This window comes from Prevotella sp. LCP21S3_D2 (assembly GCF_052118345.1).
Lineage (GTDB): Bacteria > Bacteroidota > Bacteroidia > Bacteroidales > Bacteroidaceae > Prevotella.
Genome location: NZ_JBQKHJ010000006.1, coordinates 57672 through 115342 on the forward strand (window position 1 = coordinate 57672; position 57671 = coordinate 115342).

The 57671-nt window shown below is 46.8% G+C and carries 43 protein-coding genes, 2 tRNA genes and 1 pseudogene (1 of these 46 only partly in view); 21 read left to right on the top strand and 25 right to left on the bottom strand.

Annotated elements, in window-relative coordinates; all coding sequences use genetic code 11:
- Positions 1-671, top strand: the 3' portion of a protein-coding gene (locus ACTQ16_RS06080) for a Gfo/Idh/MocA family protein (RefSeq protein ID WP_441936629.1). It extends 973 nt beyond the left edge of the window; only the last 671 of its 1644 coding nucleotides appear in the window; its start codon lies beyond the left edge, outside the window; it ends in the stop codon at positions 669-671.
- Positions 672-971: 300 nt separating this feature from the next.
- Positions 972-4892, top strand: a complete 3921-nt coding sequence (locus tag ACTQ16_RS06085) for a glycoside hydrolase family 2 TIM barrel-domain containing protein (protein WP_441936631.1) — start codon at positions 972-974, stop codon at positions 4890-4892.
- Between the two features lie 138 nt (positions 4893-5030).
- On the opposite strand, the gene rpiB is transcribed toward ACTQ16_RS06085, so the two are convergent.
- From rpiB to ACTQ16_RS06165, 16 genes are all read right to left on the bottom strand, one after another.
- On the bottom strand, positions 5031-5474 hold the full coding sequence (gene rpiB, locus ACTQ16_RS06090) for a ribose 5-phosphate isomerase B (protein ID WP_441936633.1): 444 nt from the start codon (positions 5472-5474) through the stop codon (positions 5031-5033).
- Positions 5475-5739: 265 nt separating this feature from the next.
- Complete coding sequence (locus tag ACTQ16_RS06095) at positions 5740-7761, bottom strand: transketolase family protein (protein ID WP_153096898.1); 2022 nt, start codon at positions 7759-7761, stop codon at positions 5740-5742.
- A gap of 147 nt (positions 7762-7908) precedes the next feature.
- Positions 7909-9480, bottom strand: a complete 1572-nt coding sequence (locus ACTQ16_RS06100; RefSeq protein WP_153121786.1) for an alpha-N-arabinofuranosidase — start codon at positions 9478-9480, stop codon at positions 7909-7911.
- Between the two features lie 83 nt (positions 9481-9563).
- Positions 9564-11156 carry an FGGY-family carbohydrate kinase gene (locus ACTQ16_RS06105; RefSeq protein WP_294967577.1) on the bottom strand — a complete coding sequence of 531 codons (1593 nt, stop codon included), beginning with the start codon at positions 11154-11156 and terminating at the stop codon, positions 9564-9566.
- 88 nt (positions 11157-11244) lie between these two features.
- Entirely contained in the window at positions 11245-12786 is a 1542-nt protein-coding gene (araA, locus tag ACTQ16_RS06110; protein WP_294967578.1) for an L-arabinose isomerase, read from the bottom strand.
- Positions 12787-12851: 65 nt separating this feature from the next.
- On the bottom strand, positions 12852-13550 hold the full coding sequence (locus ACTQ16_RS06115) for an L-ribulose-5-phosphate 4-epimerase (RefSeq protein ID WP_006846778.1): 699 nt from the start codon (positions 13548-13550) through the stop codon (positions 12852-12854).
- Between the two features lie 27 nt (positions 13551-13577).
- The gene (locus tag ACTQ16_RS06120; protein WP_294967579.1) at positions 13578-14258 is read right to left on the bottom strand and encodes an NUDIX hydrolase; all 681 of its coding nucleotides are present in this window, start codon (positions 14256-14258) and stop codon (positions 13578-13580) included.
- Between the two features lie 203 nt (positions 14259-14461).
- The gene (locus tag ACTQ16_RS06125) at positions 14462-16186 is read right to left on the bottom strand and encodes a sodium:solute symporter (protein ID WP_294967580.1); all 1725 of its coding nucleotides are present in this window, start codon (positions 16184-16186) and stop codon (positions 14462-14464) included.
- A 183-nt stretch (positions 16187-16369) separates the two neighbouring features.
- Complete coding sequence (locus ACTQ16_RS06130; protein ID WP_294967581.1) at positions 16370-17557, bottom strand: aldose epimerase family protein; 1188 nt, start codon at positions 17555-17557, stop codon at positions 16370-16372.
- Positions 17558-17768: 211 nt separating this feature from the next.
- The gene (galK, locus tag ACTQ16_RS06135; RefSeq protein ID WP_153121793.1) at positions 17769-18929 is read right to left on the bottom strand and encodes a galactokinase; all 1161 of its coding nucleotides are present in this window, start codon (positions 18927-18929) and stop codon (positions 17769-17771) included.
- Positions 18930-19030: 101 nt separating this feature from the next.
- A complete protein-coding gene (locus ACTQ16_RS06140; protein WP_153121794.1) occupies positions 19031-20377 on the bottom strand; it encodes an MFS transporter in 1347 nt (448 codons plus the stop codon).
- A gap of 166 nt (positions 20378-20543) precedes the next feature.
- On the bottom strand, positions 20544-21629 hold the full coding sequence (locus tag ACTQ16_RS06145; RefSeq protein ID WP_153121795.1) for an aldose epimerase family protein: 1086 nt from the start codon (positions 21627-21629) through the stop codon (positions 20544-20546).
- Positions 21630-21750: 121 nt separating this feature from the next.
- Positions 21751-22983, bottom strand: a complete 1233-nt coding sequence (locus tag ACTQ16_RS06150; protein ID WP_441936635.1) for a bifunctional folylpolyglutamate synthase/dihydrofolate synthase — start codon at positions 22981-22983, stop codon at positions 21751-21753.
- A gap of 125 nt (positions 22984-23108) precedes the next feature.
- Entirely contained in the window at positions 23109-24269 is a 1161-nt protein-coding gene (dnaJ, locus tag ACTQ16_RS06155) for a molecular chaperone DnaJ (RefSeq protein ID WP_294967585.1), read from the bottom strand.
- A 54-nt stretch (positions 24270-24323) separates the two neighbouring features.
- Positions 24324-24968 carry a nucleotide exchange factor GrpE gene (locus tag ACTQ16_RS06160; RefSeq protein ID WP_294967587.1) on the bottom strand — a complete coding sequence of 215 codons (645 nt, stop codon included), beginning with the start codon at positions 24966-24968 and terminating at the stop codon, positions 24324-24326.
- A 111-nt stretch (positions 24969-25079) separates the two neighbouring features.
- Complete coding sequence (locus tag ACTQ16_RS06165) at positions 25080-26699, bottom strand: ATP-binding cassette domain-containing protein (protein WP_294967588.1); 1620 nt, start codon at positions 26697-26699, stop codon at positions 25080-25082.
- A gap of 246 nt (positions 26700-26945) precedes the next feature.
- Here ACTQ16_RS06165 and ACTQ16_RS06170 point away from each other — a divergent pair.
- Both ACTQ16_RS06170 and ACTQ16_RS06175 read left to right on the top strand, forming a co-directional pair.
- Positions 26946-27881 (top strand): annotated as a pseudogene (locus ACTQ16_RS06170) (RluA family pseudouridine synthase); the annotation flags it as partial.
- 76 nt (positions 27882-27957) lie between these two features.
- The gene (locus tag ACTQ16_RS06175; RefSeq protein ID WP_153121800.1) at positions 27958-28110 is read left to right on the top strand and encodes a sulfate transporter; all 153 of its coding nucleotides are present in this window, start codon (positions 27958-27960) and stop codon (positions 28108-28110) included.
- Positions 28111-28615: 505 nt separating this feature from the next.
- On the opposite strand, the gene ACTQ16_RS06180 is transcribed toward ACTQ16_RS06175, so the two are convergent.
- From ACTQ16_RS06180 to rsmG, 7 genes are all read right to left on the bottom strand, one after another.
- Positions 28616-30097 (bottom strand): tagaturonate reductase, encoded by a 1482-nt coding sequence (locus tag ACTQ16_RS06180; protein WP_441936636.1) that lies wholly within the window; start codon positions 30095-30097, stop codon positions 28616-28618.
- Between the two features lie 210 nt (positions 30098-30307).
- Positions 30308-30378 (bottom strand) — tRNA-Gly (locus ACTQ16_RS06185).
- A 32-nt stretch (positions 30379-30410) separates the two neighbouring features.
- A tRNA-Thr gene (locus tag ACTQ16_RS06190) sits at positions 30411-30483 on the bottom strand.
- A 200-nt stretch (positions 30484-30683) separates the two neighbouring features.
- The gene (locus tag ACTQ16_RS06195; protein WP_441936638.1) at positions 30684-32168 is read right to left on the bottom strand and encodes an ATP-binding cassette domain-containing protein; all 1485 of its coding nucleotides are present in this window, start codon (positions 32166-32168) and stop codon (positions 30684-30686) included.
- 13 nt (positions 32169-32181) lie between these two features.
- On the bottom strand, positions 32182-32817 hold the full coding sequence (ruvC, locus tag ACTQ16_RS06200) for a crossover junction endodeoxyribonuclease RuvC (RefSeq protein ID WP_441936640.1): 636 nt from the start codon (positions 32815-32817) through the stop codon (positions 32182-32184).
- A 21-nt stretch (positions 32818-32838) separates the two neighbouring features.
- Positions 32839-33483, bottom strand: a complete 645-nt coding sequence (locus tag ACTQ16_RS06205) for an MBL fold metallo-hydrolase (protein WP_153121804.1) — start codon at positions 33481-33483, stop codon at positions 32839-32841.
- Between the two features lie 149 nt (positions 33484-33632).
- Positions 33633-34256: a 16S rRNA (guanine(527)-N(7))-methyltransferase RsmG gene (gene rsmG / locus ACTQ16_RS06210; protein WP_441936642.1), complete on the bottom strand. Its 624-nt coding sequence runs from the start codon at positions 34254-34256 to the stop codon at positions 33633-33635.
- A gap of 258 nt (positions 34257-34514) precedes the next feature.
- Here rsmG and ACTQ16_RS06215 point away from each other — a divergent pair, with 258 nt between their 5' ends.
- From ACTQ16_RS06215 to ACTQ16_RS06295, 17 genes are all read left to right on the top strand, one after another.
- Complete coding sequence (locus tag ACTQ16_RS06215; protein WP_217759788.1) at positions 34515-35201, top strand: HAD family hydrolase; 687 nt, start codon at positions 34515-34517, stop codon at positions 35199-35201.
- Positions 35202-35241: 40 nt separating this feature from the next.
- The gene (gene panB, locus ACTQ16_RS06220) at positions 35242-36060 is read left to right on the top strand and encodes a 3-methyl-2-oxobutanoate hydroxymethyltransferase (RefSeq protein ID WP_294967601.1); all 819 of its coding nucleotides are present in this window, start codon (positions 35242-35244) and stop codon (positions 36058-36060) included.
- 48 nt (positions 36061-36108) lie between these two features.
- Positions 36109-37329, top strand: a complete 1221-nt coding sequence (locus ACTQ16_RS06225) for an MFS transporter (RefSeq protein WP_441936644.1) — start codon at positions 36109-36111, stop codon at positions 37327-37329.
- A 255-nt stretch (positions 37330-37584) separates the two neighbouring features.
- The gene (locus ACTQ16_RS06230; RefSeq protein ID WP_153121809.1) at positions 37585-38580 is read left to right on the top strand and encodes an AAA family ATPase; all 996 of its coding nucleotides are present in this window, start codon (positions 37585-37587) and stop codon (positions 38578-38580) included.
- Positions 38581-38707: 127 nt separating this feature from the next.
- The gene (locus tag ACTQ16_RS06235) at positions 38708-39577 is read left to right on the top strand and encodes a DUF58 domain-containing protein (protein ID WP_218416869.1); all 870 of its coding nucleotides are present in this window, start codon (positions 38708-38710) and stop codon (positions 39575-39577) included.
- 83 nt (positions 39578-39660) lie between these two features.
- Positions 39661-40740 carry a hypothetical protein gene (locus tag ACTQ16_RS06240; RefSeq protein WP_441936645.1) on the top strand — a complete coding sequence of 360 codons (1080 nt, stop codon included), beginning with the start codon at positions 39661-39663 and terminating at the stop codon, positions 40738-40740.
- 57 nt (positions 40741-40797) lie between these two features.
- Positions 40798-41796: a vWA domain-containing protein gene (locus ACTQ16_RS06245; protein WP_441936647.1), complete on the top strand. Its 999-nt coding sequence runs from the start codon at positions 40798-40800 to the stop codon at positions 41794-41796.
- Between the two features lie 12 nt (positions 41797-41808).
- Positions 41809-42840: a VWA domain-containing protein gene (locus tag ACTQ16_RS06250; RefSeq protein ID WP_441936649.1), complete on the top strand. Its 1032-nt coding sequence runs from the start codon at positions 41809-41811 to the stop codon at positions 42838-42840.
- An 8-nt stretch (positions 42841-42848) separates the two neighbouring features.
- Entirely contained in the window at positions 42849-43592 is a 744-nt protein-coding gene (locus ACTQ16_RS06255) for a tetratricopeptide repeat protein (protein WP_294967610.1), read from the top strand.
- 62 nt (positions 43593-43654) lie between these two features.
- Positions 43655-46255 (top strand): BatD family protein, encoded by a 2601-nt coding sequence (locus ACTQ16_RS06260; RefSeq protein WP_441936650.1) that lies wholly within the window; start codon positions 43655-43657, stop codon positions 46253-46255.
- Positions 46255-46959 (top strand): phosphatase PAP2 family protein, encoded by a 705-nt coding sequence (locus ACTQ16_RS06265; RefSeq protein WP_294967614.1) that lies wholly within the window; start codon positions 46255-46257, stop codon positions 46957-46959. The genes ACTQ16_RS06260 and ACTQ16_RS06265 overlap by 1 nt, the downstream gene beginning before the upstream one ends.
- A 36-nt stretch (positions 46960-46995) precedes the next feature.
- Complete coding sequence (locus ACTQ16_RS06270; protein ID WP_441936652.1) at positions 46996-48270, top strand: S-adenosylmethionine:tRNA ribosyltransferase-isomerase; 1275 nt, start codon at positions 46996-46998, stop codon at positions 48268-48270.
- A 79-nt stretch (positions 48271-48349) separates the two neighbouring features.
- Entirely contained in the window at positions 48350-50329 is a 1980-nt protein-coding gene (locus ACTQ16_RS06275; protein WP_441936654.1) for an ABC-F family ATP-binding cassette domain-containing protein, read from the top strand.
- A 204-nt stretch (positions 50330-50533) separates the two neighbouring features.
- Positions 50534-52567, top strand: a complete 2034-nt coding sequence (locus ACTQ16_RS06280) for a M13 family metallopeptidase (protein WP_441936655.1) — start codon at positions 50534-50536, stop codon at positions 52565-52567.
- A 117-nt stretch (positions 52568-52684) separates the two neighbouring features.
- On the top strand, positions 52685-53602 hold the full coding sequence (gene metA, locus ACTQ16_RS06285) for a homoserine O-acetyltransferase MetA (RefSeq protein WP_293628777.1): 918 nt from the start codon (positions 52685-52687) through the stop codon (positions 53600-53602).
- Between the two features lie 25 nt (positions 53603-53627).
- A complete protein-coding gene (locus ACTQ16_RS06290) occupies positions 53628-55577 on the top strand; it encodes a peptidase U32 family protein (protein WP_441936656.1) in 1950 nt (649 codons plus the stop codon).
- A gap of 18 nt (positions 55578-55595) precedes the next feature.
- A complete protein-coding gene (locus ACTQ16_RS06295; protein ID WP_294967623.1) occupies positions 55596-56519 on the top strand; it encodes a zinc ribbon domain-containing protein in 924 nt (307 codons plus the stop codon).
- A 138-nt stretch (positions 56520-56657) separates the two neighbouring features.
- Here ACTQ16_RS06295 and ACTQ16_RS06300 read toward each other — a convergent pair whose 3' ends face one another.
- Both ACTQ16_RS06300 and ACTQ16_RS06305 read right to left on the bottom strand, forming a co-directional pair.
- The gene (locus ACTQ16_RS06300) at positions 56658-56750 is read right to left on the bottom strand and encodes a smalltalk protein (RefSeq protein ID WP_153121823.1); all 93 of its coding nucleotides are present in this window, start codon (positions 56748-56750) and stop codon (positions 56658-56660) included.
- Between the two features lie 205 nt (positions 56751-56955).
- Positions 56956-57531 (bottom strand): HU family DNA-binding protein, encoded by a 576-nt coding sequence (locus ACTQ16_RS06305; RefSeq protein ID WP_441936658.1) that lies wholly within the window; start codon positions 57529-57531, stop codon positions 56956-56958.
- Between the last annotated feature and the right edge of the window lie 140 nt (positions 57532-57671).

Consider the following 57671-nt stretch of genomic DNA (forward strand, 5'->3'; position numbering starts at 1 on the left):
AGCACAACGTGATGACTCCTCAGCCATACAACCGATTGTTCAAGTTGACCGGAACCAAGGGTTATGCTACCAAGTATCCTACCGAGGAGTTTGCTCTCTCTGGTGATGCTTTGAAGGGTACAGGTGCTCCTCAGATGGACAACCTCAATGCTCACGGATTCATGAACAAGGAGCAGAAGGAAGCGTTGGTGAAGAAGTATTATCATCCTATCCTCAAGAAGTATGGTGAGCTGGGCCGTCAGATGGGTCACGGCGGTATGGACTTCATCATGGATTCTCGATTGGTTTACTGTCTGCAGAACGGTTTGCCATTGGATATGGACGTTTACGACCTGGCTGAGTGGTGCTCACTGGCAGAGTTGGGAGCCATCTCAATGGACAACAACTGTGCACCCGTAGCCTTCCCAGACTTCACCCGTGGTTTCTGGAACAAGGTGCAGGGTTACAAGCACCAGTATGCTTCTCCTGAGGACGAGGCTGCTACCGAGGCAGCTGCCGCTGCTTACACCAAGGCTCAGAAGGCTGCAACAGCCAAGTATAATCTGTGGAAGCTCTATGACGCCGTAGCTGCTGCCAAGAAGGCAAACAATGCGAAGGCAGTGAAGAGCGCAACAGCCAAGTACAAGAAGGCGGTAGTTGCAGCCAAGAAGGCAATGGTTGCCAAGAAATAAGGATTATAGAACTTTCGCATTTTTCCCCACACGCCCTGAAAGGGCAGAAGCTCCTAAGCTCAGGGCAGCGCCCTGGGTTAATTATGGTCGCAAGCCTGTCGCCTTGTAAGGGCAAAAGCTTCAAAGGCCAGACGATTTAAAAAGCTTTTGCCCTTACAGGGCGTTTTTATTGAATGCCCGTATACCCAGGGCGTTGCCCTGGGCTAGGGGCTTCTGCCCTTTCAGGGCGTATTGCCATGATTTATACAGGCGATGGGGGGAACTTTCTAACTAGGAAAAACTTAATACAAAAATCAACAAATGAAAAGAACTCATTTAATACTATTCGCTGGAATACTGTGCTGCTCTCCTGCCTGGGCAGGCGACGTGCTGGGAGGATATTTCTACCAACAGCAGGAAGCACCAACGGGATGGGAATGGCAAAGTCCTGATTCCGTGGCAGTTAACAAGCTACAGCCACATGCCTGGTTCTTCTCGTTCAGAAATATTGACGAGGCGAGAAAGGTATTGCCGGAAAACAGTTCCTATTGGAAATCACTCGACGGAATGTGGAAATTCCATTGGGCGCCGAATCCTGATGAACGGCCAAAGGACTTTTTCCGTACAGACTATGACGTTTCGAAATGGGACGACATCAAGGTGCCGATGAACTGGAACATGGCTGGACTGCAGAGAGACGGAAAGAACAAGTATGGAGATCCGCTTTATTCCAACCAGCGCGTTATCTTCCAGCACTCCTGGCAGCCGATGAACGACTGGAAGGGTGGAGTGATGCGTACACCGCCAAAAGACTGGATGACCTACCGTAACCGCAACGAGGTGGGCTCCTATCGCAGAACCTTCACCGTGCCTGCCGACTGGAAGGGACAGGAAATCTATCTCAACTTCGACGGAGTGGATTCCTTCTTCTATCTCTACATCAACGGCAAATACGTAGGATTCTCGAAGAACTCCCGAAATCTGGCTGAATTCAATATTACACCTTATTTAAATAAGGAGGGTGAAGAGAATACGGTGGCAGTAGAGGTTTACCGCCATTCTGACGGTTCGTTCCTCGAAAGCCAGGACATGTTCCGACTGCCAGGTATTTTCCGTACCGTGGCGCTGACGGCAAAGCCTCAGGTGCAGGTGAGAGACTTCAAGGCAATTCCTGACCTGGACGAAACCTACAGCAACGCCAAGCTCCACATCACAGCCCAGCTTCAGAATCTATCGAAGAAGGCTATCAAGGGCTACACTATCCAGTATTCACTCTACGCCAACCGCCTTTATTCTGATGAGAACACCCTGCTCAGCGGTGTAACCGCATCGGCTAAGCTCGCAGGCAAGCTGAACGCAAAGGGAGAAATCGAACTCGAAGCTACTCTGGATGCTGCCAACAAGGTGAACCTCTGGAGTGCAGAAGCACCTCATCGCTACACGCTGGTGGGCGAGCTGAAGGACGGAAAGGGCAGAACCGTGCAGACTTTCTCTACCTTCGTTGGTTTCAGAAAGGTGGAAATCAAGGAAACTCCAGCAGAAAAAGACGAATTCGGACTGGCGGGAAGATACTATTATCTGAACGGTCAGCCTATCAAGCTGAAGGGCGTGAACCGTCATGAGAACAATGTTAAGGCAGGCCACACCGTGAGCCGCAAGCAGATGGAGCACGAGGTGTTTCTGATGAAGCGTGGCAACATCAACCACGTGCGCAACTGCCACTATCCGGATGCGCCTTACTGGTACTATCTGTGCGACAAGTACGGCATTTACCTGGAGGACGAGGCAAACATCGAGAGCCATGAGTATTACTACGGCAAGCAGAGTCTTTCTCACGTTCCGGAGTTCCGTAACGCCCACATCGCAAGAAACATGGAGATGGTTCACGCTACAGTCAATCATCCTTCCGTGGTGATCTGGAGTCTGGGTAACGAGGCTGGTCCGGGCAAGACCTTTGTGGACTGCTACAATGCCATCAAGGCTTACGACACCAGTCGCCCGGTTCAGTATGAGCGCAACAACGATATCGTGGACATGGGTTCCAACCAGTATCCATCCATCGCATGGGTGCAGGGAGCCGTTCAGGGCAAGTACAAGCTGAAGTATCCGTTCCACATCTCAGAATATGCGCATTCCATGGGAAATGCCTGCGGAAACCTCATCGACTACTGGGATGCTATCGAGAGCACCAACTTCTTCATGGGTGGCGCCATCTGGGACTGGGTGGACCAGGCTCTGGACAAGCAGGACCCTGCTACCGGCAAGACCTACTGGGCTTACGGAGGCGACTTCGGAAAGGACAACAAGCCTAACGACGGAATGTTCTGCATGAACGGAATCATGCGTCCTGACCTCACTCCAAAGGCTCAGTATTTCGAGGTAAAGAAGGTTTACCAGAATGTGGGCGTTAAGGCAATCGACATGAAGCAGGGACAGATTGAAATCTTCAACAAGAACTACTTCGAGCCTCTGAAGAACTATCAGATAGTATGGTCGCTCTATAAGGACGGAGTCTGCGTGAAAAAGAATCAGCCATTGCAGGGAGCCAAGAACATCGTGGGTCCTCGCGAGAAGGGAATCTACACCTTGCCATACGATTATGCAAGTCTGGATGCTAACAGCGAGTACTTCGTGACCGTCCAGTTCCTTCTGGGCAAGGACATGCCTTGGGCTAAGAAGGGGTATGTGCAGATGGAAGAGCAGCTGAGAGTGAAGGGTGCTGATGTTGCCGCACCTTCTATCGCTGCAGTTGCCAAGACTGGAAAGGCGATGAAATATCAGCTGGATAAGGCTGCTAAACGTGCCAGCATCACGGGCGAGAACTTCCAGGTGGCTTTCGACCTGAACACCGGAGCCATCTACAGCCTGAAGTACGGCAACCAGATAATCATCAAGGATGGCAATGGTCCTCAGCTGGATGCTTACCGTGCGCCTACGGATAACGATGCCGGAATCGGTTACCACAACGCATGGTTCAAGAACGGACTCTATGACCTGCAGCACGTGGTGAAGAGCTGGACCTGCACTCCTAACAAGAAGGATGGAACCTACAAGCTCGACTTCACCGTGGAGAGCCAGGGCAAGGAAGGCTGCGACGTGAACTATGGCAACCGTGACCGCGACCCAGAGTCTTGCTACAATTTCGAGAAGAACAAGCGCGCCCTGACAGATGCTGATCTGAAGTTCACTTCCCGTCAGATCTACACCATCTACAAGGACGGTTCCATCGAAATGCAGAGCGCCATCGGAGCCAACCGTTCTAAGGTAATCCTGCCTCGCATCGGTTACTCTATGGTATTGCCAAGCGAGCTGAACCAGTATGATTACTACGGTCGTGGACCGGTGAACAACTATAACGACCGCAAAACCAGCCAGTTTATCGGTTGGTACCACAGTCCGGTGGCAGAGCAGGGCATTATGCTTCCTAAGCCTCAGGCACAGGGCAACCGCGAGGAGGTTCGCTGGTGCGCAGTTACCAACAGCCAGCAGCAGGGCGTGGTGTTCATCTCCGACAGCACCATGTCGGCTTCGGCTCTCCCTTGGAGTCAGCAGGAATTGACCTTGGCAGCTCATCCTTATCAGTTGCCAAAGAGCAGCGGAACCCATCTGCACCTGGATGCAAAGGTTACCGGTCTGGGTGGCGCAAGTTGCGGACAGGGTGGTCCTTTGACTCCTGATCAGGTTCGCAGCACTCCAACCACCTTCGGATTCATCATCCGTCCAGCCGTGAAGTCAGAGCTTCCAAATCTCGTGAAGGTTTCAGCTACGGGCAGAAAGATGGTGAAGGACATCATGCAGCAGATGAAGCAGAACCAGCAGAACACCGGTTTGCAGATTGCCTTTGCTTCCAGCCAGGAGCCTGATGAGGGCGATGCTGCCTATCTGGTAGACGGTGACCCTTCAACTATCTGGCACACGATGTATTCCATCACCTTGGCGAAGTATCCTCACTGGGTTGACTTCGATGCTGGTAAGCAGAAGGAAATCAAGGGCTTCACTTACCTGGCACGTCAGGACGGTTCGCTGAATGGTTGCATCAAGGATTACGAAATCTATGTAAGCAACGATAACAAGACTTGGGGAGAACCTGTTGCAAAGGGCAGTTTCGAGAAGACAGCCAAATTGCAGAAGGTAATGTTCGGAAAGCCAGTCAAGGCACGCTACGTCCGCTTGCGTGCACTGAATGAACAGAGCGGTCAGGACTATGCTTCCGGAGCTGAGTTCACTCTTGTAACGGAATAAAAAGCCCACACGACCAGAAAGGGCAGAAGCTTTAAATTACCCCATATATACAAATCGCCCTGAAATGAGTTGAGTTTCATTTCAGGGCGATATTTTTTTGAAAACCTTTTTTAAAAATCCTTTCAGTTCAGACTGGGATTAGTGCTGAACAGGGATTTTCTTAATGCGGCGCTCATGACGACCACCTTCGAATGTGGTGCTGAAGAACTCGTCGAGAATAGTCTCAGCGGTCTTGTTGTCAACGAAACGGCCAGGAAGAACCAAAACATTGGCATCATTATGCTGACGAACAAGATGAGCAATCTCCTTGCACCATGCCAAACCGGCACGCACACCTTGATGCTTATTCAATGTCATGGCAATACCTTCACCACTGCCACAAATACCAATACCAGGATAAACCTCACCGCTCTCAATGCCTTCAGCAAGAGCGTGACCAAAGTCTGGATAGTCTACACTAGCATCGCTATAAGTACCGTAATCCTTAACAGGATAACCCTTCTTTTCCAAATATTCCAAAACGAACTGCTTCAATGGAAAACCTGCATGGTCGCATGCAATACCAACTGTCTTTACTTCCATAATACTTAAGTTTTTTAAGTGAAGAACGAAGAGTGAAGAATTCAAATCCTTTTTCTCTCGCATACCTGCTTCTTCGCTTCACCAGGTTAATAAAATATTAAAGGGATAAGATTCTGTATTCATCTTACATGAAACACGAAACATGCCCCACTTGATAAATATGAAAAGGAGAGTGAAGAGCGAATAGCTGAAGATGATTCAAAAGATTATCCGAAAATAAAACCATTGAATTCTTCACTCTTCGTTCTTCACTCTTCACTTAACTTTATGCTTCAGCCAAGAAAGCCTTTACCTGCTTGTAAACGTTCTCGCCTGTGTAACCGAGCTTCTCATCAAGTACCTTGTAAGGAGCTGAGAAACCGAAGCTCTCCATACCCCAAACCTTACCGTTGGCACCTACGAGACCCTGGAGTGTTACAGGAAGACCGGCAGTCATACCGAAGATCTTAGCGTTCTTTGGCAATACGCTCTCCTGATATTCCTTGCTCTGACCGCGGAACAAGCCCTCTGATGGAGCACTTACCACGCGAACCTTGATGCCGTCAGCACGCAAAGCCTCGCAACCAGCCTCCAATGTAGAAACCTCAGAACCGCTAGCTACCAGGATAACGTCTGGATTCTCATCGCTGCCTGCTACGATGTAAGCACCCTTGGCAGCCTGCTCATAGTCTGTTCCCTCTGGCAACTTAGCGATGCCCTGGCGAGAGAAGATCAAAGCTGTAGGAGTCTCAACGTTCTCCATAGCAAGCTTCCAGCAAACGGTAGTCTCGTCAGCATCTGCAGGACGGAATACGCGAACGCTGTCCTTGCCAGCGTGGTTCTTCAACTTCTCCATCAGACGGATCTGTGCCTCCTGCTCAACTGGCTCGTGAGTAGGTCCGTCCTCACCAACGCGGAATGCATCGTGAGTCCAGATAAACTTAACAGGAACCTGCATCAGGGCAGCGATACGAACAGCTGGCTTCATATAATCAGAGAATACGAAGAATGTACCCATTGCTGCAACCACACCACCGTGGAGCATCATACCGATACACATATCAGCCATTGTCAACTCAGCAACACCTGCCTGGAAGAAAGCACCTGAGAAGTCACCACGAACGATGCTCTTGGTCTTCTTCAAGAAACCATCTGTCTTATCTGAGTTAGAAAGGTCAGCAGATGCACAGATCATGTTAGGAACCTGCTCTGCCAAAACACCGAGACAAGCAGCAGAAGCAGCACGAGTAGCTGAACCAGCCTTCTGCTCAACCTTGCTCCAGTCTACCTTAGGAGCCTTGCCGCTGAACCACTCATCCATCTGAGCGGCCTTCTCTGGGTTAGCCTTGCGCCACTCTGCCTCTGCAGCCTTGCGCTCAGCAACGATCTTCTTCAACTCCTCAGCACGCTTTGCGTAAATCTCCTTTACATCGTCGAAGATAACGAATGCATTCTCAGGGTCACCACCGAGGTGTTTGATTGTATTTACGTAAGCGTCGCCACCGAGAGGAGCACCGTGAGTATTGATGCAAGCCTCGTAGCTTGTGCCGTCTGCGCGGAGAGCACCCTTACCCATTACGGTCTTACCGATGATGAGGGTAGGGCGATCCTGCTCCTTCTGGGCAGCATCGAGAGCCTCACGAATCTGAGCCACGTCGTTACCATTGATCTTGATGACATTCCAGCCCCAAGCCTTGTACTTCATCTCTGTATCCTCGTTCATTACAACGCCACACTCTGTAGAGAGCTGGATGTCGTTAGAATCGTAGAACATGATAAGGTTGTTCAAACCGAGGTTACCAGCGATACGACCAACACCCTGAGAGATTTCCTCCTCTACAGCACCATCAGAAATATATGCGTAAATCTTGTGCTGCATCATAGTAGAACCCAGACGAGCCTCGAGGAACTTCTCTGCAACAGCTGCACCAGCTGCGAGGGCATGACCCTGACCGAGAGGACCTGATGAGTTCTCAATACCACGCTCAAGGTCGAGCTCTGGGTGACCTGGAGTTACTGAACCCCACTGGCGGAACTGCTTGAGGTCTTCCATTGAGAAGAAACCACGCAAAGCCAAACCAGCATAGAGCATTGGGCTCATGTGACCTGGGTCGAGGAAGAAGCGGTCACGACCAGTCCATGTTGGATCTGCTGGATCATAAACCAAGTACTCTGCGAAGAGTACGTTGATGAAATCAGAACCACCCATAGCACCACCTGGGTGACCAGAGTTTGCCTTTTCTACCATTGAAGCAGCCAAGATACGGATATTATCTGCTGCATGATTCATTACTTTAATGTCGTTCATAACACAAATTACTTTATTTTGTTATTATTGATTGTTTTCTGCTGAAATATTCCTTTGACAATTCTGTTTCAGAATGTCGAACTGTTTGTTCATCAGCTCCTTATATGAAAAGCGCTGATGAAATTTAGATTTTGCCCTACAAATATACTACTTTATTTTCAAAACTACGATAGATTTTGCAGGAATTTTAACCTTGAGGGTATTTTTCTTGACTTTTGCATCCTTGAACACGGCAGGCTTCACTACCTCAGGGTGCTCAAAATCATTATAGTCGGTCACCTTCTTGCAAGAAAGAATCTGTCCGTTTACAGCCTTTGGAGCAGCTGCGCCATCCAGTTTGAACTCAACTTCCTGAGCCTTGTCAAGACTAACATTTGCAAGAGAAACCACGATGGTTCCGTCTGCCTTCTTGGCAGCAGATGTAGAAACCAGAGGAATCTTTCTGCCGTCCTTCGCATGGCTGTCGCCACGAACGTCCATAGAGTCGCACTTCACGTCCATTGGGAGATAGGTAGCCTCCTGGAAGTCCTTGTACATGTTGAAAACATGATAGGTAGGAGTCAGAACCATGTGACCGGTTCCCTTGGTGTCGGTGAGAATCATAGACTGGAGCACGTTGACCACCTGAGCGATGTTTGCCATCTTGATGCGGTCAGCATGGCGATGGAAGACATTGAGCGAGAGGGCTGCCACGAAAGCATCGCGCATGGAGTTCTGCTGATAGAGGTGGCCCTTGATGGTTCCTGGTTCCTCATCCCACCAGGTTCCCCATTCATCTACGAGAAGACCAATCTGCTTCTTTGGGTCAGCCTTGTCCATGATGGCTTCGTGCTTCTTGATGACATCCTCAATGCCGAGGCACTTGCCCATGGTCCAGTAGTAATCGTCGTTGTCGAACTTGGTAGCCGAACCCTTGCTGCCTTCCCAGCCGGTTACTGTATAATAATGTAAGGAGATTCCGTTGGCACGATGACCAACACGGTCCATCAGCACCTTGGTCCAGTTGTAATCGTAGTCGCTGGCTCCGGAAGCAACCTTGTAGAGTTCGTTGCCATCATAGTTGCGGCAATAAACAGAGTAACGGCGGAAGAGGTCAGAGTAGTATTCTGGGCGCATGTTGCCACCGCAGCCCCAGCTCTCATTGCCCACACCGAGGTACTTTACCTTCCAAGCCTTGTCGCGACCGTTCTGTCGGCGGAGCTTAGCCATAGGTGTATCGCCGTCGCTGGTCATGTATTCTACCCACTTGGCAAGTTCCTCAACAGTTCCCGAACCCACGTTTCCGCTGATGTAAGGCTCGCAACCCAACATTTCGCAGAGATTCAGGAACTCGTGAGTACCGAAGGAATTGTCTTCGATGGTTCCACCCCAGTTGTTGTTCTGCATCTTAGGACGATTTTCACGTGGCCCGATTCCGTCCATCCAGTGATACTCGTCTGCGAAACATCCTCCAGGCCATCTTAATACAGGCACTTTCAAGTCCTTGAGAGCTTGGAGCACGTCGTTACGGTAACCTTGTGTGTTAGGAATCTTGGAATCAGGACCTACCCAGAGTCCACCATAGATGCAGCTACCGAGATGCTCGGCAAACTGTCCGTAAATCTCTTTATTAATTTTCTGCTTGCCTTGGTTGGCATGAATTGTTCCGGTTACATTCTGAGCCTGTGCGGTGAATGCAACTGCTGCAGAAAGCAATGTGGTTGCGAAAAGTTTCTTCATTATCTTATAAGTTTTATTTTTGTTGTTCTTTTATAAGAATACGTTTGTGGAGACTGATTCCCCACAAACGTATTGATATTTTGTTAGTTTTTGTTCTCAACAGCTGCCTTTTCAATGGCAAGACCTGCCTTGTAGGTCTCAATATACTTGTCGAAACCAGCTACTTCTTCTGCAGTAGGCGCGATTTCAACACCAGTATTGCCGGCAAATACCTTCTTGTCGAGGTAATCAGCCAGGCTCAGCTTCTCTGCATTGTTTACGAGATAGCCTGCGAGCAGGGCAATACCCCATGCACCACCTTCGCCTGCTGTCTCCATCACAGAGATTGGGGAGTTGATGGCTGCAGCGAGGATGCGCTGACCTACACCCTTGGTCTTGAACAAACCGCCATGACCGGTGATGCGGTCTACCTGTACCTTCTCGTTCTTGAACAAGACATCGTTACCAATCTTCAATACAGCTACTGAAGCATAGAGGTTGGCGCGCATGAAGTTGGCGAGGTTAAAGTGGTCGTTGGCTGAACGTACGAACATTGGGCGACCTTCTGCCAAACCGGTTACAGGCTCACCAGAGATATAGTTGTAAGCAATCAAACCGCCGCAATCTGCATCGCCCTCAAGAGCGTGGTTGTAGAGTTTGCCGAATACCTCGTTCATATCCACAGGTACACCGAGCAACTCCTGGTACTGCTTGAACAAACCAACCCATGCATTGAGGTCAGAAGTACAGTTGTTGCAGTGAACCATGGCAACAGGACTACCATCTGGAGTTGTCACCATATCAATGACTTCGTAAGGTTGACTCAAGGCTTTCTCCAACACGATCATAGAGAAAGAAGAAGTACCTGCACTTACGTTACCGGTGCGCTGACGGACAGCATTGGTAGCCACCATACCTGTGCCAGCATCACCCTCTGGAGGACAGAGAGGAACACCAGCCTGGAGAGTGCCTGATGGGTCGAGCTTCTTAGCACCTTCCTCGGTCAGGGCGCCAGCGTCTTCGCCTGCGTTCAAGACCTCAGGGAGAATGTCGAGAATCTTCCAGCCCAGGTTCTTAGGCTCGATGAGCTTATCGAACTTAGCCACCATCTCTGCATCGTAGTTGTTGGTGTTGGAATCGATAGGGAGCATACCTGATGCGTCGCCTACGCCCAGAACCTTCTTGCCTGTGAGCTGCCAGTGGATATAACCGGCGAGAGTGGTAAGGAAGTCAATCTTGTTGATGTGGTCCTCACCATTCAGGATAGCCTGATATACGTGAGAGATACTCCAACGCAATGGGATGTTGAAGTGGAAGAGCTCTGAAAGTTCAGCTGCAGCCTTGGCTGTATTGGTGTTACGCCATGTGCGGAAAGGAACGAGAATGTTCTCATCCTTACCGAAAGCCATGTAGCCGTGCATCATCGCAGAAATACCGATGGCAGCCAACTGCTTGATTTCACAGTCGTACTCAGCCTTCACGTTCTTGCGGAGGTCGGCATAGCAATCCTGCAAACCTTTCCAGATTGTGTCGATGCTGTAAGTCCAGAGACCATCAACCAACTGGTTTTCCCACTCAAAGCTACCCTGTGCGATAGGGTTGTTGTCGGTGTCAATCAAGACAGCCTTGATTCGGGTAGAGCCAAACTCAATACCGAGGATGGCCTTACCTGATTCTATAATAGTTTTTGCTCTCATTATTGATTCTTTTTTTAATGGATGGAACAAAGAGAAAAGCAATGGAATTCTTCCCTCTTCGTTCTTCCCTCTTCACTCTTCACTTAAATTATCTCAACGCCTTGTTGAGCATGTAGTAAATCTCGTTGTTGCGGAGCTGCTGCTTGAAGCTGCTGATAGTTGTGTTCTTGTCGATGTTGACGAACTCAATACCCAGGATCTCGCAGAAGTCTTCCCAGTACTCAGCAGTGATGTCGTAAGAGAATGCACTGTGGTGTGTACCACCAGCGAGGATCCAAGCACCTGCACCAATCTCGAAGGTCGGCTGTGGAACCCAGAGAGCTGAAGCTACAGGGAGCTTAGGCATTGCCTTTGGTTCGATGCACTCTACCTCACTTGCGATGAGACGGAAACGGTTGCCGAGATCAACTACAGTTGCCTTAACACCCTTACCTGTCTTAGATGTGAATACCAAACGAGCTGTCTGCTGCTTGCGGATACCGATGCCTAGGAAGTGAACCTCGAGCTTTGGCTTGTCTGAAGCAATCAATGGGCAAACCTCGAGCATGTGGCTCTGGAGGCTAGATGTGCGGTCGGCAGCGAAGTTGAGTGTGTAGTCCTCGAGGAATGAGCAACCCTTCTCCAAGCCCTGGTTCATTACCCAGAGTGTGCGGTAGAGGCAAGCTGTCTTCCAGTCACCCTCAGCACCGAAACCATAACCCTCTGCCATCAGGCGCTGTGAAGCCAAACCAGGAATCTGGTCGAAACCGCAGAAGTTTGGATCGTCGATGTCAGCATCGCCGAGGTCATCGAAGTTGGTTGTGAATGCTACTGCGTTCTCATCCTTCAATACGCGACGGAGAGCAATCTCAGCCTTAGCTGCGTTCTTCACCTTCTCCCAGTAAACTTCCTCGCCAGACTCATCAATCTTGATGGTGTACTCCTTCTTGTACTCCTCAACGAGAGCATCAGCCTCAGCATCTGTTACCTTCTTGTAGTACTCCATGAGTGAAGATACTGGGTAGTAATCTACATGGTAACCCAAGCGCTGCTCGAACTCTACGCGGTCGCCATCTGTTACGGCTACGTTGTTCATGTTCATACCGAACATCAAGCAGCGTACGTTGTGAGCATCAGCAACACCTGCAGCTACGCGAGCCCATGTAGCAATCTGCTTCTGAGCCTCTTCGCTCTTCCAGTAACCTACAACAACCTTTCTAGGGATGCGCATGCGGGTGCAGATGTGACCGAACTCGATGTCGCCGTGAGCTGACTGGTTGAGGTTCATGAAGTCCATATCGATAGAATCCCAAGGGAGTTCTGCGTTGTACTGAGTATGGAAGTGGAGGAGAGGCTTCTCGAGAGCCTGCAAGCCCTTGATCCACATCTTAGCTGGAGAGAAGGTGTGCATCCATGTGATGATACCTACGCACTTCTTATCGTTGTTGGCAGCCTTCATGACGGCCTCTACTTCTGCAGAAGAGTTAGCTGTGCCCTTGTAAACTACCTTGATTGGGATGATGCCACTGTTGTTCAGACCATCTACCATGTCCTTTGAGTGACCATCAACTATCTTAACTGTTTCGCCTCCGTAAAGAAGCTGTGCACCAGTTACAAACCATACCTCTAAATTTTCAAATGCTTTAATCATGATTGTTTGTTGTATTAATTGTTATTGTTAATGTGATCTAATATCTTTATTTGAAAAACCTTTAATTAGTGCTTTTTCTGTCCGTAGTAAGCGTTAGGACCGTGCTTGCGGTTGAAGTGCTTCTCTACGAGCAATGGGTTCATGGTGGTGTTTGGATTCACAGAGAATGAGATGAAAGCCATCTTGGCCACCTGTTCAGCTACTACTGCGTGATAAACAGCCTGGTCAGCATCCTTACCCCATGTAAAAGGACCATGGTTCTTAACCAATACGCCAGGAGTATGAACTGGGTTGATGTTATCTTTCTTGAAACGGTCAACGATGACAACACCTGTGTTGTGCTCATATTCTGCCATCATATCCTCTGTCATCGCATCAGTGCAAGGGATGCAATCGTGGAAGTAATCAGCATGAGTTGTACCAATATTAGGGATGTCCAAGCCAGCCTGTGCCCAAGCGGTAGCATAAGTAGAGTGAGTATGAACTACGCCACCCAACTCTGGGAATGCGCGGTAGAGAACCAAGTGGGTTGGTGTATCAGATGATGGATTCAGATCGCCTTCTACTACCTTACCTGTTTCCAAGTCTACTACTACCATATCGCTAGCCTTCATGGTGTCATAATCGACGCCTGATGGTTTGATGACAACCAGACCTTTCTCGCGGTCGATGCCACTCACGTTACCCCATGTAAAGAGCACGAGGTTGTGCTTAACGAGATCAAGGTTTGCCTTGAACACTTTTTCTTTTAATTCTTCTAACATAATATTTTTTGTTTTAAGTTGTTTATTCTATTTCAAGTTGAACGATGGGTCTTCCTCGTATGCTTTCTTGTTGAAGCGGTAGAGGGCGGCGCCTCGTTTCGAGTTGACTTTATCGATGAGTTCTGTTTTCTCGATGAAGTCGATATCCTTCACGCGTTTGCGGAAGTTGCGCTTATCAATCTCTTCGCCTATTACTGCCTCGAATACATGCTGAAGCTGTGTCAGCGTAAAGAGGTCTGGGAGGAGTTTGAAGCTTAATGGCTCATGATTGATGCGGCGGCGTATCTGTGCGATAGCGTTGCGGATCATGAGTTTGTGGTCTGAGTATAGTTCTGGAAGTTCGTTCAGACTAACCCATTCCAATCCGTGTTCTACACGGAGGCTGTCATCATAGTCTTTCACATTGATGAGAGTGCAATAGGCGATAGAGATCACTCGCTCACCTGGGTCACGGTCGATGCGGCCGAAAGCTCCTACTTGTCTTATATAGAGGTCTTTCATTCCAGTAAGTTCCAGGATGACTCTGTTAGCTGCATCTTCGAGATTTTCTGTTGAACCAACGAAACCACCATAGAGTGACCATTCGCCTCTTCCCGGGTCCATCTTGCGTTTGCCTATCAGTACCTGGAGGTTACTACCGTCGAAACCGAAAATGATACAATCGACGGATACAAATACTTTGGAGTATTCATTATAAAACTGGGTCATGGCCTTTCTGCTGTTTTGATGTAATGATTCAATGTATGTCTTGTCGTGTTCTTTTGCTTGCTCTTCATAGAGCAGCTTCGAGAGGAAAATCAAGGAGTAAGAAGGAGAAGAAAGGATCGCGGATTTTTCAACGGAAACAGTTTTGTCTGATCTTTGAGAAAATTCCAGACTCCTCACTTCTTACTCCTGACGTGAATAATATTTTACCAGAAGTATGCGTAGAATGCAGCGCAGAGGCCGATTACGACGAGGGTACCGATAATATCGAAGGCACTCCAACTCTCACGGATAGACTTCTTGAAGTCTGATGTGAAGGTGATTGCCTCTACCTGCTCCTTGCTTGGAGCTGGAGTGAAGCAGCTTATTACTACCATGAAGATGATGAGGAATACGAGCAACCAGCACTCGAATACAAGCCAGTTGGTCTGCCAGAACCATGCGGTGTAATCCCAGAATGCACCATCCATTGTAGCCTTACCTGTATCAGTGATGACGTTGGTAACGAGGCGGAGCATACCGATGAGGAAACCTGTAATCATGGTATATTCACCTGCCTTTGGAGTAATCTTCTTGAAGAAGATACCCATTGCAAATACGGCTACCATGGCTGGAGCCAGAAGTGACTGTATACCCTGGAGATAATTGTACAATGTATCCATCTTCATCATGATTGGCAACCATGCGAAACCGAGAACTACAACTACTACGGTAGCGATACGGCCAACGAGTACGTAGTGAGCCTCAGACATGCCCTTCTTCAATGGCTTGTAAAAGTCCTCGGTGAAGAGGGTAGCACAGCTATTGAAGAATGCTGCCAATGAAGCAACGAGTGCGCAGATGAAACCGATGGTTACGATACCCTTGATACCTGCAGGAAGAACGGTCTTTACCATGATGGCGAAGGCTGCATCAGTCTCGTTCATCTGGATGGCACCCTTCTGAGCCAAGGCTGCTGCAATCATACCTGGGATGAGGAACATGAAGCAAGGGAGTACCTTGAAGAAACCGGCTGCGATAGTACCGCGGCGGGCACGCTTCATAACCTCTACGTTGCTCTCGCCAGGAACCTGACCGAGTACACGCTGAACGATGTGCTGGTCAGTACACCAGTACCAGAAACCGATGATGGTTGCACCGATCAATACTACGAAACCAGGATACTCCTGATACATAGAATCACCTGCCTCCCAGTGGAACATGTGGGTTGTACCGTAGCCGTTGTTCAACTTGCCGCAGTAATCCATCATGTCGGCCCAACCAGCAGCGATGCTGCCACCGCCGAGGGTAGAGAGACCGAGGAAGAGTACGAGGAAAGAACCGATGACGAGGATAGGTGTCTGGATAGTTGACAATGTCATCACACCCTTCATACCACCGAATACGGTGAAGATGGTGGTGAGGATAATCAGACCGATAGCACCAGCCCAGAAGTTCAAGCCCCAAAGATATTCGAAGAAGATACCACCTGTAAGGGCTGTAACGCTCACCTTTGTAAGGATGTAAGCTACGAGGGTGATGATAGAGAGCCATGAACCTGTGCGCTGGGTATAGCGGAACTTCAGGAAGTCAGGCATGGTGATGATCTTACCCATCTTGTTGATGAGCAACTGGTAGAAAGGTACGAACAGCCAACCCAAGATGAGGATCATCCAGCCCTGCATCTCCCAGTGTGCCATACCGACACCACTCTTGGCACCTGTACCAGCCAAACCAACGAGGTGCTCAGAACCAATGTTGGCAGCAAAGATAGCCATACCGATTACATACCACGGCTCACCCTTACCGAAGAGGTAGGCAGAAGAGTCTTCACCTTTCTGAGCCTTTCTGTCTTTCACGATTGCGTGCCAAACAGCCCAAATTACGCCGATAACACCAATGGCGAGTATAGCCCAATCAAGCCATACGAATTCTGTTGAATTCCAATTCATAATTACTATAAGATTGTTTGTTTATTATTATTTGTTTATTCTTTTCTTTTATTGGATGCTTATTATGTTAGTTTCTTATCCAGCACATTTCGTTTTTTTGTCATTGCGAAAACTTCTTGTTGGATGTTAGCTGTTCCAGCGGACTTTATCCGCCGGTTCGCTAACTTTTAAACTAACTTACGCTTACTTTTTAACGCTGAATTTGTAAGCGAGGTGAGAATTGTATTTCTCTCCTGGCTTCAATGTGGCATCTGTCCAATCCTTTACACCCTGAGCAATCTTGGTTGGAGAATCAGGATATTTCTGGCTCTCGAAGCAAACGCTTACGTGTTTAGGATACTTGATGCCATGCTTGCAGGCAATACCTGTGCCTTGGAAGTTACCGGTGTAAACCTGAATGCCTGGCTCGTTGGTAAATACTTCAAGAAGGATACCGCTCTTTGGTGAGTAGAGGCTTGCGCAAACTGTTTTGTCATCGCCCTTACCATTCTTATATGTGTTCAAACACCAGTTGTGGTCGTAACCTGTGGCATTCTTAATCTGGTCAAAGTTATAATCTACCTTCTTGCCGATTTCTGCAGGTTTACGGAAATCCATAGGGGTTCCCTCGACACTCTTGATTTCACCAGTTGGGATGTAAAGTGAATCTGCAGGAGTGAACTTATCTGCATTGATGTACATTACCTGATCGAAACCTTCCTTAGATGGATCGCCATTCAAGTTGAAGTAACTGTGGTTGGTCATATTGACAACGGTCTCTTTGTCTGTTGTAGCGCCAAACTCGATGTCGAGTGTGTTGTCACTCTTGACTGTATATTTAGCTGTTGCTGTTACGTTGCCAGGGAAACCATTCTCGCCATCCTTCGCATTGATAGTGAAGGTAACGGATGAGTCGTTCTTCTCTGTAATGTCGTAAACCTGGTTCAACCATCCTGTAGCACCACCACCATGCAGGCAGTTGCCATTATCATTTGCCTTCAACTGATAGGTAGAACCTGCAAGTGAAAGCTTGGCATCCTTGATGCGGTTAGCGTAACGACCTACTGATGAACCATAATCAGAAGGAGAGTTAAGCGTATCTGCATACTGATGGATATTGTCATAACCAAGAACTACATCAGTTGGCTTGCCGTCCTTGTCTGGGACAGAGATTGAAACCACACGCCCACCATAGTTGGTGAGACATACCTCCATGCCGTTGGCATTCTTGAGGGTTACTAACTCAGTCTTCTTTCCCAATACGGTTGAATCGAAATCTGCAGGATTCAAACCAGACTGTGTAAGACTAGCGTTGCTGCTTGATGAACAAGCAGAGAGGGTAGCGATTGCCGCAAAACCTACTCCCATGAAAAGGGTCTTAAATGTACTCATTTTTAGGCTGTTTTTAATTGTTTACTTTATTTTGGGTGTAAAATTACAATTTTATTTTGAAACGGCAATAGTTTTCCCTAACTTTTTTCATTCTAAAGTGTGTTTTTAACACTATTTGCATGATTACGCCTGCTTTTGGCTAAATTTGGGCAAAAAAAACTGCAGCTAGCCAACACTAACTGCAGTTCCTTTATATTATATAATATGTATATTAGCAAACCTTGTGAGAACCCTCAGAGATAACTACTGGGTAAATTTCAGGAGCATGACCATACTTAGCTGTGAACTTAGCTGTAACATCCTCTACGAACTTGTCATAGATGTCGTCCTTAACCAAGTTGATGGTGCAGCCACCGAAGCCACCACCCATGATACGGCTACCAGTAACACCGTTCTCCTTGGCAACATCGTTCAAGAAGTCGAGCTCCTCGCAGCTTACCTCGTATTCCTTGCTCAAACCGTGGTGGGTCTCATACATCTTCTGGCCTACAGTCTCGTAGTCACCCTTCTCAAGAGCATCGCAGACTGCCAATACGCGGTCCTTCTCGCCCAATACGAAGTGAGCGCGGCTGTAATCCTCTTCGCCTACCTCTGCGCGAACCTCTTCCAGCTGCTCCCATGTGCAATCGCGGAGAGTCTCGAACTTTGCCTCTGGGTGCTTGGCAGCGATGTGCTTAACCACGTTCTCGCAAGAGTTACGACGGTCGTTGTATGGTGAACCAGCCAACTCGTGCTTAACCTTAGAGTTAACCAGACAGAGCTTGTAGCCCTTAGGCTCGAATGGGAAGTACTCAAACTCACGGCTGTTGCAGTCGAGACGCATCAACTTGCCCTCCTTGCCGAATACAGAAGCAAACTGGTCCATAATACCGCAGTTAACACCTACGTACTTGTGCTCAGTAGCCTGACCAGCGAGAACGAGATCCCACTTAGAAACCTTGTTGTCACCGAAGAGATCGTTCAAGGCGAAAGCGAAGCAGCTCTCAAGAGCAGCTGAAGAAGACATACCTGCACCGAGAGGCACATCGCCATAGAATGCTGCATTGAAGCCCTTTACATCAACACCCAGCGCCTTCATCTCCTGGCAGATACCGTAGATGTAGCGTGCCCAAGATGCGCGAGGACCCTCTGGGTCGTTTACCTTGAACTCTACACGGTCCTTCAAGTCGATAGAGTAGAGCATCACTGTCTCTGTTCCGTTAGGACGGATCTCAGCCATAATACCCTTATCTACTGCACCTGGGAATACGAATCCACCATTATAATCTGTGTGCTCGCCAATCAGGTTAATACGACCTGGTGACATATAGATGTTACCTGTTTTGCCATCAAAGTGCTTGATGAAACGGCTTCTTACTTTTTCGATATCCATAATTGTTTTTGTTTAAAAGTTATTATTAAAGATTTAATTATAAACTAGTTGTTCCCGGATAAATCAAGTTTTGCTTCACCCGGGAATAAGATGTTTCATTATTACTCTACTGGAATGTCCTTGTTTACATTCTTGCAACCAACGAGGGCGTAGAAGAGAATGTATGCAATCATGGCGATGATAACCCAATAAGATGCGATAGGACCAGCAGCCTTAGCAACAGCGTCCTGGATGAGAGGCATTACGCCACCACCAACTACCATCATCATGAAGATACCTGATGCCTGAGCTGTGTATTTGCCGAGACCCTCAACAGCAAGGTTGAAGATTCCACCCCACATGATAGAAGTACACAAACCGCAGATAGCGATGAGTACGCACTTGGTAGGGATAGTAAATGCTACAAGACCAGTACCGTGGTCGTCGAGCTTGAGAAGGTTTGCAATCTCAGAATCACCAGCCAAAGAGAAGTTCAATGTGTTGGTTTCTGGCAAGAAGATGGCTGTGAGCAACAGGAGTATAGCTACTGTTGATACTATTGTCATCTGTGTCTTGGTAGAAACTGCACCGCTGATAAATGAGCTGAGGAATCGGCCGCACATCATGAGCAACCAGTAAACTGCTGCGAAAGCACCACCTACAGAAGCAGCACCTGTGAAGTCCATGCTACTGATGTAGAAAATAAGCTGAGCAGGAATACCAATCTCAACACCTACATAGAAGAAAATACCGATGACACCGAGTACGCAGTGACGGAATGACCAAGGACTGTGATCGTACTGTACGTTCTCCTTCTTGATGTTTGGCTCAGGAATAGCAACAAACCAGATGATGAAGAAGGCTGCAATGAACACCGCCATACCGATGAAGAGGAGAGGAGCAACGTCGCTCATACTTGTGTTAGCTGTAACTGTACCTACGAGTACACCTGCCAACAATGGGGTAAGAGTACCACTCAAAGAGTTCAATGTACCACCAATCTGAATGAGCTGGTTACCGCGGTTACCACCGCCACCGAGCAAGTTCAACATTGGGTTTACCACGGTGTTAAGCATACATACGCAGAAACCGCAGATGAAAGCACCCAACAGATAAATGATAAGGTTGAGGCAAACGGCACCAGAGCTGAGGTTAAATACTGGAATGTCGTCACCGAAGATACTTGACAAGTACTGAATCATCAAACCGATTGTACCGACAGCGAGTGCGATCAATGCTGTCTTCTTGTAACCCTTGCTTTCAATCATCTTGCCGGCAGGAATACCCATGAAGAGGTAAGCGGCAAAGTTCATGAAGTTACCCATCATGGCTGCCCAAGAGTACTTGAAGCCCCAGATGTTGCCAAAAGGTGCTCCCATGTTAGTTACAAACGAGATCATTGCAAAGATAAAGCACATCGTGATGATGGCAATGACACGACCGTTGTTATTTACACTTTTTTGTTCCATTGTTTAATCTTGATAGTTGATATTTGTTATTGTTATATTTGTTATTTGCTTGTATTGCTGGTTGTTACCATATGATTGTTCACTGGTTAATTTAACCGCAAAAAGGAGCGGCTGCCCCAGCATTGTGCACTTAGAGGCAGCAACTCCTATATGGTTTAATCTGATTTTATTTGTCTACGCCAAACTTATAGATTGTCTTCTGTGTGTATGTCTCACCAGGGTTCAATCTGCAACTTGGGAAGTATGGATGATTTGGTGTGTCTGGGAACTTCTGTGCCTCGAAGCAAACTGCGCTGCGGCGTGGGAATGTTGCACCATGCTGACCCTTGATGCCTGCCAGGAAGTTACCTGTATACATCTGCAAACCTGGTTCTGTGGTATAAACCTCCATGGTACGGCAGCTAACAGGGTCCTTAATGCGGGCAGCAAAGCTCAACTCGCCCTCTTCCTTCTTGTTTAAAACATAGTTGTGATCGTAACCCTGACCATTCTTGATCTGCTCGTTGTCGGCATCAATGTCCTGGCCGATTGGCTTTGGAGTGCGGAAATCGAAAGGTGTACCCTCTACCTTCAGGATTTCACCTGTTGGGATAGACTCCTTATCGATAGGGAGGTAGTAGTCTGCATTCACCTCACAGATGATGTTGTCAATAGTTGGGGTAGGATTTGCAATACCCTGGATTGCGAAGAATGCGTGATGAGTCAAGTTGCAGATGGTCATCTTGTTAGTTGTAGCCTGATACTTGATGACGAACTCATTGTCGTCTGTCAAGGTGTAAGCTACCCAAACAGTCAATTCTCCAGAGAAGCCTTCCTCGCCGTATGGGCTGGTGTACTTCAAGACAACTGCATTGTCACTCATACGGGTTGCATCCCAAACGTGGGCGTGGAATCCGGTAGGACCTCCATGCAAATGGTTCTTTCCATCGTTGCATGCCAACTGATACTCCTTGCCATGAAGGGTAAATCTACCCTCCTTGATACGATTTCCGTAACGACCGATGAGGACGCTCAAGAAAGGCTCAGGTGAGTTGATGACATCCTGTATGTTGTCGTGACCCTCGATGAGGTTAGCATAGTTGCCGTCCTTATCTGGCATCATGATAGCAACAACAGCACCACCGTAGTTAGTCACTGCAATCTCATTGCCCTGATTGTTTCTCAACACGAAGAGATCAGTCTTCTTTCCATTTACTGTGGTCTGAAAATCTTCTCTTTTCAAACCACACTTGTTAACTGGTTCTGTATTCATAATATATCTTTTTTTAGTTACTCTACTTTATGTTCTAAAGTAATCTACTGCAAAGTAACTAAAAAAAAATGAATATGACAAAATATTTAGCAATTATTTGATTTAAAAAAACTAAAAATTTTTAGGAGAGCAAATCAGCGACTACATAACTTGAACCTCCAACGAAGACAAAATCATCATTTTTTGCATTTGCTTTCGCTGTCATATATGCTTCTTTTACAGAATGATACATCTCACCATGCAAGTTATACTTTAATGCAGTGTCTCGCAATTTCTCCACAGGAATGGCTCTTTTGGTAGAAGGCTGCGTCCAATAGAATTTTACCCCATTTTTGAGCTTATCCCTCAGAAGTTGTAATACGTGCTCAACATCTTTGTCGTCCACCATTCCAAAAACGATGTGCTTGACCTGAGCGTCAACATCATTAATCTGTGTGGCAAGATACTTCCATCCCGCAAGATTGTGACCCGTATCACAGATGACAAGCGGTGCTTCTCCCAGCTTCTCCCATCTACCTCGCAACCCTGTCAGCTCACATACATGCCCGAAACCGTTTCTGATTGCTTCGTCGCTGATGGTCATCGTCTGTCGCAAGACGTTGAGTGCTGCAAGAATGGTCTTTCTGTTACGTTCTTGATAGGAACCTTTCAGTTCCATATCTACCTCCATAGCCGTGTCTTCATCCTGTGCAAAGAGAATAGGAGAATGGCGTTCTCCGGCAACCTTCTCAAAAACAGGACGGGTCTCTTCGATGTATTCACCGATAACTACAGGCACGTCAGGCTTTATGATTCCTGCCTTCTCGCCAGCTATCTTTGCTAGGGTGTTTCCCAGAAACTGGGTATGGTCAAAACTGATATTGGTAATGACAGAAAGAACCGGAGTGATGATATTGGTACAGTCAAGTCTTCCTCCAAGTCCTACTTCGATTACCGCATAGTCTACTTTCTGCTCGGCAAAGTACTTGAATGCCATGGCCGTGGTCAGCTCGAAGAAAGACGGATGAAGAGGTTCGAAGAAAGCACGGTTCTCTTCTACAAAGTCGATGACATACTGTTCCGGCAGGCATTCTCCGTTCACACGGATGCGCTCGCGGAAATCAACAAGATGAGGAGATGTGTATAATCCCACCTTGTAACCCTGGCTTTGAAGGATGGCTGCTATCGTATGAGAGCAGGAACCCTTGCCGTTGGTGCCGGCAATATGTATAGTCTTATATTGACGATGAGGATGACCGAAGTGCTCGTCCAGCTCATGGGTAGTCTGCAGACCAGGCTTATATGCCTTGGCACCAATTTTTTCAAACACCGGAGTACTATTGAAGAGATATTCTGTCGTTTCTTGATAATTCATTTCTTATATATTATAAATGTGTAGGTACAAAAAGTGGCAATCCCAATACTGGCATTGAGCCAATAATCAGGATTGCCTGTTACTTTTATCTTTTATGAGATTTCATCCATAGAATCTTCAGGAATCTATTTGTTGAACAGATTCTTGATGCTGTCAAAGATTGACTTCTTGGTGGCATTGTCTGCCTGGAAGTTCTCGCATTCCTTGAACTTCTTCACCAATTCCTTCTCTTCCTTGTTGAGGGTCTTAGGAATGTAGACGGTAATGTTCACGATGATGTCGCCTCGTCCATAACCATATCCCTTGATGGCAGGCATACCTTTACCACGCAGGCGAACCTGCTTACCTGGCTGGGTTCCTGGTTCTATCTTGATGGTAGTCTTTCCCTCCAATGTAGGGATTTCCACTTCACCGCCAAGAACAGCTGTAGAGAAGTCGAGTACGAGATTATAGTAGAGGTCCTTGTCTTTACGTTCGAAGACATCGCTCTTTTCTACGCGTACGATAACCTGAAGGTCGCCGTTGACGCCATTGTGCTTACCGGCGCCTCCCTTACCTGGTACGGTAACGACCATTCCGTCATCCACACCTGCAGGAATATTGATTTCTACAACTTCTTCGCCAGCAACAATGCCTTCACCACCACAAGCCTTACACTTGTTTTTGATCACGTGACCCTCGCCGCCACATGTAGGACATGCAGCCTGAGTCTGCATGGTTCCAAACATAGAGCGCACGGTACGGACTGTGTAACCCGTACCATGACAGGTAGGACAAGTCTCCTGCTGTGAGCCGCCTTCGCATCCTGTGCCATGGCAAGCAGAACATGTTACGTCTTTACGAATCTTGAACTTCTTGGTGCAACCCGCAAAAGCCTCTTCCAATGTAAGCTTTGCCTGTACTCGCAAATCTCTTCCCTGGTACTGCTGTGGCTGGGCGCTGCCGCCAAAACCGCCGAATCCGCCACCGAATCCACCGTGACCTCCAAAGATATCGCCGAACATAGAGAAGATGTCATTCATATCCATGCTGGCTCCACCACCGAATCCACCGAAACCGCCTTGCGGACCGTCGAATCCGAACTGATCATACTGCTGACGCTTCTGAGGATCATGAAGAACCTCGTATGCCTCTGCAGCCTCTTTGAACTTTTCTTCAGCCTCCTTGTTTCCAGGGTTGCGGTCTGGATGATATTTGATGGCTATCTTGCGGTAAGCCTTCTTTATTTCGTCTTCAGATGCCTGCTTATCAACGCCAAGCACCTCGTAATAGTCTCTCTTTGCCATTTGTTAAATATGGATTTTTATTTCTTTATTCCTGATCGTAATTCTTCATTAGACTTATTGGCCTACAGCAACCTTAGCGTGACGGATTACCTTGTCGTTGAGGGTATAACCGGTCTGCACGCAGTCGATAACCTTGCCCTTCTTGTCGTCACCCATTCCTGGCACCATAGCGATTGCCTCATGGAAATCTACGTCGAAATCCTTGTCAGCAGTCTCAATCTTCTTTACTCCGAGACCTTCAAGAGTCTTGATGAACTTGTTGAAAATCATCTGAACACCTTCCTTGATAGCCTTAGGATCCTCGCTCTTGTCTGCGATGGCACGCTCGAAGTCATCAAGAATTGGAAGAATGGCAGCAATAGTCTTCTCACCACCGTTGAGAATCAGATCAGCCTTCTCTTTCAGGGTGCGCTTGCGGTAATTCTCAAATTCTGCAGTCTTATAGAGCAGTTGCTTTTTCAATTCTTCTACTTCCTGCTGAGCCTTTGCCAATGGATCTGCTTCTTCAGATTCTGCCGCATTGTCAGTATTGTCAGTCTTACTGTCAGCATCTGCCGCCTTATTGTCAGCATCCTCTGTATTTGTCTCTTCAGCCTTAGGCTCTTCATTATTCTGAGTATCGTTCTGCTCAGCATTCTCGTTGAGAACCTGTTCCTTAGCGTTACCGTCCTCTATATTAATCTTCTTTTCTTTTGACATAGTCTTAAATTTTTTAAACATGATTATTCCTTTTTATGGTTGTTTTGACAAAAAGCGTGCCAACTCGACTCTCATCGAATTGGCACTTATCTCATTTAGGTGTATTTTCTATTACTGCAGACCGTACATCTTAGCTTTCTGCTCCTTGATAGCCTCATCATAGATGTACTCATCGTAAGACATCAGCTTATCGATGGTTCCTGATGGGGTGAGCTCGATAATACGGTTAGCCACGGTATTGATGAACTCATGGTCGTGGCTGGCAAAAAGGATATTGCCCTTGAAACCTACCAGGTTGTTGTTGAATGCCTGGATACTCTCCAAGTCCAAGTGGTTGGTTGGAGTATCGAGAATCAGACAGTTTGCATTCTGCAACTGCATGCGGGCAATCATACATCTCATCTTCTCACCTCCGGAGAGTACGTTTACCTTCTTCAGTACTTCCTCGCCGCTGAAGAGCATTCTTCCCAAATAACCCTTCATTGCCACCTCATTGCCAGGACCATACTGGCTCAACCAGTCTACGAGGTTCATGTCGCTCTGGAAGAACTCGGTGTTGTCGAGTGGGAGATAAGCTGTTGTGATGGTAACGCCCCACTTGTAATCACCTGCGTCAGCCTTGCGGTTGCCGTTGATAATCTCGAAGAGAGCGGTCATAGCCTTAGGGTTGTGAGAGAGGAATACCACCTTCTCGCCCTTCTCGATGTTGAAGTTTACATTGTCGAAGAGAACTGTTCCGTCCTCATCGCAAGCCTTCAGGCCTTCAACCTCCAGAATCTGGTTACCTGGTTCACGATCCATTTGGAAGATGATTCCTGGATACTTACGGCTAGAAGGACGAATCTCCTCTACGTTCAGCTTCTCCAGCATCTTCTTGCGGGATGTGGTCTGCTTACTCTTAGCTACATTGGCAGAGAATCGGCGGATGAACTCCTCCAACTGCTTCTTCTTCTCCTCAGCCTTCATCTTCTGGTTCTGAGCCTGACGGAGAGCCAACTGAGAACTCTCGTACCAGAAAGAGTAGTTGCCGGCAAACATGGTTACCTTACCGAAGTCGATATCCACGGTCTGTGTGCTGACAGCATCGAGGAAGTGACGGTCGTGAGAAACCACGAGAACTGTCTGCTCGATGTTGCTGAGATATTCCTCCAACCACTCTACGGTGTCGAGGTCGAGGTCGTTGGTAGGCTCATCGAGGAGGAGGTTGTCAGGATTACCGAAGAGAGCCTTCGCCAGCATCACGCGTACCTTCTCTGTATTAGAAAGCTCACCAACGAGCTTATCGTGACGATCTTCCTTCACGCCGAGGTTCTGAAGCAACTGGGCAGCATTACTCTCAGCTTCCCAACCGTTCATCTCAGCGAACTTAAGTTCCAGCTCAGCAGCGAGGTTACCATCCTCTTCTGTCATCTCTGGTTTTGCATAGAGGCGCTCGCGCTCCTTCATGTTCTCCCACAATGGCTGATGACCCATCAGAACGGTGTCCATCACGCGGAACTCGTCATACTTGAAGTGGTCCTGCTCCAAAACGGAAAGACGCTCGCCAGGTCCCATTTCTACTGTACCCTTGTTTGGCTCCAAATCGCCACTGATGGCACGGAGGAGGGTAGACTTACCAGCACCGTTGGCACCGATTACGCCATAAATATTACCATGTGTGAACTTGAGGTTTACATCTTTGTAAAGCACTCGCTTACCGAATTGAATTGCAAGATTTTGTACTGTTATCATTCTTGTTTACTAAATATCTTTTTCTGAATTTATCTTTAATTTGTGTGCAAAGTTACGAAAAAATATTTGTATATCAATGATTTATTGGTAAAAGTTGCTTTTTTTTAGTTAAAAACACAGCTCTTTTTTGTCATTTTGCAGAAAAGTCTTACTTTTGCATGCTAAAAGGCATCAACGATATCCCAATACCGTTGAATATGTGTTAAGAACAAATAGATATAAATAACACGAAACAGCAAATTGAAAATGAAACAACAAAATAATAAAGGCTATTTTAATAAGCATACCAACAATGCTTACGGCTATGGCAATCCGAATGAATATGACCACTACAAGGTGGAGCAGCCGGCGCAGTTGTTGGAATGGCTGATGGAGAACGTAAAGGGTCCCAGCAAGACCAAGGTGAAGCAGACGCTGCAGGGTAGAGGAATCAAGGTGGATGGCAAGACCATCACCCAGTTCGACTATGCTCTGAAACCTGGCATGAAGGTGAGCGTAAGCAAGACCAAGAAGAACCAGGAGGTTTTCAAGAGCAGATACATCAAGATTGTTTATGAAGACCGCTACGTCATCGTGGTTGAAAAGAACGTGGGCATCCTCAGTATGGCTGCCGGACATTCTACGCTCAACGTAAAGACCGTACTGGATGATTACTTTCACAAGACCCGCCAGAACTGTCAGGCTCACGTAGTTCACCGTCTTGACCGTGACACTTCGGGATTGATGATTTACGCCAAGGACAAGCAGACCGAGCTTGCGCTGGAGGATGACTGGCACCACAACGTATACGACCGCCGATACGTTGCCCTGGTTTCCGGAGAGATGGAGGAAGACGAGGGAACCGTTGCCAACTGGTTGAAGGACAACAAGGCATATATTACTTATGCCAGCGAAACAGACAATGGCGGCAAATATGCAGTAACCCACTTTCATACATTGCAGCGCACTACCGAGCATTCCCTGGTAGAATATAAGCTGGAGACGGGTAGAAAGAACCAGATTCGTGTACATACAGCAGATATGGGCCATCCTATCTGTGGCGACATCAAGTACGGAAACGGTGATGACCCATGCGGCCGTCTTTGCCTGCATGCTTATGTGCTCTGCTTCTATCATCCGGTGACTCATCAGCCAATGGAGTTTGAAACTCCAATTCCTAATGAGTTCATCAGAGCAATGAAGGAAGACAATAAGCCTTATGATGCTGGCAATAAGCCAAATCATGCAAACCACAAACCATTCAGAAAGGAGGGACGCAATGGATAATTTCCTTTATTATGCTTTTGCGCTAGTAGTCCTGGTGGTGGGCCTGTTTATTCTGAAAAAGGTAGCCACCTGCATGATTAAAATGGCAGTAGGCGTCATCATGATTGCCGTTCTCTTTGCTATTTACTGGCTGTATCTGTCGTAAATCAACGGGTCTTTCATGCCTTGTCCAACAGCATGGAGAGATAGACAAAAATACGTCCTGACGTGGTCTCAACTGCGTCCCGACGTAGCAACCTCTACGTCCCGACGTAGTTCCGGCTGCGTCGCCACGTATTTTCAGCTCCATCGGCAGCTGGCAGATGAGCAGTATCCTTCTTCCACAAAAAGTGATAAAGTCACTCGTCACTCGTCACTCGTCACTTTTTGTTTTTTCCTCTTTTTCCAAAAGTAGGTTGATAAGCCTTAAGAATAAAAGATTATAATAATTATATATATATTAATGTTCGCGCGTACATTATTATATAATAAATATAATATATATATTAATATGATATCTTCTTTTTAACAATAAGACAATATCTCAAAAAATTAAAAGTGACGAGTGACTTTTTCACCTTCAACAAAATAAGTCCGGCAAGAATGAAGCATCACTTCATCTTACCGGACTCTATTACATATCTTTTTACCTTATATTAGTCAATTGAAGATTAGAGGATAGTCTTCACAGCCTCCAACATACCCTTCTCCTGAATGAGGTCGAGGTCCTTCTTAACCAACTCTGTCAAGCCTGGAACTGTCTCGTTCAGGTTCTCATGCCAGATGTAGTCGAAGCCGAGTACGCCTTCTGCTACCTTCTGGGTGTCGCCAGTAGCCCAAAGCTCTGTGAGCTTGTCCATGATCTTCTGGTCGTCGTTTGGCTGGATAGGAGCACCGTCCTCACGAACACCACCCTTATAGTAAGTGATGATGGCAGCAAGACCGAATACCAATCCCTGTGGCAACTCACCCTTACGCTCCAAGTAGATCTTTACGCCTGGGAGGTCGCGAGTCTCGAACTTAGGGAATGAGTTCAGCATGATGCTGGTTACCTGGTGGTCAACGAATGGGTTCTCGAAGCGCTCCAATACGTCAGAAGCGAACTTCTGAAGCTCGTCCATAGGGAGGTTCAATGTCTGCATCAATTCTTCGAACTGTACCTTGTGGATGTACTTGCCCAATACTGGGTGCTCGCTAGCATCGCGAACGATGTTCACACCGCTGAGGTATGTCACAGGGCTCAATACTGTGTGAGGGCCATTCAGGAGAGTAACCTTACGCTCGTGGTATGGCTTCTCGTTGTCTGTGATGAGAACGTGGAGACCAGCCTTGTGAGCAGGGAACTCTTCCTGCATCTGCTCTACAGTCATGTTCTCAGCCTTCTCGATTACCCAGAGGTGGAAGCTCTCAGCCTTTACTACGAGGTTATCCTTGTAGCAAACCTTCTGCTGGATTTCCTTGATGGTGTCGCGTGGGAAGCCAGGAACGATACGGTCTACGAGTGTAGCGCAAACATAGCAGTGGTTGGTGAACCACTCCTTGAAGCCCTCGTAGTCAGCACCCATGTCTTCCTTCCAAAGCTCGATATACTGATAGATGCACTCCTTCAAGTGGTGACCGTTCAAGAAGATCAGCTCGCAAGGCATCAAAATCATACCCTTGGTTGGGTCGCCCTCGAAGAACTTGTAGCGGTGGAACAGCAACTGAACCAACTTACCTGGGTAAGAAGCAGCTGGAGCATCTGTGAACTTGCAGGAATCATCGAATGCAATACCAGCCTCAGTTGTGTTAGAGATGATGAAACGCATCTCTGGCTGCTCAGCCAAAGCCATGAAAGCCTGGTTCTGAGAATATGGGTTCAATGCACGGCTGATAACGTCGATACGCTCCAATGTGTTGACAGCCTGACCGTTCTCTTTGCCCTGAAGGTTCACGTGATAGAGGCAATCCTGACCGTTCAACCAGTCTACCATACCGCCAGGCAATGGCTGAACGACAACAACAGAACCGTTGAAGTCAGTTTTCTTATTCATATTCCATACAATCCAATCAACGAATGCACGGAGGAAGTTACCTTCACCAAACTGAATAATTTTCTCTGGAGCGACGCTCTTAGGAGCAGTGCGCTTGTTTAATGCTTTAAGCTCTTTCATGATTTGTTATTATGTTTGTTATTCGTTTTACTATTAGTTCCATCCCAGATGTCATATCTATTTCTTTAATCAATATTGTTATCTTTCTGAAATCTGATGCAAAGGTATAAAAAAAATCGGTACATTATATCGGAAATGTTGAAAAAACGTGCGTAAAGGTTTACGAAACTTTACAAAAAAATCTTTCCATAACTTCTGGAAAGATGAACGAGCGAGATACGGGAGTCGAACCCGCCTCACAGGCTTGGGAAGCCCGTGCACTACCGATGTGCTAATCTCGCTTGAATTAGCTTATCGTACATAATGACAAGAGAGCCACGAGCGGGACTCGAACCCGCGACCCACGCATTACGAATGCGTTGCTCTACCAACTGAGCCATCATGGCATAACTCTTTTCTTAATTATCTGCAAAGGTAATGAATATTTTCCGAACATAGAAAAATATTACCGAATACTTTGTTAAAGTTAACTTTCATTAACGGAAAGAAACTCGTTTATTAATATAATAAGGTGTAATGCCAAGTCCTCATTATATGCCTTCTGCGCTCTTACCCGTATAGGCAAGAGCACAGAAGTGGATATTCATCATGCATGACGCATGAGGAAAATGCTATGGTCGATGCATGCAGGAAGTTCTTCCTTGTAATGCGTAACCATGATCATGGTCTTATTGTTTCGCTTGCAAAAAGCTTCGATGACGTCCTTAACCAGACGGCGATTGTAATTATCAAGACCGTGCAAAGGTTCGTCGAGGATAAGAAGTTCCGGATCTTTCACGAAGACACGAGCCAGAAGAACCAGACGCTGCTCACCGCTTGAGAGTTTCAGGAAGCCACGCTCCTCCAATCCTTCCAGTCCAAACACCTTCATCCAGAAGCGGCACTTATCCATATCTTCATCCTTCGGCTTTACGTAAAGTCCTACGGAATCCATCAAGCCACTTGCCACGATTCTGATGGCAGGGAGGTCGCGCTGGTATGAGCGGTGGAGCTCAGGAGAAACATAACCGATATGCTTCTTGATGTCCCAGATACTCTCGCCGCTGCCACGAGGATTACCGAAGAGGGCGATGTTGCAGGCATAACTCTGAGGGTTGTCTGCACATACCAGACTCAGCAAGGTACTCTTTCCGGCTCCGTTTTGTCCGCTCAGCGCCCAACGCTCACCATTGTTCACGGTCCAGTCCAGATCCTTCAAAATGATGCGCTCGCCATATTGAATGCGAACCTTGTTCATCTTGACCACTTCCTGGCTCTTATACTCACGGTCACTATACGGCAGATTGATGATTTCCTGTTCTAGCTCATCACTCAACATCCGGCTTGGGACTGGAGTGCGCTGAGCCAGATACTCTTCCTTGGCCAACTTCGGCATAACCTTCATGTCCTTTACTTCCACTACGTGGGTGATAAAGTCAGGAATGTCATCGCTCTTGCTCAATACGAGGATAATCTGCAGGGCATGCTCCTGTGCCAAAGTCTTGAGGAGTTCCTTCAGCTGGTCGCGGGTATCGGCATCGAGTCCGATGAACGGATTGTCCATGATGAGGACGCGTGGTTCTGAGAAGAGGGTAGAAGCCAGCTTGAACTTGCGCAGCTCGCCGCTGCTCAGGAGGATAGTGTATTTGTCGAGCAGATGCTCCATGTGGAAGAGTTCATAGATATGCTTCTGCAAATTGCGTCGCTCCGGAGTATCTTTGCCCGCCATGTTGTAGGCCTCTTCCAGCTTATCCTTCACAATCGGAGTGTTCTCATCTATTTCCAGCTGGTTCCATCTCTGCTGGAGGAAATATGTGCGGTCGTTGTCGCCACCATAGGTATCACGGAAGGTGATATACTTGATGTTGTCGCTCACCATCTTTTTGGTGCTAGGTGAGAAATCATAATCAGGGTCGTGCATTAACAGAGGGTGTCTGCCGACAATGATGTCAACAAACATCGACTTTCCACCACCATTTGGTCCAACGATGGCGATATGTTCACCTTCGCAGGACTCAAAGTTTACAGGCTCGGCCATACGCCATTCCGGCATACGAGTCACGCCATCCTTAATGCTAATAATCTTTTGCATCTCTCTTATATTTTTATTTATGTGTTGTGCGATTGATGGCAGCCAGAAGTTTGGCTTGTGGCCCAGTCATGCCGTTGGTGCCGCCAATGTGCGACTGGTTTTTCCGTGCAAAGTCCTTCCAGCTGCTATAATGCTTGTCGCTGATCTCCGGTCTGCCCATTTGCAGGAAATGGCAGTAGGCAGCGCCCAGTGCATCGGTAGCATCCATGAACTTCGGCATTTCATCCTCCTTGATGTTGAGCATGCGTTGCAGCATCGCAGCCACCTGTTCCTTGGATGCCTGTCCCTGTCCGGTAATTGCCATCTTGATTTTCAGAGGAGCATATTCATGGATGGGCACATCGTGATGGATGGCAGCAGCGATGGCAACTCCCTGAGCTCTACCAAGTTTGAGCATCGATTGCACGTTCTTTCCAAAGAAGGGAGCCTCAATCGCCATCTCGTCAGGGAGATAAGAATCGATGATGCCTGTAACCCGCTCGAATATCTTGCCGAGTCGCAGATAGGGATCTTTCTCCTTGCGCATGTCGATGACACCCATCACCACCAACTCAGCCTTATTGCCCATGATGCGTATCACACCATAGCCCATCACGTTGGTTCCCGGGTCAATTCCAAGAATGATCTTCTCTGTATTATTCTTTTTCAATTTCTGATTCTCTGGTTAAAATTATCGGTCCATGTAAGGATTGTGCGCCAGTTCCTCTCCAATGCTGGTAGCATCGCCATGACCAGGAAGCACCTTGGTTTCATCAGGGAGCATACCCAGATGGCGCAGGCTGTTGATGATTCGGAACATACTGCCACCAGGGAAATCGGTACGGCCGATAGAACTCTTGAAGAGGGTATCGCCGGTAAACGCAACATGCTCAGCCTCGCAATAGAAAGTGACGGAACCGTTGCTATGACCAGGAGTCTCAATAACCTTGAACTCATGGCTGCCGAACTTGATGATTTCATCTTCCTCGAAGAAATGACCGATAGGAGGGAACTTCGTATCCAGCTGCATCTGATAGAAGGTCTCTGCCTGATGGGCCAGCCCCTTCATCAGCTTCTCATCGCCCTGAGCCACTTCCGGCTTCAAGCCAAACTCCTTATAGATGGTGTCGTTGCCGAAGTTGTGGTCAAGATGGCCATGGGTAACGAGCAGATGAACCGGCTTCAGTTCGTTCTTACGGATATATTGGGTGATGGCATTGCGCTCTTCAGGATAGAACGCTCCACAGTCGATGATGACGCATTCCTTGGTCTCATCACTTACAACATAGCAGTTCTCCTGCAACATGTTGACTTGAAATCTTTCTATATGTAACATTTTACTTTATTTACTTTGAACATTGAATTCCTTTACTTTGAACTTTGAGCTCCTTTACTTTGAACTTTGAGCTTTGAACATTGAACTTTATGATTAGTAAAGGCTATTGAATTCTTCACTCTTCACTCTTCGTTCTTCACTCTTCACTTCTACGCCGGAACATAGATAAGCTGCTTGTCTTGCTTGAACCATTCTTCCTCGAAGAAGGTGCTGAGCGGAGTGATTTCTGCCACATTGCAGTAATCCTTGAGCTCTTCCTGCAGATTGCCGCCCTTCAGGCAAATCAAGCCATTAGGCAGAGCGTTCTGCCCCTTCTTCTTGAAATTCTTCTTGATGATTTTCATCAGGTCAGGCAACTGCATCACAGCACGGCTTACCACGAAATCATACTTTCCTTTCTCATCCTCACCACGCAAGTGCTCAGCCACAAGATTTTTCAAGCCGATGGCAGAAGCCACCTCATTGCACACGCGAATCTTCTTGCCGGTTCCATCGATGAGCTTGAATTGGCATTCTGGGAAGAGAATGGCAAGCGGAATACCCGGGAAACCGCCACCACATCCGAAGTCAAGAATCTCTGTACCAGGACGGAAATTGATGGCCTTGGCTATTGCCATGGAATGAAGCACATGGTGCTCATAAAGGTTGTCAATATCCTTACGGCTGATGACATTGATCTTGTTGTTCCTGTCGCGATACAGCTCATCGAGCGCTGCTATCTGCTTTTTCTGCTCATCAGTAAGATGGGTGAAATATTTCTCTATGATGTTCATCCTTCTATTATCTTTCGTTTATGTTACTTATTTAAGTGAATCTTTTAATATATTAAGGTGCAAAGTTAACGCAATTAGTGGACAAAACAAAATTATATAGCTTTTTTTATATATTTATTTAGATTTTGGTCCCAACTTATTAAAAAAATGTGTACCTTTGCACCCGAAAAAAGATGTTGTAGAGCAGAAAAATGCATAAAACTGCTTGTTCGAATCAATTAGATAGTAAAACATAACAGATATTATAGAATAGTTAATATGATAAAGGCTGCATTATTTGACCTGGATGGCGTAGTGTTCGAAACCGAATCACAGTATTCCATCTTCTGGGGTATGATTGGACGTGAATATCATCCGGAAATCCCAGATTTCGAGTACCGCATCAAAGGACAGACATTAGTACAGATTTATGATAAGTACTTCTCTGAAGATTCTGTTTTTGCTCATATCAAAGGTTATACCGATGCAAAGTCAGAACAGGATAAGATTACTACTCGTCTCAATGAATTTGAGAAGAATATGTCGTACCCTTACATCACTGGCTTCGAAGACTTCATCAAAGACTTGAAGCAGAATGGCGTAAAGTGCGCTGTAGTAACGAGTAGCAACGTTCAGAAGATGCAGAATGTCTACAGACAGCACCCGGAATTCAAAGGCTACTTTGACCGTGTTTTGACCAGCGAAGACTTCGCCAAGAGCAAACCGGATCCGGACTGCTACCTGAAGGGCGCAGCATGCTTTGATGCCAAGCCGGAAGAGTGCGTAGGACTGGAAGACAGCTTCAACGGCTTGAAGGCTGTACGTGCTGCAGGTGCATTCACCCTCGGACTTTCCACTACCAATTCCAAGGAGTCGATTGAGCCATATAGCGACTATGTAATTGCCGATTACTCTGGCTTTACATTTGCCGACTTAGTGAAAGTTGTAGAAGAAAACAAGAAGTAATCAAGAAGTAATAAATACAGAAAAAGATAATTTAATAATCATGGGATATTTATCTACTGACAAAAAGAAAATTACAACCAAGACGTTTGCTGAAATGAAAGCAGCAGGCGAGAAGGTTACAATGCTTACAGCTTACGACTTTACGACTGCAGGCATTCTGGATGCCGCTGGCATCGACAGCATCCTGATTGGCGATTCTGCCAGCAATGTAATGGCTGGAAATGCAGATACTTTGCCAATTACTGTTGACCAGATGATTTACCATGCCCGCAGCGTGGCTCGTGCCTGCAAGCATGCCTTCGTGGTATGCGATATGCCTTTCGGCAGCTATCAGATCAGCAAGGAAGAGGCTCTTCGCAATGCTTGCCGCATGATGAAGGAGACAGGAGTAGACGCACTCAAGCTGGAGGGCGGCATCGAAATTGCTGATACTGTCAAGGCTCTGGTAGACGCCGGTATTCCTGTGCATGGTCATCTTGGACTCACTCCACAGAGCGTCAACAAGTTTGGTGGTTATGGTATCCGTGCCAAGGATGAGGCTGAGGCTCAGAAGCTCATCAGCGATGCTATCGCTCTTGATAAGGCTGGCGTATTCGCCATTGTCCTGGAAAAGGTTCCAGCTAAATTGGCGGCTGAAGTAACACGACAGGTGAAAGCCGTAACTATCGGTATCGGAGCCGGCAACGGTTGCAACGGACAGGTTCTGGTCTATGCTGATGCTCTTGGTATGACCCAAGGCTTCAAGCCAAAGTTCCTGCGCCACTTTGCCCAGGTAGGCGAGGAGATGCAGAAGGGTGTGAAGGCATACATCGACGCCGTTAAGAGTACAGAATATCCAAGCATAGAGGAGAGCTATTAAGCCTCCTCTCTACATTTTAGCGTCATATAGTTCATAAAGTTTTTGGTTATGGATACACAAAACACGCCCATACATATTAAATTATGGCATCGGGACTTCTGGAGACTCTGTTTTGCCAACCTGCTTCTGATGACGAGTGTCTGCATGCTCATCATCGGCATACCTTATTTTATGACCATTGAAGGTTATCGTCACTGGCAGATAGGAGTTGTAGTAGGTGCTTACGGATTTGGTTTATTCCTTCTGGGTGGCTTCTGTTCCTATCTCCTGCAACGCTATCGCCGTAACAGAGTATGTCTGGTTTCTATCTGTTGCGTGGCAATCAGTCTCGTTGCACTCTATTATCTGGAGACCTTCTGGAACATCAAGTTCGGCTTTGGAGTTCTTGTAGCAACACGAGTATTACAGGGCGCATTCTTAGGACTGGCACAAATGGCCCTGACCAGCACGTTGGTAATTGACACTTGCGAGTCGTTCCAGCGCACCGAGGCGAATTATATCACCTCCTGGTTCGCCCGACTATCTATTGCCACGGGACCAATTATAGCTTGGCTTGTTGATGATTTTTCAGACATGCACCTTATCTTTCCGGTAGCTTCCCTGTTGGCTCTTGGAGCTTTCGTACTTGTATCGCTGGTAAAGTTCCCCTTCAAGGCTCCCTCTGAGCACTTGCCGCTTTTCAGTTACGATCGTTTCTTCCTGCCACAAGGCATCCCGCTGTTCATCAATATTGTACTCATATTGATAGGCGCAGGAATGTATTTTGCCATTCCTCATAACCAGACGGTTTACCTGATGTTTCTGTTAGGACTGCTGATGGCTATTGTTGCAGAGAAATATGTCTTTGCCGATGCCGACTTGAAGAGTCAGGCTCTCGTGGGCTTGGTATTAATGGGAGCAGCCGAGTTCGTTTCATTAAACGACCAGGACTTTGCCGTAGAGGTGCTTGTGCCTTTGCTGCTAGGTATGGGAATAGGTGTGATCGGTAGCAGATTTCTGCTTTTCTACATCAAGCTGGCCAAGCATTGTCAGCGCGGCACCAGTACCAGTTCCTTCTTTCTGGCATGGGAATTTGGGCTATCATTAGGTATTGCGATAGGTTTTATGTTTTTGGAAAATGCTTACAAGCAAGTTCCGGGCGTCAATAACGTCATCTTCAACCCAACCGTTCACGAAGTGCTTATTCCAGGCATGATATTTACAGGTCTGTCACTTGTCCTGTATAATTTCGTCGTACATCCCTGGTATATGAAACATCGTAATCGCTAAGGTTTCTTATATCATCCAGCCCTTCCTAAATATGACATTTTATTGAAAGAAAGATTCCATATATAGGAAGGGTTTCATTAAAAGTTTCTAAAAATAGCTTTTGTGAAACATTTTTTAATATTATTTAGTTAGCATTATTCGCTTTTGTCCCCATAATTCAGTACTTTTGCGTTTGATTTAAGAGGGAGGGTGTAGATATGCACCCTAATTCATCGTAAAAAGTAGAATAAAACGTAAAATAATATTATAAGAATTATGGCAGAAGCTATTGATATCCGTGAGTTGAACATCCGGATTGAACAACAGAGTCAGTTTGTTACCAATTTGGTAATGGGCATGAACAAGGTCATCGTAGGTCAGAAGCACCTTGTTGACTGTCTTCTCATCGGTCTTCTCTCTGACGGCCACATCTTGCTTGAAGGTGTGCCTGGTTTGGCGAAGACTCTCGCAATCAAAACATTGTCACAGTTAGTAAGTGCAGACTATAGCCGCATACAGTTTACACCAGATTTGTTGCCTGCCGACGTGGTGGGAACACAGATTTATTCTCAGAAAGACGAAGCCTTCCATGTAAAGCGTGGTCCGGTGTTCGCCAACTTTGTTCTGGCTGATGAAATCAACCGTGCTCCAGCCAAAGTACAGAGTGCTTTGCTCGAGGCAATGCAGGAACATCAGGTTACTATCGGCGAACAGACATTTAAATTGCCAAATCCGTTCCTGGTAATGGCAACACAGAACCCGGTAGAACAGGAGGGAACCTATCAGCTTCCTGAAGCTCAGGTGGACCGTTTCCTTCTCAAGGTCATCATTGACTATCCAACTATCGAGGAAGAAAAGCTCATCATCCGTGAGAATATTCAGGGCGGTCTGCCAACGGTTACTCCTGTAACTACAGCAGAAGAAATCCTGAAGGCCCGCAGCATCGTGAACGAGGTGTATATCGATGAGAAGATTGAGCAGTATATAGCCGACATCGTCTTCGCTACCCGTTATCCTGACCGTTATGGTTTGGGCGACCTGAAGGACATGATTACCTTCGGCGGTAGTCCTCGTGCCAGCATTTCCCTTGCCAAGGCTGCTCGCGCCTATGCTTTCATCAAGCACCGTGGTTACGTGATTCCTGAAGATGTTCGTGCTGTGGCTCACGATGTGCTCCGCCATCGTATCGGTCTTTCTTACGAGGCTGAGGCTAGCGAAGTGACCAGCGAGGAAATCGTAAGCCGTATCATCAACAAGGTGGAAGTGCCTTGATGAAGTAAGTGAAGAGTGAAGAACGAAGAGTGAAGAATTCATTTGCTTAGCTAATCATAAAGTTCAAAGTTCAAAGCTCAATGTAAAGGAGTTCAAAGTTCAAAGTAAATAAGTTCAAAGTAATAAGTTGGATACACAAGATATCTTAAAGAAAGTTCGGAAGATTGAGATCAAGACTCGCGGATTGAGCCAGAACATCTTTGCCGGTCAGTACCATTCTGCCTTCAAGGGCAGGGGTATGGCCTTTGCCGAGGTGCGCGAATACCAGTATGGTGACGACGTGAGAGATATCGACTGGAATGTCACGGCACGTTTTCATCGTCCTTTCGTCAAGGTGTTCGAAGAGGAACGAGAGCTTACCGTGATGTTGATGGTGGATGTGAGTGGCTCGCTCGACTTTGGTACGATGCGCCAGATGAAGCGCGACCTTGCAACCGAGATAGCTGCCACCTTGGCTTTCAGTGCCATCCAGAACAACGACAAGATAGGTGTCATCTTCTTTTCCGACAGAATAGAGAAATATATTCCACCTAAGAAGGGTAGAAAGCATATTCTTTATATCATCAGAGAAATGCTCGACTTCCACCCTCAGAGCCAGCGTACCAACATCGGCTGTGCCTTGGAATACTTCACACGCGTGATGAAACGCCACTGTACGGCTTTCCTAATCAGTGACTTTTACGACCAGAAGGATTATCAGCATGCCTTGCAGATTGCCAACCAGAAACATGATGTGGTGGGCATTCAGGTATATGACCCGAGAGCCAAACAGTTGCCTGACGTAGGATTGCTGAAAGTAATGGATGCAGAGACAGGGCATGAGATGTATATCGACACCAGTTCCAAAAAGTTGAGAGTGGCTCATGCACAGAACTGGTTCCGACGTCAGGACAACTTGCGCCAGCTCTTTGCCAAAAGCAAGGTGGATTGGACATCAGTCGCAACCAATGAGGACTTTTCGAAGTCGCTCCTGGCACTGTTCAAACAAAGAGGTTAAATTGAGTGAAGAGTGAAGAATTCTACGGCTTTACTAATCATAAAGTTTAAAGTTCAAAGCTCAAAGTTCAAAGTAAAGCAACAATGTTGAAAATTAAGAATATCATATTGACAATGGCTCTTATGGGCTGTTCTGGTTTGGCTTTCAGCCAGACAGTGGAACAGCGCATCGATTCTTTGCAGATGCTTATCGGACAGCAGACCATCCTGCACCTTAAGGCTACAGCCCGAAAGGGTGCCAAGGTGGTGATGCCATCCTTCAAGCCTCAGGTCCAGATAGTTCCAGGTGTTGAGGTGGTGGAGCAGAGCAAGGGTGACACCATGCATCTAGGTGACAACCAGATGGTGGTAAGCCGCGACTATACCATCACATCTTTTGATGAGAAGGTGTATGCCATCCCGGCACTCAATGTGAAGATAGACGGTAAGAACTGCCACGGCAACCCATTGGCGCTGAAGGTGCTCACAGTACCCGTGGATACGGTTCATCCCAATCAGTTCTATCCTCCCAAGACGGTGCAGGAGAATCCCTTCCTCTGGAGTGAGTGGAGCTTCGCCTTTTGGTTGAGCTTTCTGCTGTTAATCGTCTGTGGAGCAATGCTCTATCTGCGCAACCGATTGAAGAAGAATAAGCCTATCATTGCCCGCATCCGTATCATCAAACGTGTGCCTGCCCATGAGAAGGCATTGAAAGAGATTAACTACATCAAACAGCATCACAGTACATCGAACCAGGAAACACAGAAGGAGTACTATACTCACCTTACCAATGCGCTGCGTGAATATATAGTAAATCGGTTTGGTTTCAATGCCATGGAGATGACCAGTACTGAAATCATTGAGAACCTGCGTGCTTCTGGCGATCAGAAGATGATTGACGAATTGAGAATGCTCTTCTCAACAGCCGACCTCGTCAAGTTCGCCAAATACGAGATTCCGATGAATGAAAATGATGCCAACCTGGTAAATGCAATTAACTTCATCGACCAGACGAAGACCAATGAGCTGCCTAAGGAAGAGAAAATTGTGCCTACGCTCAGCAGCGAGGACCAGAAGTCTCAGCAGCAACGCCGCCTCATCAAAACGCTGCTTTGGATAGGAGGCTTCAGCGCTGTTGCTATCTTAGGCTATATCATCTATCAAGTTGTCATGCTGTTGATGTAAAACCATCACTGATAGACAAAATCATCAGAGTGATGCAAACTATAAATGTTATAAGAAATGGAATTTGCAAGTAAAGCATATTTTCTGCTACTCCTGTTGCTGATACCTTATATCTTATGGTATTTTCTTGGGAGAAAGAAAAGTGAGCCAACTATGCGCATGAGCGATACCCGAATGTATCAGTATGCGACAAAGAGTCTTCGAGTGCGACTCATCCATCTGCCTATGGTACTGAGATGCATCGCCTTTGTGCTCATTGTGTGTGCCATGGCTCGCCCACAGACTCATCATTCTTGGGACAACAAGACTGTGGAGGGAATTGACATCATGCTTGCTATGGACGTATCAACCTCCATGCTTGCTGAAGACCTGAAGCCAAACCGAATGGAAGCGGCTAAGGATGTGGCAAATGAGTTTATCTCAGGTCGTCCTACCGACAATATCGGCTTGACCATCTTTGCAGGTGAAGCATTCACCCAATGTCCAATGACTACCGATCATGCCAGTCTGCTGCGCCTGTTGCAAGATACAAGAACTGACATTGCCGCACGCGGACTCATCGATGATGGTACTGCTGTAGGTATGGGTTTGGCAAATGCAGTAAGCCGATTGAAGGATTCCAAGTCTAAGAGCAAGGTGGTGATTCTCTTGACGGATGGCAGTAACAACATGGGCGACATATCGCCTATGACAGCTGCAGAAATTGCCAAGAGCTATGGCATCCGTGTTTATACCATCGGCGTGGGAACCAACAAGGTGGCTCCATACCCAATGCCAGTAGCTGGTGGTGTGCAATATGTCAATATTCCAGTAGAAATTGACACGCAGACCCTGCGCGACATTGCGCAAACCACAGACGGTAACTTTTATCGTGCTACCAACAATGCGGAGTTGAAGAAGATTTATCAAGATATCGACAAACTGGAGAAGTCAAAATTCAATGTGAAGCATTATGCCAAACGCTATGAGGCTTATCAGCCTTTTGCCTTGGCAGCACTCCTGGTATTGCTCCTGGAGATTTTGCTGCGCATTACTTGGCTCAGAAGAATACCATAAATATATAGAACAATGTTAAGATTTGAAGATCCTATATTTCTCTGGCTTCTATGGATAATCCCGGTACTCATACTGGTACGCTTTATCGGTTGGAGAAAAAGAAGGGCAAAACTGAGAAGACTGGGAGACCCTGAGTTGCTCAAACAGCTGATGCCCGACATATCCAAATACCGCCCAACGGTGAAATTCGTGCTGATGCTTGCAGCCCTGGCATTACTTATCGTGATGGTGGCGCGACCGCAGATGGGTAGCAAGGTTTCTCACGACAAGCGCAACGGAATCGAGATTATGATCTGTCTGGACATTTCCAATTCCATGCTGGCAGAAGATGTGGCTCCATCCCGTCTCGACAAGAGCAAGATGCTGATAGAGAATCTGGTAGATAACTTCAGCAACGACAAGATTGGTCTTATCGTCTTTGCTGGCGATGCCTTCGTGCAGTTGCCTATCACCAGCGACTATGTTTCTGCCAAGATGTTCCTGCAGAACATTTCGCCAAGCTTGATACAAACTCAAGGCACCAACATAGCCCAGGCTATCAGTCTTGCCTCAAAGAGTTTCACCCAGCAGGAAAACATCGGTAGGGCTATCATCGTGATAACTGATGGTGAGAACCATGAGGTGGGTGCTCAGGATGCAGCCCAGATGGCCAACAAGAAAGGCATCAACGTGTTTATCCTGGGTATCGGTAACGCCAAGGGTGCTCCAATCCCTATGGGAGACGGCTCTTATCTGACAGATAATGCCGGCAATACGGTAATGACCGCCTTGAATGAGCAGATGTGCCGCGAATTGGCACAGGCTGGCAAAGGACAGTATATCCATGTAGATAATACTAGCGATGTAGAAAAAGCGCTCAACGATGACTTGGCAAAATTGCAGAAAGGGGATATGACCAGTGTCATCTACAGTGCTTATGACGAACAGTTCCAGGCTGTAGGAATCTTGATTATACTCTTGCTCCTCGTTGAGGTCTGCATGATGGAAGTGAAGAATCCGATGCTTAGGAACATCAAGTTCTTTAAGAAAGATTTGAAGAAATGATATAAGACATGAACTATATACATTATATAATAGTAACGGTAGCTTTTCTGTTGGTAGGTGGGACAAACGCTGACGCACAAACCGACCGCAACTTGATACGCCAGGGAAACAGGGCTTTCAAGTCCCAGAAGTGGGCAGCTGCTGAGACCCAATATCGCAAGGCTATCTCCAAGAATCAGAAGAATCCACAGGCGATATATAACCTTGGCTGTGCCTTGCTGGCGCAGCAGAAAGATTCACTGGCAATGGTTCAGTTTGGTAATGCTGCACAATTGGAGAGCAATATCTTCCGCCGCTCCAAGAGCTATCACAATATGGGAGTAGTGATGCAAAACCACCGGGAATATGCACAGGCCATCGAGTATTACAAGATGGCTTTAAGATGCAACCCTCAAGACAATGAGACTCGTTATAATCTTGCCCTCTGCAAAAAGTTGCTCAAGAACAACCAGCAGAATCAAAATAACAAGAACAATAAGGACAAGAATAAAAACGATAAAAACAAGGACAAGAAGAACGACAAGAACAAAAATAAGGACGGGCAAAATAAGAACGACCAAAACAAAGATAAGCAAAACAAGAATCAGGACAAGAATAATTCTGACAAGAACAAGCAGAATCAGGAAAAAATGAGTCGCGACAATGCCGAACAGCTCTTGAACGCTGCTATCCAGCAAGAGAAAGCTACGAAGCGCAAGATGCAGAAGGCAATGAGCCAGCCACGCCGAAAGGTATATGACAAAAACTGGTAGCTCTGTCTCTTTAGATATTCATTTGTAAGATAAAGAATATAATTTGTAATTAGATAATAAATATGAAACATATAGGTAGGTTTACTATCATCTTGATGATACTGATGAGCGCCAGCATAAATGCTGTTGCCCAACACCTGAAAGTATCGGCTCCATCCCATGTAGCGGCAGGTGAAAACTTCCGTGTTGCGTATACCATCAATGCACGCGACGTGGAGGAATTCCGCATGGGAAACGTGCCGAACGGGCTGGAGGTCATTGCTGGTCCATACACATCGCAACAGTCCAGTTATCAGATGATAAACGGACATACATCATCATCTTCTTCCGTAACGATTACTTATACGCTTTATGCAGCCAAGAATGGTGTTTTCACCATCGGTTCTTCCCAGGTCCTTGTAGGGGGAAAGAAACTGGCATCCCGCGCTGTTAAGATTAATGTTACCGGACAGGCTGCCCGTAATCCTAATGGTTCTACCAAGATGCATGGAAGAAATGATAATGATGAACCTCATATGCGACAGGCTGGTTCCAGCATTTCTGGCAGCGACCTCTTCATCAAGGTTTCTGCCAACAAGAAACATGTCACAGAACAAGAACCTATCTTGCTGACTTATAAGGTTTATACTCTGGTTGAACTTACCCAATTGGAGGGTAAGATGCCTGATTTGAAAGGTTTTCATACTCAGGAAGTTCCGCTTCCTCAACAGAAGCAGTTCCATACAGAGATGGTCAACGGCCGACCATACAAATGCGTGACCTGGAGTCAATACGTCATGTATCCACAGATGACAGGAAAGCTGGAAATACCTTCCATCAATTTCAAGGGAATCGTTGTCCAGCAAAACCGTAATATTGATCCTATGGAAGCTTTCTTTAATGGAGGTTCCGGTTATATTGAGGTTCACAAGGATATCAAGGCTCCGGGTATTACCATTTCGGTTGACCCATTACCGCAACGTCCTGCTGATTTCTCAGGTGGAGTAGGTAAGTTTAATATTTCTGCCACTATAGACAAGAAAGAAGTAAAAGCCGGCGAACCCATCAATATACGTGTGGTTGTAGGAGGTATCGGAAATCTGAAGCTGCTGAAACAGCCTATTATCGAATTCCCGAAAGACTTCGATCAGTATGATGCAAAAATAACAGACAAAACCCGACTTACTGCCAATGGTCTGGAGGGCAATATGATTTACGACTTCCTTGCGGTACCTCGCAATCAAGGTCAGTATACCATACCAGCCATCGAATTTACCTATTATGATACATCATCATCCAGGTATAAGACCATCAAGACTCAACCATTCACCATCAAGGTTGATAAGGGTGACGGCTCAAGTAACAGCAATGAAGGTGCTGATTTCAACAAAGACAAGGACATTCATACCCTGAAGCTCGGCAAAGACTGTCACCAGAACATCAACGACATGTTTTATGGCAGCGCAAGCTATTGGATCTGTCTGTTGATTCCTCTGCTTGCTTTCATCGCATTGATTATCATCTTCCATCGCAGAGCTATGGAAAATGCCGACATCGTCAAGATGCGCTCCAACAAGGCAAAGAAGATGGCAACCAAGCGCTTGAAGAAAGCTCATCTCTTGATGGTAAAGCATAAACAGGGAGAGTTTTATGATGAAGTATTACGTGCTTTATGGGGATATATCAGTTACAAACTGAATATACCTGTAGAAAAGCTGAATCGTGAGAACATCCGCGAGAAAATGATTTCTCACAACGTAGACGACGATACCATCAAGAAGTTTACTACTGCTATTGATGAGTGTGAATTCGAGCGTTATGCACCAGGCGATTCAGTGGGTAATATGAATCATACATTCAATGCTGCAATAACAGGAATCATGGAAATAGAGAATGCAATCAATATGGCACGTAAGAAGCGCAAGACCAATCGCAACGGATATTCCCTCATCATGCTTCTGGCAATGATGCTTGGCTTCACTCTTGAGGCTAGTGCCATCACCAAACAGAATGCAGATACAGAGTATCAGAAAGGTAATTATCAGCAAGCTATTCGTGATTACGAGGAGATATTGAAGACTAGGGCATCTGCTGCCATCTATTATAATCTCGGCAATGCTTATTTCCGTACAGACAATATCACGAAGGCTGTGCTCAACTATGAGCGTGCTCACTTATACGCCCCGGGAGATGAGGACATCAATTTCAATCTCCAGTTTGCAAGAAGCAAGACCATTGACAAGATTACACCGGCATCAGAAATGTTCTTCGTCACATGGTACAGGATGCTTGTCAACTACACGAGTGTAGACAATTGGGCAAAGATTGGAATCTTCAGTATCATCATGGCGTTGATACTCGTATTGGTTTATCTCTTTGGATCTCAGCTCTTCATGCGTAAGATAGGATTTTTCGGAGGCTTGTTCTTCCTGATTTCCTTCCTGATAAGTAATCTGTTTGCCTATCAGCAGAAACAGGTTCTGATAAACAGGACGGGTGCCATCATTATGGAACCATCGGTAAATATCAAGAAGACACCTGCCAAACAAAGTGCTGACTTGTTTGTCCTGCATGAAGGAACCCGGGTGGATATTACCGACAAGACAATAAATGGATGGCGAGGCATTCGTGTTGCTGATGGCAGAGAAGGTTGGATAGAAACCAAACATATAGAAGAAATATAATGGATTTCAGTAAAATACAAGACATGGACATGCAGGTGTTGAGCATCTTCAATGGTAGCGACAACATCATGCTTGACCAGATGGTACAGATATTAACATCGGGCCTGACGTGGATACCACTCTACGTCATGCTCTTTTTTGTTGTTATGCGCAACAATGAGACGATGGGGCAGATAGCCCTGGTGGTGGGAAGCGCAATCTTCTGCGTTCTATTTGCTGATGGACTGGTTGACGGCATCATCAAACAGCTGGCTGAGAGATGGAGACCTTCAAATGATCCTACATTCAAGTATATGGTGCAGGTTGTGGACGATATCCGTCTGAAGGGTTATAGCTTCTGCTCTGCACATGCTGCCAATACGATGTCGCTGGCTGTTTTCTTCTCCTTACTTATCCGTAGTAAATTGCTCACGATAACACTGGTAATATGGTCTCTCATAAACTGTTGGACGCGATTATATCTAGGTGTACATTACCCTTCAGATATTCTTTGCGGCATGATTATCGGTATCATCGTAGGCATTCTGGTCTATCTGCTTTATTACAAGATTTATCTTCGGATTTCTCCAAAGATTAATTATATCTCCAACCAGTATACAAGTACAGGATATGATCATGACGATATCGATAAGGCAATGGTCATTTTAATGCTCACATTAGTATATGTAGTGACAAGAAGTGTTGTCATGGCTGGTATCGTTTAATAAACTCTACATAAAAGAATTCGATAATAAAACATAATGGAAACAAAACATATTAAGATAAGCGATTATAATTACGATTTGCCTGATGAGCGCATCGCCAAGTTTCCTATCTCACAGCGCGACCACAGTAAACTGCTGGTCTATAAGCATGGCGAGGTAAGCGACGATGTGTTCTTCCATCTTCCCGACTATCTGCCAAAGGGTGCCATGATGGTATTCAATAATACCAAGGTAATCCAGGCGCGCATGCATTTCCGCAAGGAGACGGGAGCACTCATCGAGGTGTTCCTGATGGAACCTGCTGCACCTACCGACTATGAGCTGATGTTCCAGACATCGGGTCACTGCTCATGGCTCTGTATGATTGGTAACCTGAAGAAATGGAAAGAGGGAAGCCTGAAGCGAGACTTCGAGATTAAGGGGCATCAGCTTACTCTCTCTGCTACCATGCGCCGTGGAGATGCCCTCAGTGTAGAGGCTTCAGAGATGGTAGCCAAGGGTGGTGGCACCAACTATTGGGTGGATTTCGACTGGGACAACGAGCATGTTTCCTTTGCCGAGATTCTCGAGGTAGTGGGAGAGTTGCCTATCCCTCCTTATCTGAACCGCAAGACAGAAGAAAGTGACAAGACCACTTATCAGACCGTATATTCCAAGATCAAGGGTAGCGTGGCTGCCCCAACAGCCGGTCTGCATTTCACCGATGAGGTGCTCCAGGACCTGGATGCGCATGGCATCGACCGTGAAGAGGTAACCCTTCATGTAGGAGCGGGAACCTTCAAGCCGGTGAAGAGTCTTGAGATAGAAGGTCATCAGATGCATACCGAATATATCGTGGTTCATCGTCGCAGTCTGGAGAAGCTCATCAAGCACGAGTGCCAGGTCATCGCCGTGGGAACCACCAGCGTGCGAACCATCGAGAGTCTCTACTATATGGGAGTGCATCTCATCAAGCATCCTGAGGCAAGTGAAGAGGACCTGCATGTAAAACAGTGGGATCCATACGAGCTGTCGGCAGATGGCAATCTGGTGGATGGCATCAGTCCGGTGCAGGCTATCCAGGCAATCGTCGATTATCTCGACCGCAACGGCTTGGAAGCCTTGCATTCCAGCACACAGATCATCATCGCTCCAGGTTATACCTATAAGATAGTGAAGATGCTGGTAACCAATTTCCATCAGCCTCAGAGCACCCTGCTTCTCCTGGTGAGTGCCTTCCTGCATGGTGATTGGAAGAAGGTATATGATTATGCCCTCTCTCATGATTTCCGCTTCCTGAGCTATGGAGATTCCTCCCTGCTCATTCCGTAAGGAGAAGAAGTCAGAGCAATAACAGAACTGCTAATCATAAAGTTCAAAGTTCAAAATTCAAAGTTCAAAGTAAAATAGTATGATTTCAGTAGAAGGACTGAAAGTAGAGTTTGGCGTAAAGCCACTTTTCAATGATGTAAGCTTTGTAATCAACGACCGCGACCGCATTGCCCTGGTAGGTAAGAACGGTGCCGGCAAATCTACGATGCTGAAGATTCTCTGTGGCTTGCAGAAGCCAACTTCCGGTGTGGTGGCTATCCCTAATGAAACCTCCATCGGCTATCTTCCTCAGGTGATGAAACTGCAGGATGATACCACCGTGAAGCAGGAAACCCGAAAGGCTTTCGCCCACAATACCGAGATGAAGGCGCGCCTCGACAAGATGCAGCAGGAAATGGCCGACCGCACCGACTACGAGAGCGAGAGCTATGCCCAGCTGGTGGAGAAGTTCACCCAGGAGCACGAGCGCTACATGATGATGGGCGGTGAAAACTACGAGGCTGAGATTGAGCGAACCCTGAGCGGTCTGGGTTTCACCCGTGAAGATTTCGACCGTCCTACCCGGGAGTTCTCCGGTGGATGGCGTATGCGTATCGAGTTGGCAAAGATCCTGCTCCAGAAGCCTGATGTACTCCTCCTCGATGAGCCTACCAACCATCTTGATATCGAGAGTATCCAGTGGCTGGAGCAGTTCCTGGCTCAGAGTGCCAAGGCGGTGGTGCTGGTAAGTCACGACCGTGCCTTTATCAATAATGTAACCAACCGCACCCTGGAGATTACCTGCGGAAGGGTAGAGGATTACAAGGTGAAATACGATGAGTATGTGGTTCTTCGTGCCGAGCGCCGTGAGCAGCAGCTCCGCGCTTACGAAAACCAGCAGAAGGAAATAGCCGATATCAAGGACTTCATCGAGCGATTCCGCTATAAGCCAACCAAGGCTGTACAGGTGCAGAGCCGCATCAAGCAGTTGGAGAAAATCGTTCCTATCGAGGTGGACGAGGTGGATACCAAGCAGATGCATCTCAAGTTCCCTCCTTGTCTCCGCAGCGGCGATTATCCTGTCATCTGCGATGAGGTGAGAAAGGATTATGGCGATCATACCGTCTTCGACCATGTGACCCTTACCATCAAGCGTGGCGAGAAAGTGGCATTCGTAGGTAAGAACGGCGAGGGTAAATCTACTCTGGTGAAGTGTATAATGGGCGAGATTCCTTTTACGGGCAATCTCAAGATAGGTCATAACGTGCAGATTGGTTATTTTGCACAGAACCAGGCTCAGCTGCTAGATGAGAACCTTACCATCTTCCAGACCATCGACAATGTGGCTACGGGCGAGATGCGTCTCAAGGTGAACGATCTGCTGGGTGCCTTTATGTTTGGTGGCGAAACTTCCGAGAAGTATGTCAAGGTGTTGAGTGGAGGAGAGCGCAGTCGTCTGGCGATGATCAAGCTCCTGCTCGAACCGGTGAATCTCCTGATTCTCGATGAGCCTACCAACCATCTCGACATGCAGTCGAAGGATGTGTTGAAGGAAGCCATCAAGGCATTCGACGGCACCGCTATCATCGTGAGCCACGACCGTGAGTTCCTCGACGGACTGGTAGATAAGGTATATGAGTTTGCCGGTGGAAAGGTACGTGAGCATCTGGGCGGTATCTACGATTATCTCCGTGCCCACAATGCCGAGAGCATCAGTCAGGCGCTGGCCAGTCAGGGCGTAAGTCAGAATATGTCATCTGCCGGATCTCCATCTTCTTCTTCATCTTCATCATCATCTGCAGATTCTTCCGAGGCATCCTCCGGCAAGCTCAGCTATGCCGAGCACAAGGAGCAGCAGAAGAAGATTCGCAAGGCTGAGAAGGCGGTGAAGGAATGCGAGACGAAGATTGAAAAGCTCGAAACCCGCAAGGCTGAGATTGATGCCCTCCTGATGAAGCCTGAGAACGCTACGAATATGGAACTCGTTACCGAATATACCGAGCTGATGAAGAGCCTGGATGAGGAAAACGAGAACTGGATGATGCTTTCAGAAGAGCTGGAGGAAATCAAGAATTTATAGTTAACTGAACTTTCGCATATCAGGAAGTTAAAGGAGTTAAGGAAGTTAAGGAGTTAAGGCGTATGTCTTGCAGCTTAAAAACTACGCCAAAAAGACTAATGTCTTAACTCCTCAGCGACCGTAGGGAGCGATAACTCCTTTAACTTCTTTAACTCCTGAACTTTCAAAACTTGAATAATTAAATCAATAATAAATAACGAGAAAATGAAAATGAAGTTTATCCTTCCGATGATGATGCTCGCAGCCATGCCTTTGGCTGCTGATGCCCAGAACAAGTCGGGACTTGTCTTGAGCAATCTTGACAAGACAGCAAAGCCTGCTGATGATTTCTATCAGTTTGCTACCGGTGGCTGGCAGAAGAACAATCCGCTGCCTGCTGCCTACAGCCGTTATGGTAGTTTCGATCAGTTGGCTGAGAACAGCAACAAGCGTATCAACTCTATCCTTGATGAGCTCAAGAAGAAGACCTACAAGGCTGGAACCATCGAGCAGAAGCTTTCCGACTTCTACAAGTTGTCGCTCGATATCGACCGCCGCAACAAGGAGGGCATTGCTCCTGTAAAGCCTCTCCTCGACGAGATTGCAGCTGCCAAGAACAAGGCTGAGCTCCAGAAACTGCAGGTGAAGTATGCCATGCAGGGCTTGGGCGTAGGTTTCGGTACCGGTTTCGGTGCTGACGAGAAGAACGTTACCATGAACATCTACAATGTGATGCAGGGTGGCTTGACTCTCGGTTCCAAGGATTATTACCTCAACAACGATGCTGCTACCGTAGCTATCCGTGAGGCTTTCAAGACCTACGTGGCAAAGATGTTCCAGCTCTATGGCTTCTCTGCTGCCGATGCAGCCAAGAAGGCACAGAAGGTATTCCTCCACGAGACCAGTCTTGCTACTATCTCCAAGAGCCGTACCGAACTCCGTGACCCACAGGCTAACTACAACAAGATGAGCCTGAAGCAGTTCAAGGAGAATTATCCAAACATCCCTCTCGAGGCATTGGCTAACGGCGAGGGCATCAAGAGTGAATATATCCAGGAGATGATTGTGGGTCAGCCTGCATTCATGGCTGGTTATGACAAGATTACTGCTGCTGAGGATGCTGAGACCTTGAAGGCATTGATGGAGTGGAGTGTCATCGGCAGCTCTTCTGCTTATCTCACCGATGAGATCCGAGAGGCAAACTTCGATTTCTTCGGCAAGACCATGAGTGGCAGAAAGGAAGACCATCCATTGTGGAAGCGTGCTACCTCTCAGGTAGATGCTCAGATGGGTGAGGCACTCGGCAGAATCTACTGCAAGAAGTTCTTCCCTGAGTCATCCAAGAAGATGATGGAGACTTTGGTCAAGAATCTCCAGGTGAGTCTCGGTCAGCGTATCGATGCTCAGAAGTGGATGAGTGCAGAGACCAAGGCTGCTGCCCACAATAAGCTCGATAAGTTCTATGTCAAGATTGGTTATCCTAACCAGTGGACCGACTATAGCAAGCTTACCATCGACCCATCCAAGAGTTTCTATGAGAACGTGATGGCCTGCCGTCAGTTCCGCAACAATAAGGAGATTTCTGAGAAGGCTGGTAAGCCAGTCAACAGAGATGAGTGGTATATGACTCCACAGACTGTGAATGCTTACTATAATCCTACCACCAATGAGATCTGCTTCCCTGCAGGTATCCTTCAGTATCCATTCTTTGATGCCAAGGCAGACGCGGCATTCAACTATGGTGCTATTGGTGTAGTGATTGGTCATGAGATGACTCACGGATTCGACGATCAGGGTCGCCAGTATGATGCCAGCGGTAACTTGAAGGATTGGTGGACCGCTGCTGATGCAGAGGGCTTCAACAAGCGTGCAGATATGTATGCTGATTTCTTCAGCAACATCAAGGTATTGCCAGACCTGAATGCCAACGGTCGCTTTACATTGGGTGAGAACCTTGCCGACCACGGAGGTTTGATGGTATCCTTCAATGCATTCAAGAATGCGACAGCCAAGAAGCCTTTGAAGAACAAGGATGGCTTTACTGCTGATCAGCGCTTCTTCCTTGCTTACGCAGGTGTATGGGGTCAGAACATCACCGAGAAGGAGATTCGCAACCGTGTGAAGAACGATCCTCATGCGCTTGGCAAGTGGCGTGTAGATGGTGCTCTTCCTCACATTGATGCCTGGTATGAGGCATTCGGTGTAAAGCAGGGCGACAAGATGTTCATTCCTAAGAATGAGCGTCTGGAACTTTGGTAAAATGAATAAATCGTAATTAATTAAAGGATGCTATAGAAATTTAGCATCCTTTTTTTGTTTAAATCGCCTAAAATTAGTAACTTTGCACCAAATTAAAAAGAAAGGGAAAAACAGAATATGCCATTAAGACTACCAGATAAGCTTCCTGCAATAGAATTGCTGAAGCATGAAAATATATTTGTCATGGATGAAAGCCGTGCTCATAGCCAGGAAATTCGTCCATTGAAGATTTGTGTGCTCAATTTGATGCCACTTAAGATTACAACGGAAACAGACCTTGTACGTCTGCTCTCCAATACGCCACTCCAGTTGGAAGTTTATTTCATGAAACTGAAGAGTCATACTCCAAAGAATACACCTATAGAACACATGATGATGTTCTATAAGGACTTCCAGGAATTGTCTAAACAGAAGTTTGATGGCATGATTGTAACTGGTGCACCTATCGAGACCATGGAGTATGAAGATGTGCAGTATTGGAAGGAAATCACGGAAATATTCGATTGGGCACGCACCCACGTTACATCAACATTGTATATCTGTTGGGGTGCTCAGGCTGGATTATACCATTTCTATGGAGTTCCAAAATATCAGCTGGATAAAAAGATGTTTGGTATATTTCCACAGAAGCCGCTTGATTCTACTCTTCCTATTTTCCGCGGATTCGATGATTATTTCAACATGCCGCATAGTCGCCATACTGAAGTGCGCCGTGAGGATATCATCAAGGTTCCGGGACTCGATATTATTGCCGAATCACAGGAAAGTGGAGTCAGTATCGTGATGGCACGAGGTGGAAGAGAGTTTTTTGTTACCGGTCATCTGGAATATGCCCCAAATACGCTTGACAAGGAGTATAAACGGGATATGGGAAAACGTGATGATGTTGACTTGCCGAAGAATTATTATTATAATGATGACCCGATGCAGGCACCATTGGTAACATGGCGTGCCCATGCCAATCTCTTTTACAGCAATTGGATCAACTATTACGTTTACCAGGAGACACCATACAATATTGATGATATCAAGTAAGCTAAAGTTTAAGAAGATATAGATAATGAGAACACTGGAACTTTTGGCACCAGCCAGGAATCTTGAATGTGGAATTGCAGCCATTGACCATGGTGCAGATGCTGTTTATATCGGTGCACCAAGATTTGGCGCACGTGCTGCAGCCGGCAATTCTCTGGATGATATCAGACAGCTATGCCGCTATGCCCATCAATATCAGGCAAGGGTGCATGTTACTGTCAATACCATCATTTATGATTCTGAGCTCAATGATACGCTGGATATGATCCGTGACTTGCAGGAGGCTGGCGTTGATGCTCTCCTGTTGCAGGACATGGGAGTATTGTATGCATTGCAGGGTAAGGGTCCTTCAGCTGTAGACTTCACCTGGACAAGGGAATTACACTCTAGTACGCAATGCGATACGCGAAGTGCTGAAAAGGTAAAATGGCTTCAGGCTCTGGGATTCAACCGTGCTGTCCTGGCAAGAGAACTGTCCGTTAAGGAAATCTCCGACATACATCAGGCTGTTCCGGATATGGACCTGGAGGTGTTTGTTCACGGTGCATTATGCGTAAGCTATTCCGGCGTATGCTATGCTTCCGAGAGGTGCTTTGGCCGCTCTGCCAACCGTGGCGAATGCGCCCAGTTCTGCCGCATGAAGTTCAACTTGCTGGATGCGGACAACAAGGAAATAGAACATCAGCGTCATCTCCTTTCCTTAAAGGATATGTGCCAAATCGACAATCTGGAGGCTTTGGCTGATGCGGGTGCCTGCTCATTCAAGATAGAAGGAAGATTGAAGGATGCAGGTTATGTCAAGAACGTTGTTTCAGCCTATAGCCAGCGCCTTGATGAAATCTGCAGGAAACATCCCCAGAAGTATGCACGCCCGTCTTTTGGACGTCCACGATATGAATTTGAAGCCAATTTAAAGAAGACATTCAATCGTGGTTTTACAAACTATTTCCTGAAAGGACGCCAGCCGGATATTGCAAGTTTCGATACTCCGAAGGCAATCGGCGAGTTTGTAGGCAAGGTCAAGGAAATCCGTGGCAACAGTTTCAATGTAGCCAGTATCGCCAGTTTTACCAATGGTGATGGCTTGTGCTTCATCAATGATGAGCACGAATTGGAAGGTTTCCGCGTGAACCGTGCACAGGGCAACCGTCTGTACCCATTGAAAATGCCGATGAACTTACGTCCGGGAATGGGCTTGTACCGTAACAATGACCAGGCTTTTGAAAAGATTCTCGCAGGAAAAACGGCAGAAAGAAAGATTCCTGTCAGGATTACGTTCAGTCTGTATGATGAGGATGGTCACTGCGGATTCTCTGCCGAAGCGCAATATGTCAGAGAACAGGGAATAGGATGGGGTTCTGATGATTCCAACTATCTGGGCAAGGGTATTGTGGCTTTTGAACACAATCCGGCTCAAAAGCCTCAGCATGATAATATCGTCAGACAGCTCAGTAAGCTTGGCGGTACCATCTATGAGTGCAGGGAAGTGGAGATAAAGAACCAGGCTGACAACTATTTCATTCCGAGCAGCGTACTGACTGAGTTGCGCAGAAATCTGATGGAAGACATCGAAAAGAATGCTGATATTTCATCAGAAGCAAAGACAGTTTCCAGCCATCTGAGTAATGCGGAAGGAGATAACAAAGTGAAAGTCTGGCAGAGGGAATATGGCAAATATGGTTATCTCTACAACATTGCCAACAAGAGTGCACATGAGTTTTACAAGCAGCATGGGCTGAATCATACGGAGAAAGCCTTCGAATTAAGCAAGACCTCCATTCAAGGCACGAAGACCGACGATTGCCTCATCATGCAGTGTCGCCATTGCATCCGCTACTCCCTTGGCTATTGCGTAAAGCGTGGTGGCAGGAAGCCAACATGGAAAGAACCGCTTTATCTGGAGTTGGGCGATGGCAGAAGGTTCAGACTGGAATTTGCGTGCAACGTTTGTCAGATGAACATATATTCTGACTAAATTCATAAACGATAGAAAATGATGAGAATGAAACACATATACATCTTACTGTTACTGGGCATCACAATGATGCTCAGTAGCTGCTATCATCGTTATAATTCTCATCAGCAGCATGCTGCACTCATTGAATATAGCAACAAGCAGCTGGATTCCATTTCCTTTTCTACGACGCACCATTATACCAATAAATTCAACTTTATGGTATTCAAGGATTCACTCGTACTTGTCAAGCAACAGCCTGAGGAACTGATGAGTGAATTGCCGGTAGATTCTTTTGCAGTAAAGAAAGACATGCTGTTGGTAGTAACGGATATCCGTATGGTTCCAAAGGATTCCATCGATTCCGTATGGGTTCAGCTTGCAACAGAAGATAATACATTCGGCTGGACACGGGAATCGAAAATGCTGCAACAGGTTGTTCCTGCCGACCCGATATCTGAGTTTATCATGACATTCAGTAATGAGCATTTACTGATTTTCATGGTCATTATAGTTGTGATAGCCATAGCTTACCTGATACGCAAGGTGAGCTGCAGCAACATCTATATAGTGCATTACAATGATATAGATTCTCCATATCCTACGGCACTGGTCATACTGGTAGCAATCTCAGCTGCATTCTATGCCACCATTCAGACCTTCGAACCGGAAACATGGCGACATTTCTATTTCCATCCCACGCTCAATCCTTTTGCCGTACCCCGCATCCTGGGAGTCTTCCTTGCTGCTGTATGGGCTGTTGTCATAGTAGGACTGGCTTGCGTAGATGAGGTGTATCATCGGTTGCCATGGGGCGAAGGAGTCTTGTATCTGGGCGGATTGGCTAGTGTCTGCGCCATGGATTACATCATCTTCAGTGTGCTTACTTTATATTATATCGGCTATGTATTATTGGTAGCCTATATCTGGTTTGCCATCACGGCATACCTTAAAAGGAAATGATAGTTTTTCGTTTGCCCCTGCAAAAGCCCTCTCCTGAACATGGGGAAACAGGAGAGGGCTTTCAGAATGGAGAGGATATTAAGAACCTAAATTTACATGCAGTTCGTTACAGCTATTACATGCAGCACATTACTGCTATTACATGCAGCTCGTTACTCCGAGCGATGCGGCTACTGCCGTTACGATTGACAACAAGATCTGAATGATTGTCTTCCAAGTTTCACGCTTCATTTTCATTTCATTAGTGATTATTTATTAGTGATTAACTGAACTTTCGCATATGGGGAAGTTAAGTGAAGTTAGGGAAGTTAGAAGGAACGACCGTAGGGAGTGATAACTTCTTTAACTTCAATCAATTCCCTCACTTGCGAAACTCGAATTTATTAGTGATTAATTCAGTTTCAGTACCTGAGCAAAGCCCCCGAAGGGGCTATGCCTAGAAGCCAACGTCACCACTATCGGTGTTACCGCCGCCGCCCTCTTGAGTGCCGCCGCCTTCCTGAGAGCCGCCGCCCTCTTGAGTGCCGCCGCCACCCTGAGTGGTATCACCGGAGCCTGAGCCTCCGCCAGGAGTACCGGAGGTTCCGCCTCCTTCGCCGGCTACATACTCATCGTATGCCACGATCTTGGTGAGCTTCTTGAGCTCGGCATTACTCCAGTTCTTGGTATTTCTCACAATCAGGTGAACCCCCTGCACGCTTGCAGCCGTCACCTTCTCTCTGGTTTCCTCACCGCGCGAGGTCATACCGATGGAGAACAGGCCGAGGTCTGAGAGTCTCACGCTCTTGCCGTCGAGAATCAGCTCCTTCAGGCAGTCGAGCGTATCCATCAGCACTCCGTGGATGGTGCCTCGGCTGTAAGGCGAATTGTGTTCAGAGATGTGAGTTACGAAGTCCTCGAAGCTCATCTCTCGGTCGCTCACTGCAGTAGCATACCAGAGTTTCTTACCAGCGTTCTCACCACTTTGTGGGGTACGCATTACTTTACGATACTTACTAGTTCCAATTCCCATAATCAATTAATTTTTAAAGGGGTTAATAATTCAGTTTTCAGTTCGTTCATCGGGCTGGCGCCTATCCCTCAGAACGGTGATGCAGTTGTCATATACCTGCATTTCGCCTGTCTTTCAACAGTGGAGCAGTTATCTCTTAA

Coding starts and splice junctions, on each gene's coding strand:
- ACTQ16_RS06225 (WP_441936644.1), top strand. CDS start 36,109: ATGGATACACAAAACACGCCCATACATATTAAATTATGGCATCGGGAC.
- ACTQ16_RS06120 (WP_294967579.1), bottom strand. CDS start 14,258: ATGACCCAGTTTTATAATGAATACTCCAAAGTATTTGTATCCGTCGAT.
- ACTQ16_RS06300 (WP_153121823.1), bottom strand. CDS start 56,750: ATGAAGCGTGAAACTTGGAAGACAATCATTCAGATCTTGTTGTCAATC.
- ACTQ16_RS06145 (WP_153121795.1), bottom strand. CDS start 21,629: ATGAATACAGAACCAGTTAACAAGTGTGGTTTGAAAAGAGAAGATTTT.
- ACTQ16_RS06165 (WP_294967588.1), bottom strand. CDS start 26,699: ATGATAACAGTACAAAATCTTGCAATTCAATTCGGTAAGCGAGTGCTT.
- ACTQ16_RS06305 (WP_441936658.1), bottom strand. CDS start 57,531: ATGGGAATTGGAACTAGTAAGTATCGTAAAGTAATGCGTACCCCACAA.
- ACTQ16_RS06255 (WP_294967610.1), top strand. CDS start 42,849: ATGAACTATATACATTATATAATAGTAACGGTAGCTTTTCTGTTGGTA.
- ACTQ16_RS06150 (WP_441936635.1), bottom strand. CDS start 22,983: ATGAATTATCAAGAAACGACAGAATATCTCTTCAATAGTACTCCGGTG.
- ACTQ16_RS06085 (WP_441936631.1), top strand. CDS start 972: ATGAAAAGAACTCATTTAATACTATTCGCTGGAATACTGTGCTGCTCT.
- ACTQ16_RS06250 (WP_441936649.1), top strand. CDS start 41,809: ATGTTAAGATTTGAAGATCCTATATTTCTCTGGCTTCTATGGATAATC.
- ACTQ16_RS06230 (WP_153121809.1), top strand. CDS start 37,585: ATGGCAGAAGCTATTGATATCCGTGAGTTGAACATCCGGATTGAACAA.
- ACTQ16_RS06275 (WP_441936654.1), top strand. CDS start 48,350: ATGATTTCAGTAGAAGGACTGAAAGTAGAGTTTGGCGTAAAGCCACTT.
- metA (WP_293628777.1), top strand. CDS start 52,685: ATGCCATTAAGACTACCAGATAAGCTTCCTGCAATAGAATTGCTGAAG.
- ACTQ16_RS06140 (WP_153121794.1), bottom strand. CDS start 20,377: ATGGAACAAAAAAGTGTAAATAACAACGGTCGTGTCATTGCCATCATC.
- ACTQ16_RS06270 (WP_441936652.1), top strand. CDS start 46,996: ATGGAAACAAAACATATTAAGATAAGCGATTATAATTACGATTTGCCT.
- ACTQ16_RS06240 (WP_441936645.1), top strand. CDS start 39,661: ATGTTGAAAATTAAGAATATCATATTGACAATGGCTCTTATGGGCTGT.
- ACTQ16_RS06125 (WP_294967580.1), bottom strand. CDS start 16,186: ATGAATTGGAATTCAACAGAATTCGTATGGCTTGATTGGGCTATACTC.
- rpiB (WP_441936633.1), bottom strand. CDS start 5,474: ATGGAAGTAAAGACAGTTGGTATTGCATGCGACCATGCAGGTTTTCCA.
- ACTQ16_RS06175 (WP_153121800.1), top strand. CDS start 27,958: ATGGATAATTTCCTTTATTATGCTTTTGCGCTAGTAGTCCTGGTGGTG.
- ACTQ16_RS06265 (WP_294967614.1), top strand. CDS start 46,255: ATGGATTTCAGTAAAATACAAGACATGGACATGCAGGTGTTGAGCATC.
- ACTQ16_RS06295 (WP_294967623.1), top strand. CDS start 55,596: ATGATGAGAATGAAACACATATACATCTTACTGTTACTGGGCATCACA.
- ACTQ16_RS06115 (WP_006846778.1), bottom strand. CDS start 13,550: ATGTTAGAAGAATTAAAAGAAAAAGTGTTCAAGGCAAACCTTGATCTC.
- ACTQ16_RS06245 (WP_441936647.1), top strand. CDS start 40,798: ATGGAATTTGCAAGTAAAGCATATTTTCTGCTACTCCTGTTGCTGATA.
- ACTQ16_RS06160 (WP_294967587.1), bottom strand. CDS start 24,968: ATGTCAAAAGAAAAGAAGATTAATATAGAGGACGGTAACGCTAAGGAA.
- ACTQ16_RS06215 (WP_217759788.1), top strand. CDS start 34,515: ATGATAAAGGCTGCATTATTTGACCTGGATGGCGTAGTGTTCGAAACC.
- ACTQ16_RS06205 (WP_153121804.1), bottom strand. CDS start 33,483: ATGTTACATATAGAAAGATTTCAAGTCAACATGTTGCAGGAGAACTGC.
- ACTQ16_RS06180 (WP_441936636.1), bottom strand. CDS start 30,097: ATGAAAGAGCTTAAAGCATTAAACAAGCGCACTGCTCCTAAGAGCGTC.
- panB (WP_294967601.1), top strand. CDS start 35,242: ATGGGATATTTATCTACTGACAAAAAGAAAATTACAACCAAGACGTTT.
- ACTQ16_RS06130 (WP_294967581.1), bottom strand. CDS start 17,557: ATGAGTACATTTAAGACCCTTTTCATGGGAGTAGGTTTTGCGGCAATC.
- ACTQ16_RS06195 (WP_441936638.1), bottom strand. CDS start 32,168: ATGCAAAAGATTATTAGCATTAAGGATGGCGTGACTCGTATGCCGGAA.
- ACTQ16_RS06100 (WP_153121786.1), bottom strand. CDS start 9,480: ATGAAGAAACTTTTCGCAACCACATTGCTTTCTGCAGCAGTTGCATTC.
- dnaJ (WP_294967585.1), bottom strand. CDS start 24,269: ATGGCAAAGAGAGACTATTACGAGGTGCTTGGCGTTGATAAGCAGGCA.
- galK (WP_153121793.1), bottom strand. CDS start 18,929: ATGGATATCGAAAAAGTAAGAAGCCGTTTCATCAAGCACTTTGATGGC.
- ACTQ16_RS06280 (WP_441936655.1), top strand. CDS start 50,534: ATGAAAATGAAGTTTATCCTTCCGATGATGATGCTCGCAGCCATGCCT.
- rsmG (WP_441936642.1), bottom strand. CDS start 34,256: ATGAACATCATAGAGAAATATTTCACCCATCTTACTGATGAGCAGAAA.
- araA (WP_294967578.1), bottom strand. CDS start 12,786: ATGATTAAAGCATTTGAAAATTTAGAGGTATGGTTTGTAACTGGTGCA.
- ACTQ16_RS06095 (WP_153096898.1), bottom strand. CDS start 7,761: ATGAACGACATTAAAGTAATGAATCATGCAGCAGATAATATCCGTATC.
- ACTQ16_RS06105 (WP_294967577.1), bottom strand. CDS start 11,156: ATGAGAGCAAAAACTATTATAGAATCAGGTAAGGCCATCCTCGGTATT.
- ACTQ16_RS06290 (WP_441936656.1), top strand. CDS start 53,628: ATGAGAACACTGGAACTTTTGGCACCAGCCAGGAATCTTGAATGTGGA.
- ACTQ16_RS06260 (WP_441936650.1), top strand. CDS start 43,655: ATGAAACATATAGGTAGGTTTACTATCATCTTGATGATACTGATGAGC.